This is a genomic window from Paenibacillus sp. S02 (assembly GCF_019454065.1).
GTDB lineage: Bacteria > Bacillota > Bacilli > Paenibacillales > Paenibacillaceae > Paenibacillus > Paenibacillus polymyxa_B.
The window spans coordinates 646,373-704,043 of record NZ_CP073682.1; the positions used below are offsets into that span (position 1 = coordinate 646,373).

Sequence of the window (57,671 nt, forward strand, 5' to 3'; positions counted from 1 at the left end):
CAAAAACCAGGAAGCAATTAGCATCACGATAATACGTATGGACGAGCTGAATGTCATCCATGCCGTTCGGTGCTTGTTAATAATAAGTCCCTGATATATGTTACGGACAGCTACTAATATGTATAGTAAAGTAAGAACCTGAAATACGTTCTTGGTGGGTTCGATCAATACTGGGGACACACCAAATACATATTGAAAGACCAGATTGCCTACGGGCGTCAACCCGATACTCCAGCCTATGATCAATACAGTCACCGCCACGAACGTACATAAAATACCAATAGAATGAACGGACTTGCGATCATAACCGAATTTCGTGGTCATCTGCCGTACTGCGGTTAACGGAGTTTCCAACAGTAGGCACAGGCTGACGGCAACCGCATAGCTGCTTAATGTAAACGAAGGATGTTCCGAACGAGCAAGCACAGCATTGACGATGACATGTGTTAGTGCAGCAATTAATGACGAAATGCCAAGCGGCACATAAAATGAAACAATTTTATTCAAGTCGAATCCTCCAGTAATGAACGAGTAGTGTAGTGAACGGTTATCCTATCCAACTTCACTAAACAATGAATATTCTTATTATAGATCAAGATTTGGATCGTAGATATAATAGAGTGCATAATATTGGAAACTAGGAGTGGGACTTACATGAACATCAGGGAAGCAACGATATCAGATGCCGAGGGCATCGCCAAGGTGCACGTAGATTGCTGGAGGACGACGTACAAAGATATAATGCCTGCCCAGGTTTTGGAACAGCTTTCCTATGAGCAAAGAACAGAACTGTGGAATGCGAATCTATCCAGTGAAGACGGTCATCGGGTATATGTTGCTGAAAATGAGAAGGGGGAAATCATCGGATTTGTGAGTGGAGGTCCGGAAAAGTCAGGTGAATATCCCCCGTATGGGGGAGAAATAACGGCTATTTACGTTTTGAGTGAATACCATAGTTTAGGCTTGGGGAAGAGACTATTTTTACGTCTGCTTCAACATTTTGATAGTATGGATATTCACTCTGTAATCGTATGGGTGCTAGCAGATAATCCAGCATGTACTTTTTATGAAAGGCTGGGAGCCGAACTTATAGTAGAACAACATATTATAAATATGAGTGGCAAAAACCTGAACATGGTGGCTTACGGTTGGATACTATTCGGATAGAATACGCTTTTGTCCTTCCAAGGCACGAATTGGTGCAATATTTTGCGTGAATTCCAACGTTCCCAGATAGTGGCCCTCAGCATCACGGATGGCAAAATAACGGATGTAGACAAATTTGTCCTTGATTGGAATCCAAAAATCTTCAGCATCCTTGCGGCCTGCTTTAAAATCTTCCAGCAGCTTCTCAACGACGTGGACGCTTTGGGGTGGATGGCAATTCTGTACGGTACGACCAATGACGGCTTTCGTGCGCGCGAAGATTCGTTCCTTACCATGGGAAAAATAGCGAACAACATCGTTTTCATCGATAAAAGTCAGGTCAACGGGTAGATGATTCAACAGCAGTTCCAATTGTTGGACAGATATAATCCCCGTCTCGAATCTCACGAAGCCTTGCGGTGTTCCGGATGTGCCTTCCGTTTGTTCAAGGGCTTCTGCAGGTTCCTCTGCCCGTTCAGGTATCCATTCACGTTCGGGAGCGGTCAGGCAAAACCCGATTTCTTCGCTTTCCCGGGCTATTTTCAGCCACTCATCCTCTGTCAGCTTACTGAGTGCCATCGGCAGCAAAATATTTTCTTCCTTGAATATCATTTCATTCACTTCGCTCATGATATGGGCAAGCGCCTTCCCAATCTGTTCACGATCTCCATTATATTCGGCGAGCAGGCTCTTTGCCTCCTTAATCGCGGCACGAATGCTGTCGTCCACACCCCACATGACTTTGGTTGGGCCAAAAATTCCATAGCGTTCTAGATAAGGAAAGACCAGATTTTCTTTGCGGCTATAGTGCTTGTCGAGATCGAGCAGCAGACTTAAATCTTCCAGTAACTTGTAGATAATTTTGGGACTGTCGTCCTTTTGAAATTGGTCCGCGTGCAATGACAACTTGAAGTTGACCAATTGTTCGATCTCCCGATTTTCCAGCTTGAAGGTATGAACAGGATGTCCCGGTTGTTCCTCCGGTCCTGAAGGACGGTGAATATCCTCAATGGAACCCTTGAATATTGATGTATGCACAGAACAAAGACGCTGCACTTCCGATACGGGAATTCCCTCCTCGGTCATCAATGCATGCTCCATAGCCGAAATTTCCGCCACGCTTACTCCGCCAACAGCTTCTGCGAAACGGGCTTTGACTTCCTCCACGCTTTTCCCGGCATGTAATTCTTTTATAATTTCCTTTAGCGTTTGTTGGCGTTCCGTTAATTCCTGTGCTGTATGTTCACGGTTGTTAATTAGCTCGCTCATGATCGTTAGCTCCTTTATTTTTGAATAGTAAAACCATGTTGCAAAAATGTCCGCTGCACGGTTTCCATATCTACTTTTTTCAATGCAATACCTTTGGACAGTGTCATAAAACGACCTGCGGTTTGTAACATGCCAGGCTTGGCGATATCGTGAAAACCCAGCTCTACCATAATGTCCTTCACTTCGGGGTGACGGTTAACAAGGTTAAATATCGGCTCATCCCAGTGCAGTATCTTATCCATTTATTCATCCCCTTGATTGAGAACGTTTATCATTTACAGAGTAGCATAGGATCTGACGAGCTTTTGTGATTGTACGCACAATTTACATTCAGGTGTTGACAGTAGTAATTCATGGTTTATATACTGTGTATAAAGATATATACAGTAATAACACTGATTACTGTAATAATAACTTCGTATGAAGAGAGAACGAGGTCGTCATTACAGGCAGTGCAGAAGGGATCGGGATAAGAAAATGACAACCATCAAGCAGGCATGGAAGATTACCCGGCACGATTTTCGCAACAATCCATATGTCATGCTGTGGACATTGCTGTTTATTGCGTATTTGGGATTTACCATGAGTTTTGCTGTAAGTGTGCAATGGGGTGAACGTGGAAACTTAAGTCCAGTAGCCGATTTTATCATGCTGGCGTTGATTCCGTTTCTCGGATTCATTTATAACCGTCGTGCATTTAAATATCTTCAGGAAGATTCCTATACGCATATGCTAGCCTTTTTCCGCACCTTGCCTATACCGATGAATGCGGTGATTATGAGTCGAATTCAACAGGCGCTTTTGGCGTTTGTTGTGAATAGTGTGATATTTTTCACTCACTTGTTTACGTTGTCAGCTACGTTTCGGGTATATGCCAGTACAGGTTTCTTTGTATCGTTTGCACTTACCTGGATAGGCTACGGAATGCTGATTCAAGCCATTTATATTCATTTGGAATTTCTTAAAAAAGGTAAATCCTACTTTTGGATATCCATTGTCATCATGCTTATTTGTGGGATAGTTACGATTATAGTTCGAGTATGTGGGGCCAATCTGGTATCGATAACGGCACTTTATAGCAAGGAATGGCAGCTGTTGTCTCCGGTAATGTGGGGAGCGCTGCTGGCAGGAGTTCTGGGTATGTGCATGTCCTATAGAGTGACACAGCGTAGGCTTATGAAACGGGACTTAACGTAGCGGTATGTATACAAAGATAGATAAAAAGGGGGGAGAAGCAGGTGAATATACCAGTGCAAATTGATGAGAATAGCGCGGAACCGCTGTATGCACAAATTGAAAAGCAACTTCGTTCACTCATCGTAACCGGACAGATTGCAGCGGGAACGCTGCTTCCCTCCATTCGGGAGTTTGCAGGGACGCTCCGCTGCAGCGTTATCACCGTCCGGCGGGTCTATCAGGATTTGGAGAACGAGGGCTTGCTTCGTACCCGGCAGGGGACGGGCACCTTCGTAGCTCTGGTTGAGGACGATAAGCGCTCAGGTTACCGCCTTAAAGCAGTGACCGAGGCGTTGGAGACTGCGATTGACACAGGCATCGCTGTGCAGATGACAGAACAGGAATTGTTGGTGCTTTTCGCAGAAATGGTGAAGAGAAGGTATGAAGTCCAAGTGAAGGAGTGACTCCCGTGAAGAACTATGTAAACCGTCATGTGGAAGTTCCTATGGGGATACAGATAAAAACACCGATTATTGAGATGAGCCAAGTCTATAAAACCCGGGGTAACCGGGAAATTGGCCCTATTAATCTAACCATTGAACCGGGATATGTAGTCGCTTTGGCTGGACATAATGGATCGGGCAAAAGTACATTGATTCATCTGCTGACTCAGCTTATCCACCCGGATTCCGGTGAAATTCGTTGGTTCGGTCAAGCGTATCCAGACGGCATGCCGATAGATACACGACAATGGGTTGGGTATATGTCAGAGCAGCCGACGCGTGAGGAAGATCGACTCACAGCAGAAGCAGCAGCGGCTTTTCGAGCCTTGTGGTATCCCGGCTGGGATGAAACACGTTTTCAGCGTCTGATGGAACGATTTCAGGTTCCTCAGCATACGAAATTATCGCGTATGTCCAAGGGAGAGCGCCGTAAGTTTGAGCTGGCTGCAGCCTTGGCGCCTCACCCCCGTTTGTTGCTGCTGGATGAGCCTTCGTCGGGTTTAGACCCTTTTGCCTGGAAAATCATGCTGGAGGAACTGCGGGATTGTATGGAGAATGGCAAAACGACGATCATTATTGCTACTCATATTATAGACGAGATCAAGCGTTTGGCGGATTATATTGTCCTGATGCATGATGGCAGGCTGCTCGGCAAGCTGGAAAAAGACCATTTGCTCGAAAATAGCAAAGAAATGTGGTTTGAAGGCACGCCAGAGGAGGCATCGGAGCTTCCGGGAGTGGTAGAGACGGAGAGCGAAGGCGGATTGCAGCGAATTGTAACGTTGGCAGCCGGAGAGACCAGCGACATATTGGAACAAGCGGGTATTCGCCCCATCCGTGTGCGGCGTTTGGAACTGGATGATATTTTAGTACATTGGTCTGCGGGACAACTACAACTATCAGAAGATGCGGAGACATACACGCAGAAAAAAGGAGCGGAGTAATCATGAGCATGCTGCAATTGAAAGAGGTCGTGAAGCAATATGGGAACCACACGGCAGTGAACGGAATTTCGCTGAATGTGAACGGCGGGGAGATTTACGGACTACTGGGAGGCAATGGAGCAGGAAAAACGACAACGATGCGCATGGTGCTCGGCCTGATTTACCCTGATGGAGGAAACATTCAATATGAGGGCAAGCCCTACAGCAAGGAGCTTCAACGGACGATGGGTTATTTGCCTGAGGAGCGAGGGTTGTACCCCAAGGTGAAGGTGAGCGAGCAAATTAACTATTTGGGCAGGCTGCGCGGAATGTCGGCCAAGGAGGCGGACAAAAGTCTACGCTACTGGCTGGAGCGCTTTGGAGTGCCGGAATATTACGACAAGCGGATTGAGGAGCTATCCAAGGGGAATCAGCAGAAAATGGGTTTTATTGCTGCCGTTGTGCATCGCCCGACGTTGCTCATTTTGGATGAGGCCTTCAGTGGGCTTGATCCGGTGAACGTTGAATTGCTTAAGGATACGGTGAAAGAGCTGCGGGACGATGGGGCTGCGATTTTATTCTCGACCCACCGTATGGAGCATGTGGAGGAACTGTGTCGCCATATTACGATCTTGCATCGCTCAAATACAGTTGTGCAGGGAAGTGTGCAGGAGATTAAGGGCCGTTACCCACGTGAAAAAGTTCGTCTCATTACTACAGGTGAAGTGAACGGACTGGAGCAGTTGCCCGGCGTGCGCCGTGCAGAGCCTATGGATCGCGGCTGGATGCTGCATATTGAGCAGCCGGATGCGGCGAAGTTGATTTTACAAACGGCGTTGGAGCAAACGGATGTGGAGCATTTTGAAATTAAAGAGCCTACGCTGAACGAGATTTTCATAAGAGAGGTGGGTGATTCCCATGAATAGACTGGGTACGGTGATCGGTTTTACGTTTCGTCAGAAGGCGAGAACCAAATCCTTTATCATTACGACGCTGGTACTGGCCTTGCTCATTACGCTTGGTATGAATCTACCGTATTTGATCTCTTTGTTTAAAGGAGATGGGGCAGGAGGTTCAGGCACAACGGCAGCCGAGCATCATCGCTTGGGACTGATTGCCGGGAGCCGGATAGAAGTGGCAAGTCAGCTGGAGCAATTCACCAAGGAGCAATCCAACCCGGCAGCCATCTGGGTGCGTTATGACAACGTACAAACGCCGGCAATGCAGCAAGCCTTGAAAAACGGAGAGCTGCAAGGTTACGTACAGTTCACGGAGCCTGCCACTAAGGGAGAGACGTTTCCTAAAGTGGAGTACGTCTCTGTAGAAAAAGAGCCATCTCCTGCTGTAATCACATTGTTGCAGACGGGACTTCAGGAAGCTAAGGTCAAAGCCATTATGGGCGGCAATGCATTGACCAGCGATCAAATTCGCGAAATTAGCACACCTGTAATGGTGGATAGCAGGGAAGTAGACGGTCCGTCTGAGGCAGGGGGAGCTGTGGGGACAGAGAAAAAAGAGACCTCTATGATTAACTATGGTTTGGTCTATGTACTGATGATTTTATTCTTCACCTCCTCCATGATGACGGGGAATATGATTGCTGCAGAGGTGACATCGGAAAAAAGCTCACGTATCATGGAGATTCTCATCACTAGCGTTTCGCCTTTGACCCAGATGTTTGGGAAAATTGTTGGCATCTTCCTGGTTGGCCTGCTGCAAATTGCTGTTTTTGCAGCCGTTGTGTGCGCCAACCTCATGCTGCCGCATAATAATGTCATCCTGAGCTCGGCCGGGCTGGATCTGTCGCAATTGAATATCGCGGTGCTGGGCTATGGTCTCGTATTTTACATCCTCGGCTACTTTCTGTACGCAGTATTGTTCGCCGCGGTGGGCTCCATCGTTAGCCGCACCGAGGAGTTGGGACAAGCGATCATGCCGATTACCGTGCTGTCACTAGCAGCCTTTTATATCGGTATCTTCAATATCGCCGCACCTGATACGATTTTCGTAAAGGTTGCTGGGTACATCCCATTTTTCTCGCCGACTGTCATGCTGTTGCGGATTGGTCTGGAGCGGGCGAGCCTGCTGGAAATCTGGCTGTCACTTGGTATTCTGGTCGCCTCCATTTTGCTCTTCGGCTGGTTGGCCGCCAAGATTTACCGTACTGGCGTCTTAATGTATGGCAAACGTCCTTCATTCAAAGAGCTAAGAAAAGCTATGAAGGCTTACAAGATTTAAATTTTTTAAGAGACAGAGTGAGTGTGTGGTGTCATAATTAATGAGAATGTTGTCAGATTAAATGAAGAAAAAATTTCATAATTGATGAGAATTGAATATTTATACATTAGTTACATCGGTCAAGTTATTGTATGGTGTCCGAATATAAGAAGATGGTGAAGAAATAAACTATTTGAGGGGAAGGAATTAAAATGACAAAAGAAAAGGATTAGTTCTGTGAAAATAAAGTAATAGACTGGAGTCGTTGACTTAACAACGTTTTCGAATTGAAGAACCGTCAGCTTTTGAGAAATAAGTTTTAGACTGATCTATTAAATGAAACAGCGGCAGAACAAGACTTGATAAATAAAGTCTTAGACTGCCGCTGTTGTTGTTAAACTAACGTTTCCCGTTAGTTTAACATTACATATTTAACTATCTATAAAGTTTTTTAAATCATTTTCTATAAAGTGATTTGGTTTCCATCCTTTTATTAGCTTATCTACTAAAAATGTATCTACCGCACTCAATGAAATTCCTAATAAAGTGCCAGCTCCTGAACCACCTACTGTATCAATAAGTAAACCTGCACCTGTAAACAGCCCAAACCTGATTGTTTTAGATGGTAATTTCTCAGCCCAAGTATTTGCATTATTAGCATTAAAGTATTCCTGTATTAAATTAGCTTCTGGGGGTAAATCACCAATAAACTCCTTGAATTTTCTACTATTTTCATATATAGATATATACTCTGAAAAAGTCTTTTCCCCGGAATTCAAAACTCCTCTAACATTTCCAGTTTTCAGTACAAAATTATTAAATGTTTCTATACTATTACTTCCACTAACGATTTTGTTATAAAGGGAATCAAATCTGTTCGCAATTAAGATAGAAGATGATGGACTTAATTGGAAATCCGATGAGTACTTTGACCACCATGCAGCAACCGATCCGTCTGTCCGGCTTTCGGTGCCTGCGCACAATACCCCGCTGTCCGGGTCACGCCATATAATCTGGCCGCGTCCAAACATGGAGGGGGCGAGAGCAACCTGAATATCATGCCCTTTACGGGCAAGTGCTTGTGCAATATGCTGCGGGAAGCCGGTTTCCACCAGAATCGTTTTGCCTTTTGTCCATTGCGAATCCAGTGCCGCCTGTGGATTCATGTGAAAGTCTACCGTATTCATGACGACCTGCACATGGGCTTGCGGCTGCATGAATCCACCCATGACCCCAAATGGTCCGACTGCCTCATCTCCGTTGGGACTTTTTTATTAGGAATTTGACTTTAATCGAACGAACGTTTATCATTTACGTATGAGACATAAAGATGAAAATAAAAGTGAACGCATTTTTAATGCATCAATCCAGTTGATCAATGAACATGGATTATCAGAACTATCGATGTCCAAGATCGCAAAAAAAGCCGGTGTATCTGCTTCGACGATTTACGTATACTTTGAAAACAAGGACGATATGCTGAATAAATTGTATTTGAGTATCAAAAAGGATATGAGTCTGGAAGTGTTTTATAATTACGAAGACTCAATGCCATTAAAGACAGCATTCGGACATGCTCTCGGAAAGTATATTAACTATATTTTGACGCATAAGGATGAGTTTTTATTCCTTGAGCAAATTACAAATTCCCCACTTCTTGATGATTTGTCCCGAAATGAAGGAATGGAATATTTTGAGCCGCTCATTAAACTATTGGAAAAAGGCAAGAGTCAGAAAGTCTTCAAACAAGTGGATACGAGTCTGCTCCATATGTTCATGTTTACACCGTCCATGCAATATGTTAAAGAATATTATGGCGGACGATTAGAGCTGAAACAGAAAAGCATAATTGAAATTATTGAAATGACCTGGGATGCGTTACAAGCTTAACTTAGACTTTCGGAGGGAATCCCTCTGATTTTCATTTGACATTAATCGAATGAACGTTTATTATGAGGCGTGAAGTGGCGAGAAGAATGCATCACTTCGGAGTTAATTAATCGAACGTTCGATTATATGATTGAAATGAAATGAGGAGTTCATGATGAATTTAATGAAAAGTGGACTATTTGAAGGCGAACGCCCCTTATATAAGATTGCTAATGTGGAAATCAAGCATAGTGAATTTTTAGATGGAGAATCTGCCGTTAAAGAGAGCCGGAATTTGAAAGTGTCACATTTGACATTAATCGAATGAACGTTTATTATGAGGCGTGAAGTGGCGAGAAGAATGCATCACTTCGGAGTTAATTAATCGAACGTTCGATTATATGATTGAAATGAAATGAGGAGTTCATGATGAATTTAATAGAAAGTGGACTATTTGAAGGCGAACGCCCCTTATATAAGATTGCTAATGTGGAAATCAAGCATAGTGAATTTTTAGATGGAGAATCTGCCGTTAAAGAGAGCCGGAATCTGAAAGTGTCACATTGTAGTTTCTCCGGTAAATATCCATTCTGGCATAACAAAGATATAGACATTCAGGATAGCTATTTCTCGGAAGGCGGCCGGGCTGCGATATGGTACAGCAGTCATGTCCGGATGACCAATTGCAAAGTGGATGCACCTAAGATCTTTAGGGACGCCCAGAACATCACCATTCACAAGACGATCATGGATACCAATGAGACCCTGTGGGACTGTGAGCATGTTAAGATATCGGATTCTGAATTTAAGGGGAATTACTTACTGCTGCACGGCTCCGACATTGAACTTGATCATTTCAAATTAGCTGGTGACTACTCCTTCCAGCATGTGAAGAAAGGTATTGTGCGTAATTGTGTGATCACCTCGAAGGATGCCTTTTGGAATACAGAGGATATTACAGTTTATGATTCAGTTTTAGAGGGAGAGTATCTGGGGTGGTACTCCAAAAATTTAAGACTGGTTAACTGTAAAATCATTGGCACACAGCCCTTGTGTTATGCCGAGAACCTCATCCTTGAAAATTGCGAAATGATGGATACGGACTTGTGCTTCGAGTATTCGACTGTGCACGCAACGATCTTGAATACAATCGACAGTGTTAAAAATCCGATCAGCGGCATGATCAGAGCAGAAGGTATCAGAGAGCTTATATTAGATGACCCTGAGTTGGATTATTCCAATACGCAGTTTATTACCAAAACAAACAATGAAGAATTGGAGGAGGCCATACGTTGAGGTATGATTTTGATCAAACTATTAACAGAGGAAATACAAATAGTGTGAAATGGGACTCCACTCCAGAAGATATCTTGCCTATGTGGGTGGCTGATATGGATTTTCGAACAGCTTATCCAGTTATTCAAGCACTTGAAAAAAGAGTGCAGCATGGGGTTTTCGGATATGCCAGCATCCCGGATGCCTTTTATCAAGCAGAGGTAAGTTGGTGGGCGAAGAGGCATCATTTCAAAATCAAAAAAGAATGGATTGAAGTCAGCACGGGTGTCATACCTTCGCTTTCGGCCGTTGTGCAGGCTTTTACAGAGCCCGGAGATAAGGTGCTGATTCAATCACCTGTCTACAATTACTTTAATAGCTCAATTACGAATAACCGCTGCGAGGTAGTACAAAATGATCTGAAGTACACCGGGGAATCCTATGAAATTGATTTTGAGGATTTTGAACAGAAAGCTGCAGATGAAAAGGTGAAGGTCTTCATACTTTGTAATCCCCATAACCCAGTGGGAAGAGTGTGGAGCATAAGTGAGCTGCAGCGCTTGGGAGAAATATGCTTAAAATATAATGTCCTTGTTGTCGTTGATGAAATTCATAGGGACTTGATATATAAAGGGAACAAACATATTCCATTTGCATCAGTGAGTGAATTGTTTTTGATGAATTCCATTACCTGCACAGCACCAAGTAAAACCTTTAATCTCGCCGGGCTCAAGACATCAAATATTATCGTAGCCAATGAGGAATACAGAAATAGAGTAAACCGCTCAATCAATGTCAATGAAGCAATTGAACCTAATGCTTTTGGAATTGAAGCCATGATTGCCGCCTACAACGAAGGTGAAGAGTGGCTGGATCAATTATTGGATTATCTTCAAGGGAACCGGAATTACTTAATCTCCTTCGTCAATGAGAGGATTCCAGAACTGAAAGTCGTGATCCCTGAAGCTACTTATCTGGTATGGATGGATTGCAGCAGTCTTGGAATCGGTTCTGAAGAGCTTTGCAACAAGGCTTTCCAAGAAGGTCGCTTAAGAATCAATGATGGCCCTACCTATGGTGAAACGGGGGAAGGATTTATTCGCATGAATATTGCTTGCCCCAGAGCATTGTTGTTAGAAGGACTGGAACGGTTAGAACGTGTTGTGAAATCCTTACATCAAAAAACCTGAAATGAAAAAAGCAAAAGGTAATTCTTATTCGGGCATAGGGGGATAATAGATGAAAGTGTTGTTGTAAAGCATAAACTTAAGATCAAAGAAAACGAATAATACATCAAACTAAAAAATGAAAGAGGTTAAATAATGAACGCAAAATATAACAACCTAATTGAATCCCTTACACTTAACAATGGAATTACCCTTAGAAATCGAGTGGTTATGTCGCCTATGACTACGTGGTCCAGTAATGACGATTACACGATTTCAGATGAAGAAGTGAAATATTATCAAAAAAGAGTAAACGGTGTAGGTCTGGTTATCACAGGATGTACACATGTCCAGCCAAATGGAATAGGCTTTACGCATGAATTTGCAGGCTATGACGATACCTTTACTCCAAGTTTACGAAAATTGGCCGATGCGGCGAAAAGTGGTGGAGCTGCTGCAGTACTACAGATTTTCCACGCGGGGAACAAAGCGCTGCCGGCGTTAACTCCTAATGGAGATGTAGTAAGTTCCAGTGCCCTAGAGACTGAAGCTACCGTATTTGCTCCTTCCGTTACGCCAAGAGCACTGTCACATGATGAAATACTGGAAGTGATCCAAGCCTTTGGAGAAACCACAAGACGCGCCATTGAGGCCGGATTCGATGGTGTTGAAATTCATGGCGCACATGGATTTTTACTGCAGAACTTCTTCTCTCCATTCTTCAACAGACGTGAAGATCAATGGGGAGGATCTCTGGAAAATCGCCTGCGTTTCCCGCTAGCAGTCATTCAGGAAATGAGAACTGTTATTAAAAAGCATGCAACAAAACCATTTATCCTCGGCTACCGGATATCTCCTGACGAACCTATGGAAGGTGGTCTGCGTATGAAAGATACCTATATATTGATTGACCGCCTGATTGAAGAGGGTGTGGATTATGTACATGCTTCACTCGCAGATGCACTCTCATCAAAGCCGGTTGATAGTCAGGATGAAAAAACGTATCTCGAACTCATTGTGGAACATGTAGACGGCAGATTACCTGTTATGGCTGCGGGTTCGTTAGTTACTCCGGATCAGGTTGCAACAGCCCTAGATAAGGGGATTTCTCTGGCAGCCATTGGTCATGCCTTAATCATAAATCCAGACTGGGTAGAAAAAGTTCAGGAAGGTAAAGAAGCTGAACTTGAGACAGCTATTAAGATTTCAAAGGTAAGCGAGCTTGAGCTTCCTGAGAAACTATGGAATGCAATTCAAGCTTCAGGCCCGTGGTTTAAGATCGAGGAATAAAATAGCGTTCAGCTCGAGGCATTTCGGGCTGAACTGCTTTATGTCAAAACAGGCTGCTGAAGGTAAGTAAAATCCCATTTAAAGAGAGGATGTCTTTGATATGACGAGTATACAAGATAAGGTTGTAATTATCACAGGTGCTTCTAGTGGGATTGGAGAAGCTACTGCTAAAGAACTTGCATCTAAGGGGGCGAAGCTAGTCCTGGCGGCTCGCCGGGAAGATCGCCTGCAAAAGCTGCAGCAAGAGATCGAAAGTAATGGAGGACAAGCAGTTTATAAAGTGACGGATGTTGCCTCCCATGAACAAATGGAAGAGCTGGCTGAATATACGCTTAAAGAGTTTGGGAAAATAGATGTACTGGTCAACAATGCGGGAGTCATGCCACTATCACCCGTCCATGAGAAGAAAATCCATGAATGGAATGCGATGATTGATATTAACATCAAGGGAGTGCTGTATGGCATAGCTGCTGTACTTCCGTCCATGAGAGAACGAAAAGAAGGGCATATTATTAATGTTTCTTCTATAGCAGGGCACCTGGTATTCCCTGCCAGTGCCGTGTATAGTGGTACGAAATTTGCTGTGCGCGCCATTACGGAAGGGCTCCGTATCGAGGAGTGCGGCAATAATATACGGACGACCATCATCTCGCCGGGATCTATTGACACTGAATTAACTCAAGCTATTTCAGGTGCTGAATTAAAAGCGGCTATTATAGAAGAAAGCAAAATTGCAATTGAGCCTGCCAGTATTGCTCGTGCCATTGCGTTTGCCATTGAGCAACCGGCAGATGTAGCGGTTAATGAAATGATTGTTCGTCCAACCATTCAACAACTCTAAAATAACATAAAAAAATCAATGGGAGGAAATGAAAAATGACAGATCAAAAAGTATGGTTTATTACAGGTGCCGGACGAGGCATGGGTGTAGACATTGCTAAAGCAGCTCTGGCAGCCGGCCATCAGGTCGTCGCAACAGGCCGTAACACAGACAAGGTTACTCAAGCAATCGGTGCGTCGGATAATGTTTTGGTCGTCCAACTTGATGTGAACAATCTGTCAGACGCCGAAACAGCAGTCAAGGCAGCGATAGATAAGTTTGGCCGTGTTGATGTATTGGTTAATAACGCCGCGAATTTCTATGCAGGCTTCTTCGAAGAGATTAGCCCGGAACAGATGGAGAAACAGATTAACACTAACCTTATTGGTCCGATGAATGTTACCCGAGCAGTGCTGCCGGTCATGCGTAAAGCGCGTTCCGGTCATATTATAACGATTTCTTCGACTGCCGGTCTAATAGGACAAGAGTTTTGTTCCGCGTATGCTGCTTCCAAGTTCGGCCTCGAAGGTTGGATGGAGTCTTTGCGCTTCGAAGTGGAACAGTTCGGAATTCGTACCACCATCGTTGAGCCAGGTTTCTTCCGTACGGAGTTACTGGAACCGGAGTCGACCAATTGGCCAGGGCTGACCATCGATGACTACGCTGAGCGGACGACACAAACCCGCGCTAACTGGGAGTCGATGAGCGGTAAGCAAGGTGGCGATCCAGCCAAGCTCGCGAAGGCACTCCTTACCATTGCAAGCGAGGAGAAGCCGCCACTACGCTGGATTGCTGGTGCTGATGCAATCGCTGCTGTTGAACAGAAGCTTGTGGAACTCCAGGAACAGCTTAATGCTTATCGAGACTTGTCAAGTAGCCTCTCATACGAATAATTTCTTTTGAAATAATTTCGGTAGCTACCTCGGGTTTTAACTTTGGGGTAGCTATTTTTCGAATTGAGAGATTTCATTATTTCGAATAATGGCTGTTTCAATTGATAGATTCAAATGATTCTCAGCAAAAAGGCTTACGCTTAATCTTGTATTCTTATCTCATACACTAAAACGAATGGAAATAAGGAGAGATTCTGAATGAAAACACTCGTACTCGTATTCCACCCCAACCTTTCTGAATCTCGTCTAAATCGCCGCTGGACGGAAGAGATGGACAAGCAAATAGGTGTTACTGTACACCGTGTATACGAAGCTTATCCCAATGAGGAGATCGACGTTAAAGCCGAGCAAGAGCTATTAGAGCAGCATGACCGTATTATTATGCAATTTCCTTTATATTGGTACAGCTCACCCTCTCTACTGAAGAAATGGGAAGATACCGTTCTTACCTACGGTTGGGCATATGGAAGCATGGGCAACAAACTGCACGGTAAGGAACTAATGCTTGCAATTAGCATAGGTGGTCCAGAAGCTTCCTATACACCTGAGGGTGCAAACCGGTATACCCTTCCAGAGTTGCTGCGGCCTTTCCAGGCAACAAGCAATATGATTGGGATCCGCTATTTGGCACCTTACGTAGTCTATGGAGTCTTGCAGCTATCCGACGAACAAGTAGAGCAAACTGCAAAAGCGTATCCGGCTTATGCACTCAATCGTGTACAGTAATTATCATAAGGGAGAATGCAAAGGGGGAGAAAGATGAAAAATTTACTATCTTTTAGTTTAGTGTTGATCATCGCCTTTACTTTGACTGCTTGTGGTAACAACACTACTACCGATTCAGAGGAAGGTACACAAACAACGACAGTATCCGACTTGGATATCACAAATCAAAAAATTCTGGTTGCTTATTTTTCAATCAGTGGAAATACGGAGATAATAGCCAATCAAATCCAGGAAAGCGTTGGAGGGGACATTTTCAAAATTGAAACTGCCGCTCCCTATCCTGCCGACTATGATGATCTTACAGATCAGGCACAGCAAGAGCAAAATGATAATTTTAGACCCGAACTAGCAAATCAGGTGGATAACATGGATTCCTACGATGTCATTTTCCTTGGATATCCCAACTGGTGGGGGACGATACCTATGGCACTGTTTACTTTCTTGGAAGAAAATGATCTTTCCGGTAAAAAGATAGTTCCATTCACCACACACGATGGAAGTGGCTTTGGTCGTAGCATTTCGGATATTGAAAAACTTAGCCCCGAGGCAACGATTGTGGAGGGTTTCTCCGTCCGGGGAAAAAGCGCAGATTCATCACAGGAAGACGTGTCAGAGTGGCTAGCTGGTCTGGAGATTAATAATTAAAAACGTTCAGTGAATTCTAGTAGCTACTCATCTCTTCATCTTTCAAGATTTCGTATGCGGAGGGTAGAACACTATTGAAACCGATGATGTTAGTTCGTTTGAGTATTGACCTTGTTATGACAATCCTTATGATCATAGAAATGGCATATCATTCTACCGGGAATATGTTCCATGAAATATTTGGAGTTACCATATTCATATTGTTTATTATCCATAACATTTTAAATAGGAAATGGTATCAGAGCATTTTTAAGGGGAAAGTGAATATACGTCGTGTGCTGACCACAATAATCAATCTTCTTCTTCTTGTAACGATGGCAGTACTGGTCATAAGCGCGGTACCAATATCCCGTACTGTATTTGCCTTTATTCCGATTGAGAATGGAATAATCGTTAGGCAGATCCATGTACTCGCTGCATACTGGGGGCTAATCCTGATCGGATTGCACATAGGAATGCACTGGATCATGATTATTGGGGCAGCACGAAAGCTTACAGGGATTACAGACAAGAACAAGATACGTACAGTTGCGTTACGTGTAATCGCTGTGTTGATTATTGTTTATGGGGTGCAGGCTTCTCTGGATAGGAATGTAGGTTCGAAGTTAATCTTATATTATACTTTTGATAATTGGGGCCAGAACTCCAATCCTTCCGGTATGAAGGTTTTATTTGATCATCTCACTATTATGGGAATTTATATCGCTGGAACGCATTATATTCTCAAGCTAATACCTAAGAAAAAAACGTCTGGCAAAGTTCTTCATAAAGAGCATCTTTAAACAAACGATTATACGTTTGGCGGTCGTATCGAGCTGGAGCAAGATCATTTTAATAAGTTATTACCAATGACCTGGTATGCTATTTAAAGCTTAGAAAAGATCTTTCAGAGGGACTATATTCAACACTCCGATTATATTTTTCATGAAGATTGTATAAACTGCTCGCCTTTTCAGGAGTCTTTAACCAATTTGGAATCGAACATTCGTTTAATATTATGCTAAACGATTATTCGATTAACATATTTCATCAAGAACAGATGGCTGCTCTAGATTGTTTATGATCAAAGATATTGAGTGTTTAGAACATGTCTTAAAATCATGAAGTAAATAAAATAACAATGACTTAAAGAAGTCGTTTAAAGGAGATATATAACATGAGAACACTTGTAGTCGTATCCCATCCACGGACAGATTCTTTGACATGGAGTCTGACAAATAAACTGGTTGAGGGGTTAACTCACACTGGACATGAATATGAAATATTGGATTTGTATGCGGAAAATTTCAACCCTCTATTATATCCGGTGGATGAGCCTGAATTTGGAAATCCAGATAAAGTATATTCTGATGAAGTTCAGCGTGAGATGGACCGCATCAGGAAGCATGATGCTATTATTTTTGTGTTCCCCGTATGGTGGCATAGCACCCCTGCCATTCTGAAAGGGTACATTGATCGGGTATTTAACAGTGGGTTCGCGTATGGAACGAGTAAGTTGCCGATTGATAAAATCAGATGGGTTGCCATTGCCGCTGATTCAAGAAACGGGTTCAAAAAACGTGGTTATCAACTGATGATGGAGCACCATCTTAATATCGGAATCGCTGATTATGTTGGTGTACCTGATTCTGAAGTGTGCTTCCTGTATGATTCTTTGGGTGCAGAAGGTATGGCACATCAAGACGCACTACAGGCTCATTTTGAACAGTTGCATTTGCAAGCTTATCAAATAGGCAAAGATTTTTAAAACGCTTAAATTTAGAAGTGTGATGATTAAAGATGCAGAAGAAATACCGTATTTGTGGTGAGTAATTTTGTAGGAGCATCCTGAACACCAATCAACACAACAAATTAGAAAGCAGACAGTGACAGCTTTCAAAACAACATTCAGTGAAAACCTTCCGACTGATTTTTCAGTTGATGCATTTAAGGAAAGAGAAACAGTACCATTGTTTCCTGTTATAGATCAAACTCATATAAATTCTTTGTTTTTAAACTAAATATATGGAGGTGTGAAGAGGATAGTAATGCAAAATGTATATTGACTTACAGTTGACTTTAAGGTCTATACTACTCCAGTATCTTAAAGCATTTGCCCAGTGAGGCGTAGTAATGGATTAACAAAATTATGTAATGATGATTAAAATGAACTAAATTATGTAATGAATTGGAGATCTAATCAACAATGATTAAGAGCAATAAATGGAATGTATTTGGACTGGCAATACTACTGGGTTTATTCTCTACACTAGGTCCATTTACGATTGATATGTATTTACCGGCTTTTCCTGAGATTGCAGAGAATTTCAATATAAACGCATCACTTGTTCAGTTTAGTCTTACTGCTTGTTTATTAGGGCTTGGTGTAGGACAGCTCGTTATGGGTCCTATGAGCGATGCTTACGGTAGACGTAAACCATTGTTAATTTCCATGATAGCCTATATTATTTGTTCCTTGGCGTGTGCCTTTGCTCCGAATATCGGACTATTGATTTTGTTTCGTTTCACGCAAGGATTTGCAGCTTCAGCTGGAATTGTCATTTCCCGTGCGATAGCTAGAGATCTATACAGTGGACATGAACTCACTAAATTTTTCTCTTTGCTTTTGCTTGTAGGGAATTTGGGGCCTTTGGCAGCACCAATCGCGGGAAGTGGGGTTCTTTCATTCACGACATGGATTGGCGTATTTATCTCCCTTTCATTTCTGGGGATTTTCTTATTAGTCATGACAAAGTTGGGCTTAAAAGAAACTCACCCAGTCGAAAGACGTATGGTTCCCGACTTCAAACAGCAATTGGGTAATTACAGAATGCTTCTGCGTGACCGCAAGTTTGTTGGCTACATGCTGGCACAGGGAATCATGACGGCTGGGGTCTTTGCTTATGTAGCAGGAACGCCATTTATTTACCAAAATATATATGGAGTCACACCCACTGTATTTGCTATATTGTTTGCTTCAAACGGAATCAGCTTGATCATCGGATCTCAAATCGTAGGTCGATTGGCAAAACGTATCCCTGAGCAGACCCTGCTATTATCTGGACTATGGCTTGCTATAATAGCAAGTGTCGCTGCATTGGTGGTAACTCTGGCTCATGGTCCACTTTTCGCGTTGGTCATTCCATTGTTCTTCTTCGTTTGCTCAATCGGCATTACGTCTACAGCAGCATTCCCGCTTGCCATGGAGAGTCAAGCTAAGATGGCCGGAAGTGCAGCAGCACTGCTCGGAGTCGTTCCATTTCTTCTGGGTGCACTGGTTGCTCCTCTAGTCGGTGTCGCAGGTGAAGACACTGCCGTCCCGTTAGGACTCACTTTATTACTGACCAGTTTTGTTGCGATTCTGACTTACTTCCTACTAGTTAAAAACATCTCGCATCATACACCTCAACATGCTCAGTCTGATTCTGACTTTTAGCTCATAAAGGTTTGATGTATAGATCAATAGAGAAAGGTGACGGTGCAGGATTTCTATCAGGAGATTCATTCTTTCTCTTTTCAAGAAGAAGCATTTTGATGGCTTTAAATCTTTAAGAAAATGGTTTTAAAATGAAAACGCAACACAAGCGGAAGAATTCTCACTAAACTAGTCATGCAGTTTCGTGAGAATTTCTTCTGTGCATGGTTGGAGATAGCTGGGAAGAGAAGTACGTACACGAGTTATAATATTTGTTGAGGGTCAAGAACATGGTTCCATTGAAAGTTGCTATTATGGTATTATCCCCTTTTAGTAGATAAGAGAAAAAAGACATCTGTTAAGATGGACTTAATCTTGTCAAACGAAGGGGATTTTTTCATGGCTAAAAAAGGACAAACTTTCCGTCGGTACTCCTTGGAATTAAAATTGGAGGCGGTCCGGCTAGTCAACGAGGAACATATGAGTATATGTGAAGTGGCGAAACGTTTGGATATTCAAAATAAATCTAGCTTATGGATGCGAGAGTTTTCATCACATGTTGACAGAAAAATTTACACTAAAGAAGTGGTAGTAAGTGAGTATTAACGCCAAATTACGGAGTATATTTAATACTACATAATCTGGATTAAGTATTTATGTTTCTGTAGAAGAATAGAAGGCGAAATGATTTTAATTTAAGTGAATAGAGTATGTTAAACTGAGACTGTTATCTAATACTAGATAGTGGTCTTTTTGCTGTATAATTAAGATGAAGATATCGCAAAATCCGTATCCATTATAATGCATAAAGATGCAAAGTGAATTTTGCGCTTTTTCTCACTAATTATGAAAATCATTGAGCAATTCAAATTGTAATAATAACTTATTCTCACTAATTATGAAAATGTGTATTGATACATAAGCTTTATTGATGACTTTTTCTCATTAATTATGACACCACACAGTGAGGGCCTTGATTCGTCAGAAACACTGATGAATCAAGGTTTTTCTACTTTATATGGTGATGATTAATAAAACAGGCAGTTTAGTTTAACTCCGGAAACAAGAATAGGGAACAAGTGTTCTTTACATGTATTATATATGAGTATATAATCAAAACGAAACGGAAACGGAGATCTGGTTTGCTTGATAAAACATGTAGATTCTTCTTTGGTGTAAGAATATTATAAATAACTCAATTTTGGAGGAGTCTGTATGCCATATTGTAAAGTCAAGAATGCCAATATATATTACGAGGAAATGGGTACAGGCAAACCGATTATAATGATCCATGGTTTTACACCAGACCATCGGTTAATGAGTGGGTGTATGGAACCGATATTTGAAGATATCCCCGGTTGGCGTCGTATCTATCTTGATTTGCCTGGAATGGGACAAACAAAGGATTACGATCAAATATGTAATTCAGATGAAATGCTAGAAGCAGTTATAAATTTTATTGAAACTCTTGTCCCAAACCAAGATTATCTCATAGCAGGCGAATCATACGGTGGATATATTACAAGAGGAATAATTAATAGACATAAAGATCGTATTGGTGGAGCTGCACTGATTTGTCCATTAATTATTCCTGAACACAAAAGAAGAATACTTCCCGAGCATTTTGTTGTTCATTGTGATCGCGAGTTTATAGACACCTTGAGTGAAGAGCAAATAAGTGATTTTAGCGCTAATCAAGTCGTTCTCAATGAATATAATTGGAAAAGGTATTCTGAAGAGATCGTGGCAGGTTGTAAGATCGCTGACTACGATTTTCTTAGCAAGATTCAAAGAAACTATGGATTTTCCACCAATATAGATGAATTAGTTTTCGATAAACCAACAGTATTTACTCTTGGGCGACAAGATGCAGTTGTTGGTTACATAGATGCTTTTAGAATTTTAGACAATTATCCTAGAGCAACCTTTGCCGTTCTAGATCGAGCAGGCCATAATCTTCAGATTGAACAGGCTCTATTATTTGAGTCACTTATGCGTGAGTGGCTTGAAAGAGTAATAGAGTTTGGATTTTAGTTGTATATTAATCCATTGAACTAACGGGCAGTGTAGTTTAATAAAACCAAGAAAGCGGCCGATAAATGTGATCGGCTGCTTTTGTTTTCAACAAACGAGCAGGATAGTTGAACAGCTTCTCAATGTTCTGGGGGGGGGGTTACAAGACGTCCCCGGCAGCGGACCCGAATCCTTCTTTGTTTGAAGACGACGGCAGTGCTTGTGATTTGGAATGTTTCTTCGGCGTTTGATTCGAAGGCGACCCTTATCATTACGAACTATAATGGTGTTATAGAGTGGAAAATTATTCAGAATCATTTATAAATTGAAGTGAAATACCCTTTGATGAGATCAGGGAAAGAGAGAGGGAAGGATATATGGTGAAAAAAATTATGGAGTTGATAACCAACGCTTCAATAGATGGAGATGATGGTATTTTAGTAGCTGCTTTGAAGTTGCTAAAGAATCAATGTAATTTAGAAGAATTAGAAGGTGACTACTATATTCAGCTTGTTAATATGATTTCTTTAGTTAAGGTGGAAAGCACAAAGGCACTTTTAATTGAGACCATTGTTGAGTCTTCTGATTATGTCAGTGGAAATGAATTCTTAGATGAATATGTAAGACTTTTATCACGAGGCGCGACTAACGTTGAGGAAGCAGCAAGATGTTTAGGTGCATTTACCGCTGCGGGCTCTACTAACAATGAAATATTCTTGCAGCTAGCTGAGAACTTAGATCATGAGTTCGCCATCGAAATATTAGTTTCAATGGGCCGCTCTAAATGGGGGGATATACCTAGCCATCTAGAGTCATTCGCTCGACGGGTTCAAATAGCACAAAGAATAAGATATCGTTCAGCGGTAATTGGAGCTTTCTTGTTAATTGTGCATCCGTTGTGTTCAGAATATGCTCATATCAGTTCGTTATCTTTTGGATATCCATTTACTGAATCTGCTGTGAACGATTGGGCGTGGGTAACTCCAAAAAACACAGAAAAAATAGTAGCAAAGAAAATAGTAACTCCAAAGGAAGCAGATGTATTGGTGAAATTAGGTGGCTTATTACGAAGTAATGTGAATTTAAGTTTAAGAGAAACTAAAAAACTTTATGCAGAATTTTTTGAAGATAAGAATCCGTTTGATGTTATTTATACTTTGCCAGAGTAGTTTCAATTTTAGGGGAGGCAGATTGGCAAATCAAGTGCAGCGAATCTTTTGAATGACTTGTGAGCCGTTTTCTAAAAATCACACTAGTTTGCAAGATAGAAAGGTACACTTTTGACGACAGGTCACAGCTTTATAGTGTTTCTAACAGATACATGGGATACCTGGCCACAGGGAAGGGGAGTAGATGCTCATTCAACGGTTTTTGAATTATGGCAGTAAGGAAGATTTTTTGTAAAGGTTAAGGTTGATATGTTATTTACTACATCTCTTTAGAAAAGAGCGACGGTATTGACTTTGGCGTAGAATGACGCTTTCGTCGGTATCGTCGCTTTTTTAGGTTGAAAAGTGGGCAGTAGAATTAAGCCAACCTCTTTTTAAACTTTTTTTGTTTTTTCTCCTTTTGAAAAGAACAACTTATAGCAACAAAAAGCGTATGGTATCATTACTAGTGCTTTATTCCGCAAATAAAACGGTTCTTTAGAATCAAACTTTACTTGAGAATTAAGGGAAATGTGGAATGAGGCGAGCTGCTATTAATGTCTTCATTTTATGATAGTTATATACGATTAAATAAATTTATTTTTGGAAATCCCCTTTACTTTCCTCCACTTCAGAAGGCAAACTCATTTAGTGAAAACTACCTCAAGGAAACTTTTGATAAATATATGTTATGTATAGCTGAAAAAGCTGTTAATGTGAAAGGGATGTCAGCTTTTTAATAGGGTTTATACAAGCGGGAATTAGTGAAAAAGAAATAATTAAGAAGTTGAAGGAGAATTTAAAGAAAGAACACTTTATTTAGAAGATGCTGGTTTTGTGGTAAATACCAATTTCGAGTGAACCCAACCATACGACCAATAACACATATGTAATATCCGTGGACGATAGTTAAGGTGGACTACTGTCAATAGAATGGACACTCTGAAACGAGAATCATTATGCTGCATTTGCATACTGGTTCGGTGATGACGGGTTGTAATATTTAAAATATTGTATGGATTTTGACCATTCCATTTAAGCTTGATACAATAGGATAAACGAAGTGGAGATACTTTAACATAGAATGGTGTGGTCTAAACTTGCAACATGAAAACGAACTCTTGGATGTATGGTTGTCTTTGTCTCACATCCATTCCACTTTAAATGATAAGTTAGAACAAGCTCTGCTACAAAATTATGATTTATCCTTGAAGGAGTTTTATGTGTTGGGTTTTATATCCAATTCTGAAGAAAAAAAATTACGACTGCAGCAACTTCAAGAATTGGTGGGGTTAAGTCAAAGTGCGACATCGAGACTCGTAGTTAGAATGGAAGCCAAAAACTGCGGGGCTTTACAAAGACATACATGCGAGGATGATCGACGAGGTGTGTATACTCGTATTACGGAATTAGGTGAAAATAAATTCCAGCGTGCACTTCAAACCTTTAATCAGGTGTTACAATCAGAACTTCAGAAAGATGGAGTGAAGTCACAATTTCAAAATCTTACGCAAAAGCTGTTTTAGACTTTGCAACCTGTGTATATCGTTCTTAGTTTCCTTAGGGTAATATGTGGCTTGAACGTTGTGCCACGAAAGGCTCTTTACAGGGGCTTAGTTTATTACCCTACACGATTCAATAGAAATGTTATGAAGTGGAAAGCAACCATTTACATGATTGCACATGCATATTTTAATCGGACTTCCAACCATGTACGCATAGAAACGCCCTTCCGAAACTCCTCCTCATGAGGAGGAGCTTTATCGTCTGGAACCACCGCCAGCCCCCTTTGCTTAAGAAACAGAGGCCGTATTGCGCTTTTCCTTGGCGTTGCCGCGGTCGCGACGACTTAGCAGAAATCCGACCAGAGATGCCGTGGATTGCTGGAAAATCATCCCGAGTACAACAGGCAGTGCTACCGGGGCCGGGAAATAGGTGATGGCAAGCACAGCTCCCGCGCTAATATTGCGCATGCCGCCGTTAAAGACAAGCGCCGTACGGTCTGCACTGTTCCACCGCATCAGCCCTGATATCAGATAACCGATCGCATATCCAGTGGAAGCAAGGACGACTATGGATAGGCATACTCCGACAAGCTTGAGATTAAAATCGACCAGATAAGGTGCGATGACAGATCCGTTAATCATGACGACAAGAGCCATAGCCAGCTTGGAGAACGGGCCTAGCCGAGGTCCCCATACCTGCTTGATCTTCCCTTTAGTCCATTCGTTCAACACCATGCCGATTAGCGAAGGAACGACAATCATCCAGAACAGGCTCTGCATCATCGCCCAGGTATCAAGCTGCACATCCGCTCCGATCAGCAGGGACATGATGCCCGGCACGGCGAATGGGGCCAAAATCGTATCAATTAGAATGATCGCTAATGTCAGCGCCGTGTTGCCTTTATAGATGTTGACCCACACGAAGCTGGAAATACCTGTAGGGATAGCTGCACCAAGAATAAGTCCAGTGATCGTATAAGGATCATTACTGAAGGCCAAATGCCCCAGCATCATAGCGAGAAGCGGCATGGCCAGGTGAAGAATAAATAGACAGGCGATCAGCGGACCAGGATGCTTTATCACATGGACAAAATCCTTAAACCCCATACTGATGCTGCCCGCGAAGGTCATGAATGCAAACAGCCAGGGAGAGAGTTCGGTATATTGTGACAACGGCGTACCGATCAGGACGCCAATTAGAATGCTGATTGGTGTAATTAGCGGCATAGCTGCATTTAGTCTTCGATTCAACGTGAGGAGCATACAAAACTTCCTTTTTTAACCTTAAGTATAGACCTTGCACCCCCAATTCGTAAATGATCTGTGACCTTGCGGTAGCCCGATAGAAGCAAATTTGAACGCTCCTGATGAACATAGATTAACCCTTCAAATTATTTCGATACTCCAAAGGAGAGCAGCCCATTATTTTTTTGAATAGCCTGGAGAAGTAGTAAGGGTCCCTAAAACCGAGTTGTATGCTAATTTCTTTAATAGAAGCATTCGTCAAATCCAAAAGCTGACTGGCCCTCTGTATCTTCATTCTTAAATAGTAATCGACAGGAGAGTAGCCGGTGGATTGCTTGAATATCAAGTTCAGATGCTGCTTGGATACCTGAACATGCCGACTAAGCTCCTCAAGCGAAAGAGTGGATTCCAATTGTTTACTCATATAGCGTGTTGCCTTATCCACATGACTCTGGTACGTACTGTCTTCCTTGCGAAATGCAACGGAAACAACAAAACTCAGCAGATAACGGACAGTTTGCGATACTTGAACTAAATGTATGATGGAGTATGATTTGTTTAGTAAAAGATCGTAACACTGATGAAATAGCTCCAGTAGTTTGACTTCATCACTGGCGGCCATCGAAATATACGTTTTAAAAGGCTCAAATAATGCCATAAAATCATCAGCTTGGTCCCCTTTAAGATGTAACCAGTAAATCGTCCAAGGATCTCCATCGTCAGCCCCATAAGCATGCGGCATGTCCCTGGGAATGTACGCAAAGCTTCGCTCCGTCATGTCAATCGTTAGGTTATCCTTTGTTCGTATCCAACCTTTTCCGCTGGTACAGTAGATGAATATATGAGAGTCACATCCGTGCATTCTTTCACGAAAATGATGGCGGGCATGGCTGAAGCAGCCTATATCCGTAATATATAGATTTTTTGTGAGCGGATTCATGTTTAATTTATCCAGTATATAGGGTGGAAGGACATATAACTTTTCACCCTCAAATCCATCAGCTTTCTTATACATAATCTATCCATCTCCTAGCCTTAGGCGGCTCTAATGATGAAATACGTATATAGTCCATCATAAACAGTGGATTGTCAATTGTCTGTACTGTCGCTTACTTGTAAGCTCTGAATATAAGAGCGACTATGAGGGAGTGATGGAATTGAGCATCTTCGACGCTAAGGCACGCGTGTGGGAGGAAACCGTGCAGATCCCCACATATGGAATTGGCAAACCCGACAAAAATCCAATGTTTCTGGAGAAACGTGTCTATCAAGGAAGCTCCGGTCGAGTGTATCCGCATCCGGTAATTGATAAAATTGAGGATGAGAAGAAGCTTGAGAATTATCAGTTGGTTTTTCTGGAAAATAAATACTTGCGCATTGAGATCATGCCAGAGCTGGGAGGACGCATTTATCGTGCGGTCGACAAGACCAACGGTTACGATTTTGTTTATTATAACAGGGTCATCAAACCAGCGCTTGTGGGCTTATTGGGGCCGTGGATATCTGGAGGCATTGAGTTCAACTGGCCGCAGCATCACCGTCCCAACACTTACGGACCCGTCGAATACAAGCTTGAAGAACAAGAGGACGGAAGTGCAACGGTATGGGTGAGCGAAATTGATCGTATGTTCGGCACGAAAGTAACAGCTGGTTTTACACTTCAACCGGATAAAGCATACCTTAAAGTTGGGGCCCAGCTATACAACCGGACTGCCGAGCCTCAAACGTTTCTATGGTGGGCCAATCCAGCCGTAGCGGTACATGATCACACACAATCTGTTTTTCCTCCAGACGTATCAGCTGTGTTCGACCATGGAAAGCGAGATGTATCCCGTTTCCCGATCGCTACAGGCACTTATTATAAAATGGATTATTCTGAAGGCGTAGATATCTCCCGATATAAAAATATTCCTGTCCCTACTTCATATATGGTCTATAAATCGGATTACAATTTCATAGGTGGTTACGACCATATGAAACAAGCGGGGCTTTTGCATGTGGCTAACCATCACATCTCTCCCGGAAAAAAGCAATGGACATGGGGAAATGGCGAATTCGGCCAAGCATGGGACCGGAATCTAACAGACGAAGACGGCCCCTACATCGAGTTGATGACGGGGGTATATACCGATAACCAACCAGATTTTACTTGGCTTCAGCCGTACGAAGAAAAATCGTTCTCGCAGTATTTTATGCCTTACAAACATATTGGTATTGTCAAAAACGCTTCAATTGACGCAGCCGTTAATTTGGAATTAAATCGCAGCGAAGGGACAGCACGGATTGGAATCTATGTAACTTCGTCATTTCGTGACGCTGTTGTGGAATTAAGTAGTCAGCGGAAAGTTTATATCCAAGAAACCTTAGATCTGACACCTAATAAGGCCTTTATGCAGAAGACAGTTATTTTGGCTGAGGATGAGGATTATGAACTATGCTTAACCGTCAAAGACGCGACCGGAAGGGAGTTGATTAGCTACCAGCCGAAGAAAAAGGAAGTTGAACAGATGCCGGCTGCTGCCGCCCCCCTGCCAGAACCGGAGGAATTAAGATCGAACGAAGAATTGTATTTAGCAGGACAACACTTGGAGCAATACCGTCATGCTACCTTTGAACCCGAGGCGTATTATCTTGAGGGCCTGAAAAGAGATAAAAATGATAGCCGCATAAATGTGGCTTATGGTACGTTGCTTCTTCGTAGAGGATTGTATTCAGAAAGTGAAGAGTGCTTTCGTAAAGCTATCTCGCGGGTAACCTGGCGTAACTCTAATCCCTATGATGGTGAGGCCTACTACCAGCTTGGTTTGTCGCTCAAACACCAAGAGCGGATGGATGAGGCGTTTGCTGCATTTTATAAATCAGTATGGAGTGCGGCATGGCAAGACAGCGGGTACTTCTCACTGGCACAGATCGCGACAGAAAAAGGGAACTATGAGGAAGCACTGGAGCTGGTGGAGTGTTCGATAATCCGAAATGCTCGCAACTACAAAGCACGCGACCTGAAGTCGGCTATTCTTCGTAAGCTTGGCAACTACGAAGTAGCAATAGCCTATTCCAAGGAAACGATTAAGCTCGATATCGCCGATTTTGGAGCTTACCGTGAGCAAGCATTATCATTAGAGGCTCTCGGGTTACGAGATGATGCTAAAACGGTCTTCGCAGAGCTGGAAAAATGGATGCGTGGAGATGTGCATAATTATCTAGCGGTAGCATCGGATTATGCGGCGGCGGGACTCTATGAGGATGCAGCATGTGTGCTGGAAGAAGCTCCAGAGCAGGCGAAAACATACCCTATGCTGTATTACGTTCAGGCCTTCTGCTATGCTAAAATCGGCAAGCATGAGCAGGCGAATAATGCTCTCGCTCAGGCCGCAGATGCAGTACCAGACTACTGCTTTCCTAACAGTCTGTTTGAGTTGGATGTGTTACAATTTGCAATTCGAACAAGACCGGGGGATGGAAAGGCGCATTATTACTTAGGTAATTTACTCTATGACAAGAAACGGCATTGGGATGCCATTTCCAGCTGGGAAACGTCTCGTTCCATTGACGATACTTACCCCGTTGTTCACCGTAATCTTGCTCTTGGATATTTTAACAAACAAGGCCAAGTAAAGAAGGCTCGCCATTCGTTAGAGCAGGCCTTTGCGTGCAATACTTCAGACGCACGTGTTCTTTATGAGCTTGACCAGCTGTATAAGAAGCTGAACATCAAGCCCAACGACAGATTGGACCTAATGGAGAGTTATCCGGGAATCATAAAGCTTCGCGATGATCTGTTTTTGGAATATGTAACCGTTCACAATACGATGAAGCAGCATAAAATAGCGTTGTCTTTGCTGACAGGGAGAATATTTCATCCATGGGAAGGCGGAGAGGGGAAGGTAACTGGACAGTATAGGCTTGCCAAGGTAGAGCTTGCGAAGTCCGACCTGAGGTCTGGGCAGATTGAACAGGCTGTAAAAGGGCTGCGGGAGGCTTTAATGTATCCAGAGAATCTTGGCGAAGGTAAGCTAGAGGGTTCCCGAGATAACGATATCTACTATTATTTGGGCTGCGCGTATGAGCTATTGAAATTAACAGATGAGGCAAGGCAGGCTTTTTCCACGGCCTCTCAAGGACAGGGGGAACCCATTAAAGCCATGTATTATAACGATCAACAGCCGGATATGATATTTTACCAAGGATTGGCCTGGCAGAAACTTGGTTATGCGAAGGAAGGCAATCGTCGATTCAACAAGCTTATTGATTACGCCGAAAGGCACTTGTTTGAACCCGTGAAAATAGATTACTTCGCGGTCTCGTTACCCGACTTTCTCATCTTTGAAGATGACCTGAATATTCGTAATCAGGTTCATTGTACTTATATGAAAGCACTTGGTTTACTTGGATTAGGACGACAGGACGAAGCTATCTTGCATTTTGAATCGGTGCTTAAGCTGGAAGCTAACCATCAAGGAGCATTGAACCATATGGACTGGAGCTGGGAGGGGGAATCAAATGAGTAATCTCATGAGAAATGTACCGCGCAAATTGACGATCACCATGTGGGACTTTTCTTGGTATACAATGACGCAGGAAGGTGAGCCCTACAGCGATCTTGAGGCCCGTTTTAAAGAAGCGGTCGAAAGAGGATACAATACGATCCGAGTATGTGCTATGCCATTCATGTTGTTTACAGCGGATGGCAAACGTCCTGGACCCTTGGAGTTTGCTAACCTTGGGAAAGTAGGCCAGCGTACGCGTTGGTATAACTGTCGTGGCGGCGCAGTGCTGGACGGGCATGCTCATTTACTTGAACTGTTTAAACAAGCAAAGGCTCATAACTGTTACATTATGTTATCCTCTTGGGAATATCAGCAGAGTCCCAGCTTTCTGGCTCATGCTGAGCTTAGAGATGAATTAGCTGCAATACCTCCTAAGGAGAGATTCATGGCCATTGCAAAATCAATGGATCAGTTGATCCGTTTTGTCACAGCAGAAGGCTATAGGAACCAAATCATCTATACAGAGTTGCATAACGAAGTGGAATTTGGGCAGTTAAACGCTGTTGGGACGTCTGAAGGCATAGCCGAAACGAATGTACCAGCACTAATTGAAGCCATGCAGCCCTACGTAGAAGAAGCGATAGAATATCTTCGCCAATGTCATCCCGATATTATGATGACGGCAAGCTATACGTTAAATGAAGCCTACCCTAAAGCTTACGTCGCGCGCAATATGCAGGTTGCCCATTTTCATCTTTATATTAAAGGAGTGCTCAATGAGCTTATGGAAGCGGCAGGGCTTTATGATGAGTTGGCGCCGTTCCCCAATCCATTCGTACAATCCCTATTAAGAGAAGATGCTCCTCCATTTGCAAAGTGGACCCTGCCTCCGGAGCAGAATTGGCGGATGGAAGGCAATCCAGTCGGCATGAGGCTTATTTATTTACACGACTGGGTAGATCCCGACCAATGGGATTTATTTTTGTACGATCGGTATGGAGACCATAAAATTGCCATGTTGCAGAAGGCCGACACCCGTTTGGAAGAGATTCATGAATGGACTCGTCATTCCGGCATTCCAATAGTCATAGGAGAAGGTTATGTAGGCTACACGCCGCTGTATGCCCAATTTGAAGAAGGCCCAGTCGGCAAATTTATCGCTGAATATGTGTTGCGAAAAGGAATGGCACTTGGGTTCTGGGGAATGACCCTCTGCTCTAACTGTGCTCCCCATCATCCATTCTGGAATGATATCGCTTGGCAGCGCAAGTGGAATCAATTTATCCTGAATTCAGATTAACGAGTGAGGGGAATGAACTCCATGAGAAACTATCGGGTTACAGTCAAAGACGATCAAAAGCATATTGTTAAAGGACATATCAAACTTGGCGGCACCAATCCAAAAGGAGAGGAAATCGGATTCACCAACTATTTTATGGAGAAGGACGGAGAGCCCTTTTTCGGTATTTGTGGTGAATTCCATTACGCCCGTTATGATGAACGCTATTGGGAAGACGAAATTATTAAAATAAAAATGGGCGGCGTAAACATCATTGCCACTTATATTTTTTGGAACCTACATGAAGAAGTTGAAGGTATTTTTGATTGGAGTGGGAACAAGAATCTTCGTCGTTTCATCGAATTGTGCGGCAAGCATCAGATATACTCCATGATTCGGATCGGCCCCTTTGATCATGGGGAAATTCGAAACGGCGGTATGCCAGATTGGTTATTTGGTCGACCATTTGAGGTTCGTTCTAATGATGAGGGGTATCTGTTCTATGCAAGAAGAATGTATAACGAAATCGGTACCCAGGTTAAAGGGTTGTTATATAAGGAGGGGGGGCCAATTATCGGCACCCAAATCGAAAACGAGCATAATCATTCATCTGCCCAGTGGGCCTTGACTGTAGGAATTAATGATATGTGGTTAAACAGCGGAAGTGACGGTAACTCGCATATGTTAAAACTTAAAGAAATAGCTCTTGAAGCAGGGATTGATACTCCGATTTATACGTGCACAGGATGGGGAGGAGCAACAACCCCTGTACCTGATATGCTGCCATTATGGGGCGGGTATGCCTATTGGCCATGGATCTACTACGAAGAGGGACGTTTGGAGGGGATGAACGAGCATCCTGCGACACCGGAATACATTTTCCGAGACAAGCATAATAACAAGATTCCAAAGAGCTACAATTTTGAGCCTCAATATGCGCCTGAAGACTATCCGTACGCTTGCTGTGAAATGGGTGGCGGCATGGTTCAGTTTTATAAATATCGATTCGCATTTCCCTACCGCAGTGTTCCAGCGATGACTGTCATGAAGGTTGCAGAAGGCTGTAACCTGATCGGATACTACATGTATCATGGGGGTTCCAATCCTCGAGGTAAGGTTAACCCGTTCACAAATGATCTAGCTACCCCTAAAATAACCTATGATTTCAACGCCATGATCGGCGAATTCGGTCAAGTAAGGGAATCATACCAAAGAACAAAGCTGCAGCATTACTTTTTTTCAACGTTCCAAAAGCAATTCTCACTAACAAAGACTATTCTGCCAGGGGATACGTCCCAGATGGACCCTTACGATGTGGATACGTTACGATATGCAGTGCGATCCAGTGCCGGATCGGGTTACCTGTTTCTAAATAATTTCCAAGACCATGCCGAAAATTACGACCTGTGCGATTTTAATGTGAGCATTGAGCTGCCCGAGGAAACGATTGTAATCCCTAGTCAAGGTGAACTGACGTTAGGACGTGATAGTTTTGCCATATTGCCATTTAACTTCAATTTAGATGGAATGAAGCTCAAATATGCTACGGCACAGCTGATAACAAGGATAGAAGATGATGGAGAAGCATATTATTTTTTCTTTGTACCAGAGGGCATGCAAGGAAGGTATGAAATGGAGTCAAAAGATATAATCAGTGCCACAATCGACAACGGCTCGATAGAGCAAATAGATGGAAACACGATCATTAAGGTTGCTGAAGAAGAGGATAGTCTCATTCACCTGGTATCTGAAAGTGGCAAAAAAGTCGCCATTTACACGATGACTGATGAGCAAAGTCTTACATTTTGGAAGGTAAACATGCAAGGCCGGGATAGAGTCATTTTGACAAATGCCAATCTACTTGTATCTGAGGGCGATCTAAGGCTGGAATCAACGGACCAAGAAATGGTAACCCTGAGTGTATTCCCGGATTTTGACGCCTCATTCACATCGATTTCCGGTGGAGAACTGCTTGAAATAACAGAAAATAGTGTATTCAAAACATATCGTTTAAAGGCTCCTAAGAAGGAAATTCATTTCAATTTGAAAAGGATAAATAACGATAAATTTACCCTTGATTTCGAATTAGATGCCTTTCACGGAATCAAGGAAGCTCTGCTGCGTATCCATTATACTGGAGATATCGGTTATGCTTTTATTGATGGCGAACTGATCAACGATAATTTCTGCAACCATACGACCTGGGAAATAGGCTTGAAAGCATTTGAACATCGGCTCATCGAGCAAGAGTTGTACGTATATGTTTCCCCCATTCGAAAGGGTAAGGTTCTCAACAGCAATACGACTATGGCTGGCTGGAAAGAGACGGCAAAGGAACGTATTGTAGATATCGGTTCGGTTAGCCTTGTGCCTGTATATGAAATCAAAATCACCATATAACCCAGAAGGTTACATGGTGATTCTTTTCCAGATTAATTTCACATAAAGTAGGGGGCAAGTGAATACATGAGTCTTTTTTATTTTCTTAATGTGTTTTTAGTAGATACCGGCTTTTTTCGATGTTTCTTTGATCCCGTTGCTTCCGTTAACTACAGTTTTGCCCCAATCCGTCAGATTGCCATTAGGTCCTGTTACAAGATCAAGGTAGGAAAGGTTGGAACTATTACCATACCAGGACCAGGCTAACCAGCCTACTCCTTTGGATTGGCCATATCTCATGATTTCTGTCTCGTCGACGTCTGCTCCCTGATGGTAACCGCCAAATTCACCAATAATCAGAGGAAGTCCTTGATTCAGAACGTTATCAATATTGGTTCGAACAGTTTGAACATCTTTACCCGCGAACTCATACATATGGATGGAGAATACCGTATTCTTCAAAGAATCAGCTGCAAATACAGATTTACCAAAGTCATTGATAGACTGAGGATATTGTCCCCATCCGGCACAATCGACGATGAGCGTATTTTTGATACCTGCGTTTCTCAACTTGGGAATTGCTTGCTTGTATCCATCAGCCCAACCACTTCCATTCCAAGAACCATACCATTCGTTCGCAATGTTTACGATAACCCGGTCTTCCTTGCCGATCAGAGCATCTTTTATGCTAATCCAGTAGTTCACAGCTGCATCCAAAGACGCATAGTCGTCTTTGCCTGTAGCGTCATGAACTTCAAGTACAGCAATCATTTTATGGTTGGAGACAAGAGAGATAATATTTTTCACGGAATTAATGTCATCCTTGGTGTACTGATTTCCGTTAGAAAGGACAATTCGGACGGTATTAGCACCTGTCTGGGCAATTGCCGGGATAGCTGTATAAAGATCATTTTTGTACCATGTGTGAGCATGATTGACGCCTCTCATAACAAATGGCTTGCCTGTAGAATCATACAATTTGGTACCGCTTACATAAAATCCTGAAGCAGCTTCTACCTTGGAGTAAACTCCTCCTAAACCAATCATGATGAGCAAGCCGACCAGTCCAGACAATAATGCTTTTCTTAACAATACCTTCATTTTTATTCCTCCCTAAATATATTATTCAACTTCCTGCTATACAGAGATGAGGTAGGTATGTAAGTGTGTAAATAACAGTAAGCTAAACACAAGTTAAGCGTTTTCAATTTGAAGAAAAGTTATTTTTGTTATTCTATCATTTGAGTTTTTGTTATTCAATTGATTTTTTTAGTTATTTTTTGTGTTTTCGAAATATAAACACATGTATTTATTATTTAAGTGTAATTTTCTATGGTTTGATTGTATTTATTGCTTATAATTGTTTGAAATTTAGTTTATTCTAATAAAACTAACCTAACTTTTTTGTTTTAATATATCTGATTTATGTATATGAACCTAACGTTGTGCTTGGCTAATTATCTTGAACAAAGGCGAGATCTAATCGGACAGCAATACCTAAGCTTCACCGCGATATTAAATTATAGTATGATATTCTTGTGAAAAATTTTACCAGAGTGAATAGGGGCAAGCTGATGAGAAAACCAATCATTGCAGTCGATATGGACGATACCATCTGTCATCTCGTCAAACGAGCCATATACCATAACAATAGTGAATTTCCCACTCATCCGCTTCGGTATGAAGAAATGTTAGATTGGAACACCGATCATCTACGTCATCCCAAAAGCACGCATGATGTATTTTATGGGCGACCGGGTTTGTTTGAGGAACTTGAACTGTATGACGAGTATGTTGTAGAAGAGATGGAGAAGCTTTGCAATGCTTTTGATGTCATTATTGTGACAGCGGCAGAACCCAAGACCGTCGTAGAGAAATGGAACTGGCTTCAAAAACATATGCCATTCATTCCGATTGAGAACTTTTTCCCATGTAAACGAAAGAACCTGATTAACTATGATCTCCTGATTGATGATGGTCCTCATAATTTAGTGCCTGCGCTAGAGGAGGGGAAAAAGGTGCTTTGCATTCCTCATCCATGGAATCTGAGAGCAAGAGAGCAATATGAGTTCCCCGTCATGACATCCTGGCAAGGAGCAAAAGAACGAATCGACTCCATTTTAGGAGTTCTGTATAAATAATAGAACCATTCGTAAAACAGCTGGTTCCTTTGGAACTGGCTGTTTTGCTAGAAAGAATAGCACTTATGATTGAGATAAAATGGTACAATTGATATGCATTATCCATGAGGAGGGAACGTGTATGACCATGACTATGGGTCAGATTGTGAATCATCTGACCAAGGGAATAAGCATACCCAATACCACCGTAGATCTGCTGGACCCAGGATATATAGATACTGAGGTGCAAGGAATTGTAACCGCTTTCTCCGCTTCGCAGTATGTGATAGAACAAGCTATTTCTCTAGGTGCAAATTTTATCATTACGCATGAAGGTATCTTTTATAGTCATCAGAGAATGCATGAATGTTTACTACATGATCCTGTTTTTTTGCAAAAATCTCGCCTCATTGCCGATGCAGATATAGGCATTTATCGGTTTCATGACACCATACATCGTTATCAACCGGATGGAGTGATGGTTGGGCTTCTTCAGGCGCTTGGCTGGCACAACTACATTGTGAAGCAGCAGCCGACGGCCGCCATTTTGACTATTCCGGCTATGGAAGTTAAGGAGATCGCTGAATATATCAAAGCCAAACTACATATTCGTTATGTACGGGTGGCTGGCGAGGTTTCCATACCATGTGAACGAGTGGGAATCTCAGTAGGATACAGGGGAGGTGGTGAACTAGCCATTCCATTATTTCTAAATGAAAATGTGGATTTAGTCATTGCCGGTGAGGGCCCAGAATGGGAAACACCAGAATATGTTAAAGATGCTGTCTATCAAGGGCAAAGTAAAGCACTTATCATGCTGGGACATGCTGAAAGTGAAGCACCTGGGATGAAGTATCTCGCAGATGTACTTTCCGCCCAATTTCCAATGCTCCCCGTACATTTTATTGAAGATCGCCCGGTGTTTCAAATATTGTAATGAGAACACGTTTTTTGTGATGGTTATCCCGCACTGTTGTTATATCCGTTCATCCACTTTATGAAATGGAGGCAAGATGATGGGAAGCAGAGTGATTATGCCGTTCAAAACAGACTGGAAATTTATAGAAGGTAATTACGCAGGTGCTGAGAAAATGGACTACAACGATGATCATTGGCGGCTCCTTCAAGTCCCTCATGATTGGAGCATTGAAAAGTCCTTTGATCCACATATGCTGTATGGTGGCAATCAAGCTTATTTGCCGAGATGGTCTGTCGGATGGTACAGAAAGCATTTTAATGTGAAGCCCTCCTCTCCAAAACAGCGCGTATACATACAATTTGATGGCATTCACAGTAACAGTGAGGTTTGGATCAATGGGCATTTTGTGGGCAAGCGACCCTATGGATATGTTAGCTTTCAATATGATTTGACTCCATATATTCGGTGGGATGAGGAGAATGTGATTGCCGTCAAAGTGGACAATACGATTCTTTCACCTGACAGATGGTATTCGGGGGCCGGTATTTATCGTAATGTTTGGCTGATTTGTACGGATTATATTCATATAACCGAATGGGGGACTTACATTACCACACCTGAAATTTCGCCAGATGAAGCCAAGGTGACTGCCAGAATCCAGGTCACTAATCATCACGCGCATGACGTAGAGTGTACGATTATGACTGAAATGCTGGACCCACAGGGACAGACCAAAGGAAAAGTGGAAAACCGAGTAACTCTTTCGGGCTGTAAAACGAGGGAAATAGAGCAAAAAACGCGAGTTATAGAGCCAGAACTATGGTCACCGGACAACCCAGTGCTCTACGAAGCCCAGACGACGATCTATTGCGACAATACAGAGGTGGATCGTTATTGTACTCCTTTTGGCATAAGAGAAGTGAAGCTGGATACACAAAAAGGTTTATTGCTGAACGGAAGCAACTTAAAGCTAAAGGGAGTGTGCATTCACCATGATTTAGGCTGTCTGGGGGCTGCTTACCATGATGCAGCCATGAAGAGAAGGCTGCAGAGACTGAAAGAAATGGGCTGTAACTCGATTCGTTTTGCTCATAACCCGATGGCGCCCGAATTATTAGATTTATGTGATCAGATGGGGTTCTTGGTGGTTGATGAAGCTTTTGACAAATGGAAATCTCTTTTCTATGAGCATTTGTATGATGAGTGGTGGGAAAAAGATCTGGAAGCAATGTTGCTCAGAGACAGGAACCATCCCAGTGTTTTCATGTGGAGCGTTGGGAATGAAGTGGAAAACCAAGGTCAGCCATCCATGCTAAAAATGTTGGAGCAGCTCGTGGGTTTTTGCCATGAAAAAGACCCAACCCGACCGGTTACATGTGCGCTTGAGCCGCATAATACACCGATCAGTCTGCGTGATGGTTCGATTGAGGCCAAAGTGGAGCATACCAAACAGCTGGCACAACGAGTGGATGTTCTAGGGTTAAACTATCAGGAGCAATGGTATGAGCACTATAGAGCGGCCATGCCGGATACGCTTATCCTTGGAACCGAGACGTTCCCGTACTATCGGGGTAAGGATAACCGTGTTAAAGGTTATTTGCCCCTAAATCCCTGGTTTGATGTCGCTAATCATGATTATGTGATCGGTCAATTTGTTTGGAGTGGAATTGACTATTTGGGAGAAACGAGCTATCCCTCCAAAGGGTGGTCTTCGGGTCTGATTGATACTTGCGGATTCCGCAAACCAGTATCTTATCTCCAACAAAGTTTATGGTCTGATCAGCCTGTTGTGCACATAGCCGCATTTAACGAACATATGAAATCGGAATTTAATCCGACATGGACGATGCACTGGAAATCTCCGGCCATGGAAGATCACTGGACATTTCCTGAATACGGTGGAAAATTGATACGGTTGGTTACCTTCACCAATTGTGAGAGCGTGGAATTGATCGTGAATGATGAATCATACGGTGAGAGGAAGCTAGTGGATTACCCTAATCATTTAATCCTATGGGAGCTTCCCTATACACCGGGCAAAATCCGGGCTGTAGGTCGTAATGGAAACGAGAAGGTTTGTGAGCATGAATTGACTACTGCCGGGCTTCCTTATGCTCTAAAGTTGGAGGCTGATCGGGTAATTCTACCTGCTGATGGGCATGAGATATCTCATGTGGAAGTAACCGTCATAGACCCAAACGGGATCATTGTACCTAGCCAGGATTTTGATGTAACCTTTAAACTGCATGGTGATGGTCGTATCCTTGGAATAGACAATGGGGATCTTACCAGTGATGAATCCTTCAAGGGGAATGAGAGACGAACACACAGAGGAAGGTGTCTCGTTGTTGTACAATCCGGTTATGTAGCTGGTGAGTTGTTGCTTCAAGCGTCAGCAGAGGGAGATTTGCAGGGAGAAACCAGACTGAAAATAGAAGAATAACCCAAATGATAATTCAAGGCTGATTCAGTATAGAGCTTGTATAGTTTAATTAAAAGGTCTGAATAGGTGATGAGTGCTTATGCCTTACCTGTTCAGACCTTTTTTTATGTTTACAGCAGACGGTCAATAGCGATCTATGACTATAATTCTCTTTTTGACAAATAGTTTGGATACGAATAGAATGACTAATTATAATATATCTTATTAAAAGATTAATAAAAAGTGGTGATAAGGAGATAAGTGAATGCCAGTAGAATCATCCATGAATCCCAGGGTAATTCGTAACATTTTATTTTTGTTATTCGCTTTACCGGGTATAGCTTTTGCTTCCTGGGTGTCTCGAACGCCTATTATACGGGATATTTTACATGTCTCGACTGCCGAAATGGGAATTATAATTTTTGGATTAGCCGCAGGTTCTTTAGTGGGACTACTTAGTGCAGGCAATATGATTTCTCGTATAGGTGGACGGGCGGTCATTTTGGGAAGTGCGATTTTGATTGTGATCGGTTTTGTCATTGTAGGGTTGGGAACTGCATTTTCGCTCACGAGCATCGTGTTTGCTGGTTTGGTCATCTTTGGAGGTGGCTATGGGACAGCAGAAGTAGCTCTTAATGTCGAAGGTTCTGCGGTAGAAAATCAATTGCAAAAAACGCTTTTGCCGGCTTTCCACGGTTCATTTAGTATGGGGACACTTGTAGGTGCAGTCATCGGTTCTGGAGCAGCAGCACTACACATACCTGTTGTGGTCCATTTTGGAGCTATGGCTGCCATGATTGCAGCGGTAACTTTCTATTTTTATCGTTTTCTGCCCCACGATACAGGTATAGAGAAAGAAGTTCCTACTCAAAAGGTTGGATCTAATCTCAAGGCGCAGCTTGCTGTATGGAAAGAAAGACGAATTTTATTGATCGGTATCATCGTGTTAGGTATGGCGTTTGCAGAAGGGTCTGCGAATGACTGGCTACCGCTAACGATGGTAGATGGTTATGGCGTGGATTCTTTAACAGGTTCCTATATGTATGGACTATTTGTCGCAGCGATGACCATTGGACGTTTTACTGGCGGATTTATACTGGATAAATACGGCCGTGTCCCTGTGTTGAAAGGAAGTGCTGTCCTGGCTGCTATCGGTATCATTCTAGTGATCTGGGGACAGCATTACCTCATAGCCGGATTGGGCGTCGTATTATGGGGGCTTGGAGCCTCACTTGGTTTTCCTGTGGGCTTATCTGCTGCCGGAGATGACCCTCGTGGTGCAGCTATCCGGGTTGGAGCCGTAGCCACGATCGGTTACATTGCCTTTTTAGTAGGTCCCCCAGGATTAGGGTTTTTAGGTGAACATATTGGACTTCTGCATGCCTTGATTGTAGTGCTTGTTGGCGTTATTGTTGCTGGTTGGATATCCGGTGCAGCCCAACCTATTGAGGTGAAAGAAAAGAAATCAGATTAAAATATAAAGGGGATTGTTCAATGACTATGAAAACGGAAAAACAAAAGATGATGGATGGGGAACTGTATGTAGCTGCTGATCCTCAATTAACGCAAGAAAGAGAGTATGCGAGAAAATGTGTACGTCTCTTTAATCAGACGGCAGAGACGGATCGTGAGTACCGTGAAAAGTTACTTAAGGAGCTTTTCGGATCAACTGGTGAAAATATAGGCATGGAACCCAACATACGTTGTGACTACGGATACAACATCCATGTTGGAAATAACTTCTATGCCAACTTTGACTGTACCATTTTGGATGTTTGCGAAGTGCGCATTGGAGATAATTGTTTCCTGGCTCCAGGAGTCCATATTTACACAGCAACTCACCCCATAGATCCGTTTGAACGAATCGCTGGCCCAGAGTATGGAAAACCTGTAACGATTGGCAACAATGTATGGATCGGCGGTAGAGCAGTTATTAATCCCGGTGTTACGATAGGTAATAATGTCGTAGTGGCATCAGGAGCAGTAGTAACCAAAGATGTTCCTGATAATATGGTTGTAGCTGGAAATCCAGCACGAGTGATAAAGCAAATTAAAATCTCCTAAACAGCATACAATGTGTGGGATCATCTTCTCTATTCTGAAAGTATAGCACTCTCCCTCCAAGAAGGTTCCATAACTCTTCTTAGAGGGGGTGAGAAATAACCTGATTGGTGATGATACATTACTCATTTCTAATTATCCTCTGCCAAAGCACAGGTTTGTTGAGAGTGCACCGCCTCTGTTCCAGCATTAATAGCTGTTTTATAATACCAAATCTTGTAATCTATTTTTTCCATGTATTTCTCTAGTTCTGTGATTTTCTCTATAACGGCCCTTTTATGTGTTTCAAACACTTCAAGCCGTTGATATAGAGTAGGGTCTCCTTCCATACACCAATCAATGAACTGTTTAATTCTTTTTATAGGCATACCGCTTTTTTTTAAACATGTTATAACAGCAAGCCACTCAAAATCACTTTCTTTAAAATCTCTGTTTCCTGTCTTATTACGGTCCACAAAAGGCAACAAGCCTTCTTTGTCATAAAACCGCAATGTGTGTGCAGTTAATCCAGTCTTATCAGCTACCTCACTAATTGTGTATCCCAATGTATAACCCTCCTCTTTTATGAAGATTATTATATAGATTAGAGTTAACTCTAAGTCAAAAAAATATCCAAAAAACTAGAAAATTCACAATTAATTATTTGACTTAGAGTGTTCTCTAAGGCTTAGCATTAGATGAATAGAATTTTTGAAGGAGGTAGGTAGTCATATGAAAACCGAAAAGCAAAAATACCTTGCAGGTGAAGCATTCTGCTTTCTAGACCCAGAGATTGCTGCAATGAAAGAGAATGCAACCCGTCTGTGCAAAAAATTTAATGAGATAGATACTGCAAATCTGGAAGAACAAAATAAAGTGATTAAGCAATTGTTTGGCTCATGCGGTGCTAATGTGTATATACAGCCGCCTTTCAATTGCGATGTAGGCAAAAACATCAAGGTGGGAAAAGACTTTCTTACTAATTACAATGTTACAATACTTGATGTTGCTCAAGTAACCATTGGTGACTATTGCATGATCGGCCCTAACTGTACGATCTCTACAGTGAATCACCCAATGACCGCTAAAGGAAGAAGGGAAAAGTTGTCCATTACAAGACCTGTAGTGATCGGTGATGATGTTTGGATCGGCGCGAATTGCGTGATTCTTCCAGGCGTAACTATAGGGAGTAATGTAATTGTTGGTGCGGGCGCTGTTGTAACCAAAGATATCCCTGATAACTGCGTTGTAGGAGGCGTGCCGGCAAAAGTGATTAAAGAGCTGGAATCGTAAGTTCCGATCTCTGTAAATGTGTATTTAACAAGAACGTTACTACCCGTAGGCGGCGCATACTGAGCAGCCTATGGGTTTCTTTTATTTACCGATATTGCAATGTCTGAACGAGAATTTTCCCCCTAATGTAGCTGAATACTTAGGATCTCATGGTGGACTATACAGAGTAATAAATAATCATATTCATCCGGATTAGTGTTTCTCCTGGATTATAGTAAATGTGTGGGCGGTCTGCTTTAAACCGGATCGAATCTCCGGCTTTCACCGTGTACATTTCCTCACTGACTTTTACCACCATTTCACCCTCAAATACCGTAATAAATTCTTCAGTACCCTCACGGTGTGGGGCTGAACTTAGTTCCCCGCCTGCTTCAATCTCTACGGTGTAGACCTCGAAATTTCTGTTTCCTTCATAGGGGAAAAACGGATACAAGCGATAGTGATTGCTTTCTTCAAGCACGTGTACTTTGCTTTTAGGAACGACTACCGCATCTACAGGTGGTTCGTTAATCAGAGCAGTGAAAGAGATTTTCAAGCCGTTCGCAATTTTCCATACGGTTGTAATCGAGGGATTAGATTCTCCCCGCTCAATCTGACCGAGCATCGTTTTACTGATCCCCGTCAGATCAGCTAATTTATCTAAACTCAATTTTCTTTCATTTCTTAGATGTTTTAGATTTTTACTTAAAATTAGATTAATATTCTCCATAATTCTTCGCTCCCTATTGTGCTATATAAAGAACATAATGTACAATCATGAAGTACAAACGTGCGTTTCAACGTACATTTCATTCAATTATAACACACTGGAGTTGATTATTGTATGCCGTTTATTCCGTTCCTTTCTTATGCACTTGTTACCAGCTTTACGCCAGGTCCCAACAATATTATGTCTTTAGACAGTGCCAGGCGGTTAGGTTTGAAAAAAGCATTCCCATTTTTGCTGGGAGTAACAGCTGGCTGTTTCGCTATTATGCTATTAGCCTGCTATTTCAATCTTGCTTTGTATCATTTTTTGCCACGGGTTAAAATCTGGATGAATGTACTGGGTAGTCTGTACATGCTTTATCTGGCAGTAAAAATAGCTAAGAGCAAACCTTCTGCGAAAAATAATGATCACAATGAAGGATATACCTTCAAGTCAGGATTGCTGCTGCAATTTATCAATTTAAAAGTCATTTTGTATGGTATTACGGTCATTTCAACGTTTGTAATGCCTTATGATGTATCGTATATAGAGCTTATTACGATTTCATTACTCCTGACCTGTATTGGTTTTGTAGCTGTAGTGAGCTGGGCGATTTTTGGCGCTGTGTTTCAACGTTTCTTGAATAAGCATGAGCGTTCCTTCAATATCATAATGTCCTTATTGCTCCTTTATAGTGCACTATCGATATGGATGTAAATGAGTACCTTATTCATCATAGAAAAGAAAGGTTCCTGACTATAGGCAGGAGCCTTTTTTTCGTGTGAATTGAGCTTATTCTACGAGTCATAACATACAATCGGACAGAATGGATGAGTCTCCTGATCATTTAGCTGTAAAACGGGTATTACCTTAATAGATAAAGCTGTTGACAACTTGTATATACATGACTTAATCTTGTATATACAAGATATTGAAAGCGTTATATTATTTTTTGCGCTACTTCATTTCGCAAGAAAGGAATGAGCATGAATGGAAGCAATGAACAAGACTTTAATTCCTCAAGATAAGGACTGGTGGCGTAAATCAGTGGTCTATCAGGTTTATCCCAAAAGTTTTAACGATACGACGGGCAAAGGAACCGGCGATATAAGAGGACTGACGCAAAAGCTGGATTATTTAAAAAAACTGGGTGTCGATATTGTCTGGTTGCAGCCTGTATATGTCTCACCACAACGTGATAACGGGTATGATGTAGCCGATTATTGCCGGATTAATCCGGATTATGGAACAATGCAGGATTTTGAAGAATTCAGCGAGGGAATCCGGGCACGTGGGATGTACTTAATGATCGACATTGTGGTTAACCATTCTTCCACAGAACATGTCTGGTTTCAGGAGGCACGGCTTTCTAAGGATAGTGAGTATAGGGACTATTATATCTGGCGTGATCCAGCACCCGATGGTGGACCTCCGAACAATTGGGTTTCCAAATTTGGTGGACCAGCTTGGCAATATGACGAGGCAACAGGCCAATATTTCCTGACACTGTTTGATAAGACTCAGGCGGATCTAAACTGGGAAAATCCCAAAGTCCGTCAGGAAGTTGTCAATCTGCTGGAATTTTGGGCTGAGAAGGGAGTTAGTGGTTTCCGACTGGACGTCATTAATTTGATCTCCAAAGATCAACAATTCTCGAACGATGATGGGAGCACAGCTCCTGGCGACGGACGCAAGTATTATACGGACGGTCCACATGTGCATGAATACATCCATGAGTTACATGAGAAAGTATTTGCCAAACAGAATAGCGTCACTGTGGGTGAGATGTCCTCCACCTCATTGGATCACTGCATCCGTTATTCCAATCCAGAGAGAAAAGAATTGTCCATGACCTTTAATTTTCATCATTTGAAGGTGGATTATCCAAATGGACAAAAGTGGGAACTCATGCCATATGATTTTGAAATGCTGAAAAAGCTATTCTCGGATTGGCAAACGGGCATGCAACAGGGTGGCGGCTGGAGTGCATTGTTTTTTAATAATCATGATCAGCCAAGAGCGATCTCTCGCTTTTTGGATGACGGCGAATACCATGCGGAAAGCGCCAAGCTGCTGGCAACCACGCTACATGGTCTTCAAGGAACGCCTTATATATTTCAAGGTGAAGAGATTGGGATGGCTAACCCGCAGTGGGCAGACATTGAAGAGTTTCGGGATGTTGAATCTCTGAATATGTATCGTATCTTACAGGAGCAAGGCAAAAGTGCAGAAGAAGCATTGAATATTATTCGAGAGCGGTCTCGTGATAATTCGAGAACACCGATGCAGTGGGATAGCACTCGCAATGCGGGCTTCACTACAGGTACTCCGTGGATTAAGGTAGATGAACGATATCCACAGATTAATGTTCAGGCTCAGCTAGAGGACCCGAACTCTATCTATCACCATTACCGTAAGCTAATTCATCTGCGTAAGACGGTGCAAGTCATTACGGATGGGAATTATCAACGCTTGGACGAAGCTCATCCTCAGGTCTACGCCTATCAACGCAGCAATGAACAGGAGACTTTGATCGTCATTTCCAATTTTAGCGGACAGGATGCGCAATTCCGTATACCGGATTCATTTTATTCACATTTAAAAAATCAAGCGTTGGATGCGGCTGAGCTCTTAATTGGTAATACCCAGCACGCCCCAGAGCTAAAACAAGTGATCTCTTTAACCCCATATGCTTCATATATGTGGATGGTTCGTAGCCTTAGTGAATAGTATGGAGACATCTAGTAGCACCCCGGGCACGTTATCTTTGATAACCGGGGTTGCTGCTTTAAAATGAGCAAACGTTAAGGGAGTGGGCTAAATGGCGATTGAAAGATCACAGGTAGAAGACATTATAAAAGCCGTTGGTGGCAAAGACAACATAGAGGCCTCTACGCATTGCGTAACTCGTCTGCGATTTGCCCTTTATGATGATAAGCTGGTTGATAAAGATGCACTTGAACAAAATGATCTGGTCAAAGGCCAATTTTCTTCACAAGGACAGTATCAGGTCGTGATTGGCCCAGGTCTGGTGGATAAAGTATATGACGAAATGATCTCCATTACAGGAGGTAGTCGGGCTTCTAAAGACGATGTCAAAAATGCGGCAAGCAAAAAACAAAATCCAATTCAGCGTGCCATCAAGACGCTGGCAGATATTTTTATCCCCATCTTGCCCGCAATCGTGACTGCAGGCTTATTGCTTGGAATAAATAATATTTTGACAGGCAAGGGAATCTTCTTCGAAGGAATGGCTCTGGTTCAGGTCTATCCTCAATGGACCGACTTTGCTGCTATCATTAACACCATTGCCAGCACCGCATTTACATTTCTACCTGCCTTAATTGGATGGTCGGCCGTTGTCCGGTTTGGCGGCAGCCCTTTACTCGGGATCGTACTGGGCTTGATTCTGGTTCATCCGGATCTGCTAAGTGCATACGGTTATGCGGATGCCGTTACCAAAGGAACTGTTCCGGTTTGGAATTTGTTTGGGTGGGAAGTGAACAAGATTGGTTATCAAGGACAGGTTTTACCCGTTTTAGTATCCGCTTACGTGCTCGCGCAAATGGAGAAATTCCTTAATAAGAAGATAGCGGATTCATTTAAACTGTTACTTGTAGCACCGATTACATTATTAATAACGGGATTTCTGGCTTTTACAGTGATCGGTCCGGTTACTTTTATGATTGGTAATGCTATTACGTCTGGTCTTGTATACGTTTTCGATTTGGCTCCTGCGCTGGGAGGTCTGATTTATGGAGGCTTTTACTCCTTGCTCGTGATTACGGGAATGCACCATACTTTCCTGGCGGTGGACGTGCAATTAATTGGTACGCAGGGTGGAACGTTCCTCTGGCCGATGCTGGCGCTGTCCAATATCGCTCAGGGTGCCGGAGCACTGGCAATGATGCTGGTATTGAAGGAGCAAAAGGGCAAAGGATTGGCTCTTACCTCTTCAGTGTCTGCATTTCTGGGTGTAACCGAGCCTGCCATATTCGGGGTGAATATCCGATATAAATATCCGTTTGTATTCGGAATGGTCGGTTCCGGTATTGCAGGTATATTGCTTACCGTAAATCATGTGATGGCTTCTTCCATTGGTGTGGGCGGAATTCCAGGCTTCTTGTCTATTTTCCCAAACAACTGGGGTGTATTCTTCATCGGGATGGCGATCGTGTTAATTGTGCCGTTCGCTTTAACCTTCATGTATGGGAAACTGCTAAATAAGCGCCGTCAGGCTGCACCAGCCAATGATTCCGTACGGAAAGATTCGCTTCCGCAAAATACCGCACTAGATGTGCTTGAAGTGAGAACTCCCGTACGAGGACGTATTGTACCGTTGGACCAGGTACCTGATCCGGCTTTTGCTGAACGGCAGATGGGTCAAGGTATAGCAGTGGAACCGAGGGATGGCAAAATTCTTGCCCCTTTCAGTGGGCAAGTCATTCACATCATGGTGAAAAGCAAGCATGCCTTGATCTTGGAGCATCCGACAGGTGTGCAGATTCTGGTACATGTGGGAATCAACACGGTGTCCCTGAAGGGGGAAGGATTCACCATGCATGTGGAGACAGGTCAAACCGTAGAGCAAGGACAACTATTGATGGAATTTGACCGTGAGCTGATTCAGAAATCGGGATACCCCATTATTACACCAGTCATTGTCCCGGATGGTCAGAGCATGATTGAATCAGTTGAGGAACTGCCAGGTGAGGCAGACGATTTGCAGTACACCTTAATGAGAATTCATTTGAATTCTTCATCAGACAATACGAATTAAGTCCGATTCATTCGCACAGCCTATTTTAGTGAACAGGAAGTGAAAGGATGCTACAATGAACGTGGTGATGAAAATTGACAAAGAATATATTTTTGCAAATTTATCAGGAGTACTCGGGACGAATCCAGACAGGTGAATTGGCCCCAGGCACGAAAATGCCATCTGAAAATGAACTGGCCCGAGAGTATAACACTTCTCGCGAAACCGTGCGTAAGGCACTTCACTTGCTTGCCCAAAATGGGTATATCCATAAAATAAAAGCTAAAGGATCTTTTGTTCTGGATATTGGACGGATGGATTTCCCTATAGGGGGATTGGTCAGTTTCAAGGAAATGTCTGAACGGATTGGGCGTACATCACGAACAATTGTACATGAAAATCAGCTAATTCCAGTTCCAGATGACATAGCCAATCATCTTGAGATTGACAAAGACAAGTACTTGGTCTGGAAAGTTATTCGTGCGCGTGAGATTGAAGGTGAATGCGTCATACTGGACAAAGATTACTTTCGATCAGATATTGTACCTGTGCTTACCGAGGAAATTAGTCGTGGATCCATCTACGAATATTTGGAGGGAGAGCTCCATCTTCAAATCAGTTATGCCAAAAAAGTCGTTTCCGTAGAAAATGCAGATGAAGAAGATCATAGGCTGATGGACCTTCAGAACTACACACATGTGGTCGTAGTACGTAACTATGTTTATCTGGAGGACACCACCTTGTTCCAGTATACCGAGTCAAGGCATCGGCTGGACAAATTCCAATTTGTTGACTTTGCTAGACGTTCCCACGGTGAAGAGAAAAAAACTGATTTCTTAAGCTGACCGATTAGAGTAGATATAAGAAAGAGCAATGAGTTGGAATAGCCCACAGTTGTGGAGAAACCCTGTCTTTTGAAGAGAGGGTTTCTTTTTTTACACTAGAGGGAACTCTGGAGTGGATTATAATCATTCAGCAGATGAGCCTAAATCCGTAATGGATAATTTTATATCGAAGGTTACGGGGATTTTGCTGAATTTGTAATCCCAATCATCCTTTACTTTTTTCCACACTTGAGGCTGCTCAATATTTAAACGTTCGCCAAAACTGGCGACATCGACTTTATATTCTGATTGTAATTTGTGCATAAGAGACTTAATCCTTCTAGTCACTTCTTTTTCAAATTCTTTCTCAGCCTCTTTCATGTTTCGTGTCTCAGTCGGGTTCACTTTCTCATCCCAGTTTTCGATTAAACGTCCTTTGGATTCAATTTTTACGTGAAACGAGATATCGTTACCCTCGGTCACCTTAGCTGTTATTTTGCTTTTTACCGATTTGATCTCATAAGTTATAGCTTCATTCCGCTTGTCATACGTTTTGACAGCTCCGCCCTCAACATCACCTTTAATCCATGCAATGCTCTCTACGTCTTGTTGTCCCAAACTACCGATCCAGTGACCGGTGTCTCCTTTAATAACACCAGCACCCGAAAATTCTAATTCTCCATCGGATTCAGAAATGTTTTGCAATATATAGCTTTTTTTTGAGTGCATCAACCCATCCAATTCAGACAAATTGACTCCCCTCATCACCTTGCTGGTTCTGAAATGATTACGAAGCATATACAGAATATGAATGGATGGGACCTCGTCCTTATATTTGGTAACTAAGGTATCAGCTGCACGTTCCTTACTTAAGAAAACAAAACAACTCGGACGAATATCATTATCACGAAGCACAAAATCCATCAATTGCTGCATCGTCTGTTGTTCTGCCAATTTGGTGGAAACCACCATGACCTTTAGATGGTGACCAATAATCGGGCGATCCAGACGGAGGGATAATTGCCGGAAGATTTCAAGTAAAGAATCCCCGGTGGCAGCTATATTAATATAGTTTGGCCCTTGTCCCCCGCCTTGTTTTGCCACGTTTCCAAAAGTCTTTTTGGGGACGATTTGCACAGTGGCAGTAATTTTATTTTTCTTGAAGTAATGGCTGCCTTCCTTTTCCAGGTCCTTTTCCACTGTGCTGGGCTCACCCTTATCCAGAGCCAGTCCTGTATACATGCTTAATTCTTCTATTTCTCTGCTGCTCCAGCAACCGGCTTGAGTTACCAGGAGAATGAAGGCAAGCAGCAAAGATAGGATTTGTTTCCTATACATTTTGCTTCATTCCCTTCTTCCTGATCATGAAAACGATGGAGAGAAGTACCGGGACCAGAAAAAATAAAATGATTCCCATGTATCCGATCGCATCGCCTAGGCTAAACACTTCCATCATACGAACAGGAGTCATTGTGGAGATAAAGATAATTGGGATTAAGCCAAAAATCGCATAACGATATTTAAGGCCAAATACCTGTGAGACACCTAAGGATGCATTGAAGAAAAAACTGCAGAAATTACAAAACATTTGCATCATCCAGATTACCAGCAACGGAAACTCAAGACGTTCAAAAAGAAATCCGGAGATTTCAAAGCTGCGCATTAAATTAATGGTGGGCCAGGTACTTGTTATAGTAGAGTCCACCGATAACCCGCCAACTACCATAACTACTGTCAAAAAGTATAATACCCAAGGGATGCTGATTCCCACTACCATGGCCTTTACGGCTTTTTCAGGGTACTGCAAGAAAGCGACCAGTGTCATGATGACTTCACATCCAGTGAAAACAAGGACAGTCGACTTTAGCCCCTTAATTACTGGAAGAATACCGTTACTCAATACAGGACGAAGATGGTCAATTTCAAAGATCCTTAGGCTAAGGACAAAACAGATCAGTAAAAAGAAGAGACTGATCGGGAGCACAATCTGGTATAACCGCGCAATGGGATTAATACCTCCAAAAACCAGGTAACTTCCCACCCAGATGAATGGAATCACAATTGCCCATATGGGTGTCCCTTCAAGCAAAAAATAAATCGTCACTTCAGCTAAAACACGAATCTCAAAGCCGGCGATGATGATAAAGTATATGATTAATAATAGACTTAAAAATCCTCCCGGAATGATACCGACGATTCTCCTGGAGTATTGATACACAGTATTTCCGGGAAATTGTTGGCTTAATTTTACCATGAGCAGGATCACGAATATGACAATACATCCGCCGAGAAGGACAGAAAGCCATGCATCAGGAGTCTTTACCGTGTCAGTTACACCTCTCGGCAGTGTCAAAATCCCTGCGCCTAATACCGTATTGGTCAGGAATACTGCCGCCTGTTTGGATGTAATCTTATCATCAGAACGTCTAAACACAATCATTCCTCCTTCCTCCGGGTGCTATGATTTGCGCTTGCTTTGCTGAGTTTTCATCATAACGGGTCTTCGTTTCATCAGAGATATAGGGGCTCGAATGTACACATCCTTCCAGTCGCTTGGGCGCATAGGGGAGAAGGGAGTCACATACGGTACGCCAAAGCTTTTTAATTTCGTCAGATGGATACAAATTAACAGAAAGAACAATATGGTTCCGAACATGCCCAGGATTGCTGCAAAGAGCATGCCGACGAAACGCAAAAGACGCAGGGTAATGCCCGCACTATATGTCGGTATCGAAAACGAAGAGATGGCAGTAACCGAAACCACAATCACCAGGAACGGACTAACAATGCCCGCATTGACAGCAGCATCGCCGATGACTAAGCCTCCCACAATGCCCATGGCAGGACCAATAGGCTTGGGCAATCGTATGCCAGCTTCCCGCAGGATTTCGATAGAAATTTCCAGAATCATAACTTCTATGACAGATGGAAAAGGAACGCCTTGACGGGTCTGGATGATGCTAATAATCAGCTTGGTTGGAATCAAACCGGGATGAAACGATATAAAAGAGATATATAAAGCAGGACCCATAAGCGCTATAAATGCTCCGAAAAATCGCAACACGCGTAAAAGTGTCCCTGGAATCCAGCGCTCATAATAGTCCTCGGGAGATTGGAGTAGCATACTGAAGGTCACCGGAACAATAAGTGCAAAGGGAGTACCATCCAGCAGAATCGCTACTCTTCCTTCCAACAAGGCACTCATGACACGGTCGGGGCGCTCAGTGTTGTGGGCCTGCTGGAACGGACTTAAATAATTGTCTTCAATAAGTTGCTCCACATAACCGGATTCAGCTAAAAAGTCCATGTCTATTTTTGAAATTCTGCTGTTTACTTCTTCGAGGAGATCCGGATTCACAATATCCTTGATGTACGCGACAACCAGATCTTTTTTGATTCGGCTTCCCACTTGGAATTTCTTCATTTCCAGACTTTTGTTTATGCCTTGGCGTCGAAGCATCGAAGTATTTTCACTTAATACCTCCGTAAAACCGATCCTGGGACCCCGAAGTAATGCTTCAGAGGTTGGTTCATTGACGGAGCGAATGGCGCCATTAGGCGAGCCTACCAGCAGTGCTCCCTTCATTCCTTCAATTAATAAGGCAGTATGCCCTAAAAGTATAGACTCCTGCAGGTCCTCCATATCAGTAACTTCACTAATTTGCGTAAGCGGCATTAAGCTTTCTTTTATAAAAGAGCTATTTATACTTTCCTGCTGTTCCTGTGGGGCCTGCTGGCCGTCAAACATCAAGACCTCCAATACCTGCTTGCTCATTAGCTTTTCATCCTGCATACCATCTATGAAGACTAACACGGACCGTGCATGATATTTCTTTACTACAAACTCACGAAAATGCACATCACTATTCTCGCCTATAGCCTCTTGGATCGACTTTAAGTCGGAATCATAATTCCCTGTAATTTTGGAGCTTGGCTCATGCTGTTGATCAGTGTGGCCTTCGTTATGTTCGTCGGAAAGCGGACGATCAGAAGAATGTTTGGATTTTGCTCCCTTACTGCCGACAAACGAATAAATCGATGTGTTTATATAAAACATTCCTAAAGGAATAATCAACGCGAGGCCTGCTTGAAAGAGTGTAATCCAGCTTGGAATATAAGAAATTATTTTAGACCACATGATGATCACCTCCATAGGTTTCAATTCATTTTTCCTTAAGATACAAGTTGTTCCTAAAGTATTCCTTATAAAGGTTGTATTTACTCATTAAACGGTATGTTGACTTGTGGTCTCTTCGTATTTTGGCGGAAAACTCTTTCTATGCTAGTGTGTCAGTTGACACCCATATTAGGATTATGTTAATCTCCAATCAGGAAAACGTTTACTCAATATAATTATTTGAGGGAAATAATATGAAAAAAAATCAAGTGTCCATAAAGGATATTGCCAGGTTAAGTGGAGTTTCTGTAGCTACGGTTTCCCGTGTGATTAACGAGAATGGTCGCTTCTCTGAGGAAACACGGCAGAAGGTTGTTGAAGTAATCCAAAAGTACCAATATGAGACTAACAGCATCGCCAAAAGCCTGCGGATGAGTAAATCACAGACGATTGGCGTTTTGGTGCCGGATATTAATAATGAATTTTTTTCAGTCATTGTACAAAAAGTGGAAAGCTTCTTTTTTAAACAAGGATATTCTACCATTATATGTAATACTGCTAAAGATGCGGAGAAGGAACGAGAATATTTGAAAACTTTGGATGGAAAAATGGTAGATGGTCTGATCTGCATTTCGGGTCAGGAGGAGCTTTCTGCGGAATTGCTTAAACGTCCCATTCCGATTGTATGTATTGACCGTCGACCGAAGATTAATACGAACGTAGCTTTTATTGAGTCCAATCATTATGAGGGTGGATTTCTGGCGACAGAGGAGCTGATTAACAAAGGCTGCAAGGAAATTTTGCTGTTGACCAAGCAAAACAATCTATCCTCTGTTAATGAGCGTCTGTACGGGTATAAAGATGCTCTGCAAAAGCATGGACTGCATCCATCCGAGGACCGCTTGGTTGCAGTTCGCAATGATGGGCCTACTCTGGAGACCGCACAGGCTGCTATTAAACATGTCTTGGAAAAAGGACTGCGGTTTGACGGTATTTTTGCAACTAATGACTGGTTGGCTTTGGGCGGATTACTGGCGTTACAGAAATTCGGAGTACAGGTCCCCGGTGAAGTCAAGATAGTGGGTTTTGATAATGATACAATTTCCCAATACTGTAATCCACCATTGACTACAATTGAACAGGATAAAGAAACACTTGCAGATAAAGCTTCCAGTATGCTGCTTCGTATGCTGAGTGGAGACAAGATGGAACAAGAGCAGCATTATTCCATCCCAGTACGGTTGATACAACGCAGTACCACCTAGTTTCGTGGTCAGATATCATCTTGCATTAGCCAAGGGAGAGGTAAGCATAGGTACTGTTTTACCTCTCCAGAGTAAGATGGTCGAGCTGTGCTCTATTTTGCTGTAAACTTTCCCGTTAAATATCCAACAAAAAAATGGTTTGACAACAATATCAGAAAATGATAACTTTAATCATGTTAAATGTAATCGTTTACCCAAGAGAGTTCAGAATCCATATGATGTGTGAGAAACCAACAAGTGATGGAGTTCGAGCCATGAACTGTTGTTATTTTTTTCAATGGGTAAACGTTTTCTCTACTGATTTATTCAATACCAAAGGGCATAAAGATCAACTGCTGCTTTTTGGAAAATGTAAAACAGATTATGGCGTTTGAGTAATCGTTTACTCTATTTTAGAAGAAGGGTGATTATGAATGAGTATGCTATTATGTCCTTCCATGATGTGCGCTAATTTCAGCTCCTTGGAACATGAAGTAAACGCGCTGGAAGAAGCCAATGTGGATATTTATCATATTGATATTATGGATGGTAGATTTGTCCCTAATTTCGGAATGGGACTTCAGGATTTGGAGTTTATCCGTAAACAAACCCAAAAAACAATGGATGTACATCTGATGATAGACAACCCTTCCGCCTACATTGATTTATTTGCTGATAAGGGTGCAGACATTATTTATTTTCACCCGGAGGCCGACATGCATCCGACGCGTACCATTGATCGAATTGTTGGAAGCGGGGTAAAAGCGGGAATCGCTCTTAATCCGGGAACAGCCATTGCTGCGGTGGAACCTTTACTTGGCATGGTTGACTATGTGCTGGTCATGACGGTAAATCCGGGTTTTGCAGGGCAAAAATATTTACCCTTCGTGAACGACAAGATTAAAGCACTGCAAGCTTTTAAACACGAAAAGGGATTGAATTATACAATCGTGGTTGATGGGGCTATCTCCGAAGAGAAGATCAACGAATTGACACACTACGGGGTTGAGGGGTTCGTTCTGGGGACATCCACTTTGTTTGGTAAAGAAGAATCTTACAAAACCATCATTAACAGATTAAAAAATATCTAATTCGGGGAGGAATAAAGCCATGAAAATTGCCATCGGTAGCGACCATGTGGCTGTAGAGCTTAAGACGATGATTTCAGCCTATCTTAATGAACTGGGTCATGAGGTCATGGACTATGGACCGCAAACTTCAGAAAGAACTGACTATCCGAAGTATGGAAAGCTCGTTGCAGAGGCTGTGGTCGGAAAGCAGGCTGACGCAGGTATTCTGATTTGTGGCACAGGCGTGGGAATATCCATCTCGGCCAACAAAGTCAAGGGAATTCGGGCTGTGGTATGCAGCGAGCCTTATTCTGCACAGTTGTCCAAGCAGCACAACAATACAAATGTTCTTGCATTCGGTGCACGTGTCGTTGGAAGCGAATTGGCGAAAATGATAGTGAAATCATGGCTGGAGGCTGAGTTTGAAGGAGGACGCCATGGCGACCGCATCAAGATGATATCCGACATCGAGGAACAGCATTTGTGCTGACAAACGACCACTTAAAACATAAATGACTTGGAGGAGATTACATTGGCAAAAAGGTTAATCGCGAGCACGAAAACGGATATTTTGAAATTTAGCGCAGCAGACCTAAAAGAATCCATTCTGGCTTCTGAAGGGCGTGTCATTATGGGACAACATCTGGTAATGATAAACACTGGTTTGGTTGATGGTGTTACCAATGCGGAAATCCAGGCTGCCTACGGCGCAGATATGGTTATGCTGAATGGCTTTGATATGATCAAGGAAGAATCCAATATCGGATTGCGTGAAATGAAGCATGGCAAGCTGGCTGATAAGCCTTATAGTCTGAAACAAGTCAAAGAATGGGCTGGAGTTCCACTTGGAATTTATTTTGAATGTCCAAGCCCTGATGCTCAGGTTGCGGGAGAACAATATGTGGAGGCCAAAGAAGGAAGAATCGCTTCCAGAGAGAACTTCCTGCGTGCCTTGGAGATTGGAGCTGATTTTATCGTACTTGGAGGAAATCCTTCCGCAGGTACAACCTTTGAACGGATCATTGCAGCAACCAAACTGGCAAAAGAAACACTGGGAGACAAAATCCTGATTTGCGCCGGAAAATGGGAAGACGGAACCATTGAGAAAGTATTGGGTGATCCACTGAGCGAGAGACCTTCCAATGAAATTATTAAGGACTTGATCGATTCTGGAGCTGACGTTATTACGTTGCCTGCACCTGGCTCCAGACATGGTATTACAGTGGAGCACGTCAGACAATGTGTAGAATTTGTCCATTCATATAAACCCGGAACGCTTGCTCTTTCTTTCCTGAACAGCTCAGTTGAAGGGGCAGATGTTCAAACGATTGCCTGGATCGCACTCATGATGAAACAGACGGGCGCGGATATTCATGCCATTGGAGATGGTGGTTATGCAGGAACACCTCTTCCTGAGAACGTATACCAGCTTGCGCTGTCCATTAAAGGGCGCAGACATACAATCAAGAGAATGGTAGGAAGAAGTCGGTAACGATTGACCCCGTGTAATTAAAAGACTCTATATTCTTTTCGTACTCCTTGGAGTGCGCGTAGAGTCTTTGGATTACCACCATTCATGTAAACGTTTACTTTCATAGAAATATGCCAAATGAGGATTAAAGGAGCGAGCAGTATGTCCAATGAAAAACTGGCAAAAGACATTTTAGCGTCTGTTGGCGGAGAAGGAAATGTCTCCAGCTTGGTGCATTGTGCCACTCGGTTAAGATTTAAATTAAAAAACAGGGATCAGGCCGATAAGAACCAAACACAAAATATTCCCGGGGTTATTACAGTTGTTGAAAACGGTGGGCAATATCAAGTGGTCATTGGAAATACGGTAGGAGACGTATATAAAGACATTTTAAAGATCAGTAGCCTTGGAGATGACGACAAATCGAATGCATCCGCTGCTTCTGATGGCAACTGGTTCAATAAAACGGTGGACATTATTTCAGGTATTTTCACACCATTTTTGGGTGCACTGGCAGCTTCCGGTATTTTGAAAGGGCTTTTATTAATGCTTGTCTCGTTAGGATGGCTCACCAAAACAGGTGGCGTCTATTCGATCTGGTTCGCTGCCGCAGACAGTATCTTTTATTTCCTGCCGCTAGCGATTGCAGTCACTTCTTCGAGGAAGTTTGGAGTGAATACGTTTGTAGCGCTTGCAGTAGCGGGAGCTCTGGTATACCCGAATATTATTACTTTGTATAACGATAAAGTGGATATTACGTTCTTCAATATTCCTGTTGTTCTTATGAGTTATACTTCTTCGGTTATTCCAGTGATTATCGCGATTTGGTTGCTATCGATTCTGGAAAAATTCTTGAATAGAGTAATTCATGATAGCGTTAAAAATTTTATAACGCCACTTATCTGTCTGATGGTCATTGTTCCCTTGACTCTGATCGCGGTTGGACCGATTGGAATATATGCCAGCTTGGGAATGGCTAAGGGCTACACCTTCTTATACAATTTGAGTCCGATTGTAGCAGGAGTCATTTTAGGTGCTGGGTGGCAGCTACTGGTAGTTATGGGGCTGCACTGGGCGTTTATTCCTATTATGTACAATAACATCGCGGTATATGGTTATGATACCATGAAACCATTAATGGCACCTTCTAACTTTGCACAAGCAGGTGCGGCACTGGGTGTATTCCTTAAAACCAGAAATCCAAAAGTGAGGGCGATTGCAGGGCCTGCGGCGATAACGGGTTTGTTTGGCATCACGGAACCGATCATCTACGGGATTAGTATCCGCTACAAAAAACCGTTCGTATGGGCTATTATCGGGGGCGCTATCGCCGGGG

Annotated in this window: 51 protein-coding genes and 1 pseudogene (2 of these 52 running past the window's edge); 40 read left to right on the plus strand and 12 right to left on the minus strand. The window is 42.6% G+C overall.

Annotation, left to right across the window (positions count from 1 at the left end):
- Nucleotides 1-507, minus strand: partial view of a hypothetical protein gene (locus tag KAI36_RS02910; RefSeq protein WP_220026884.1) — the 5' portion only. 780 nt of this gene lie to the left of the window's left edge; 507 of the gene's 1,287 nt are visible here — the first part of the coding sequence; the start codon lies at nucleotides 505-507; its stop codon lies off the left edge, out of view.
- 147 nt (nucleotides 508-654) lie between these two features.
- Here KAI36_RS02910 and KAI36_RS02915 point away from each other — a divergent pair, with 147 nt between their 5' ends.
- Nucleotides 655-1,167: a GNAT family N-acetyltransferase gene (locus KAI36_RS02915; RefSeq protein ID WP_220026885.1), complete on the plus strand. Its 513-nt coding sequence runs from the start codon at nucleotides 655-657 to the stop codon at nucleotides 1,165-1,167.
- Here the strand turns inward: KAI36_RS02915 and KAI36_RS02920 are convergent.
- Entirely contained in the window at nucleotides 1,156-2,415 is a 1,260-nt protein-coding gene (locus KAI36_RS02920) for a DUF438 domain-containing protein (protein WP_220026886.1), read from the minus strand. The genes KAI36_RS02915 and KAI36_RS02920 overlap by 12 nt on opposite strands.
- Nucleotides 2,416-2,429: 14 nt before the next feature.
- Nucleotides 2,430-2,657, minus strand: a complete 228-nt coding sequence (locus KAI36_RS02925; protein ID WP_104497181.1) for a DUF1858 domain-containing protein — start codon at nucleotides 2,655-2,657, stop codon at nucleotides 2,430-2,432.
- A 235-nt stretch (nucleotides 2,658-2,892) separates the two neighbouring features.
- Here KAI36_RS02925 and KAI36_RS02930 point away from each other — a divergent pair, with 235 nt between their 5' ends.
- Genes KAI36_RS02930 through KAI36_RS02950 form a run of 5 tightly spaced genes read left to right on the plus strand, consistent with a single transcriptional unit; the run spans nucleotide 2,893 to nucleotide 7,255 of the window.
- Nucleotides 2,893-3,612 carry a hypothetical protein gene (locus KAI36_RS02930; RefSeq protein ID WP_220028035.1) on the plus strand — a complete coding sequence of 240 codons (720 nt, stop codon included), beginning with the start codon at nucleotides 2,893-2,895 and terminating at the stop codon, nucleotides 3,610-3,612.
- Nucleotides 3,613-3,653: 41 nt separating this feature from the next.
- Nucleotides 3,654-4,055 carry a GntR family transcriptional regulator gene (locus KAI36_RS02935; protein WP_013308618.1) on the plus strand — a complete coding sequence of 134 codons (402 nt, stop codon included), beginning with the start codon at nucleotides 3,654-3,656 and terminating at the stop codon, nucleotides 4,053-4,055.
- 41 nt (nucleotides 4,056-4,096) lie between these two features.
- The gene (locus KAI36_RS02940) at nucleotides 4,097-5,038 is read left to right on the plus strand and encodes an ATP-binding cassette domain-containing protein (RefSeq protein ID WP_220028036.1); all 942 of its coding nucleotides are present in this window, start codon (nucleotides 4,097-4,099) and stop codon (nucleotides 5,036-5,038) included.
- Nucleotides 5,039-5,040: 2 nt separating this feature from the next.
- Nucleotides 5,041-5,943, plus strand: coding sequence for an ABC transporter ATP-binding protein (locus tag KAI36_RS02945; protein ID WP_023986841.1), 903 nt, complete (start codon nucleotides 5,041-5,043; stop codon nucleotides 5,941-5,943).
- Nucleotides 5,936-7,255 (plus strand): ABC transporter permease, encoded by a 1,320-nt coding sequence (locus KAI36_RS02950; protein ID WP_220026887.1) that lies wholly within the window; start codon nucleotides 5,936-5,938, stop codon nucleotides 7,253-7,255. The genes KAI36_RS02945 and KAI36_RS02950 overlap by 8 nt, the downstream gene beginning before the upstream one ends.
- Before the next feature lie 914 nt (nucleotides 7,256-8,169).
- Here the strand turns inward: KAI36_RS02950 and KAI36_RS02955 are convergent.
- Nucleotides 8,170-8,493, minus strand: a pseudogene (locus KAI36_RS02955) (gamma-glutamyltransferase); the annotation flags it as partial.
- Between the two features lie 58 nt (nucleotides 8,494-8,551).
- Between KAI36_RS02955 and KAI36_RS02960 the strand changes: the two are divergent.
- The 16 genes from KAI36_RS02960 to KAI36_RS03035 all read left to right on the plus strand — a co-directional run bounded on the left by KAI36_RS02960 (nucleotide 8,552) and on the right by KAI36_RS03035 (nucleotide 23,999).
- Nucleotides 8,552-9,124, plus strand: a complete 573-nt coding sequence (locus tag KAI36_RS02960; protein ID WP_220026888.1) for a TetR/AcrR family transcriptional regulator — start codon at nucleotides 8,552-8,554, stop codon at nucleotides 9,122-9,124.
- Between the two features lie 151 nt (nucleotides 9,125-9,275).
- Nucleotides 9,276-9,431, plus strand: coding sequence for a DUF3737 family protein (locus KAI36_RS02965; RefSeq protein ID WP_220026889.1), 156 nt, complete (start codon nucleotides 9,276-9,278; stop codon nucleotides 9,429-9,431).
- A gap of 98 nt (nucleotides 9,432-9,529) precedes the next feature.
- Nucleotides 9,530-10,399 (plus strand): DUF3737 family protein, encoded by an 870-nt coding sequence (locus tag KAI36_RS02970; protein ID WP_220026890.1) that lies wholly within the window; start codon nucleotides 9,530-9,532, stop codon nucleotides 10,397-10,399.
- Nucleotides 10,396-11,568, plus strand: coding sequence for a MalY/PatB family protein (locus KAI36_RS02975; protein WP_220026891.1), 1,173 nt, complete (start codon nucleotides 10,396-10,398; stop codon nucleotides 11,566-11,568). Before KAI36_RS02970 ends, KAI36_RS02975 begins: the two co-directional genes overlap by 4 nt.
- Nucleotides 11,569-11,700: 132 nt before the next feature.
- Nucleotides 11,701-12,834 (plus strand): NADH-dependent flavin oxidoreductase, encoded by a 1,134-nt coding sequence (locus tag KAI36_RS02980; RefSeq protein WP_220026892.1) that lies wholly within the window; start codon nucleotides 11,701-11,703, stop codon nucleotides 12,832-12,834.
- A gap of 100 nt (nucleotides 12,835-12,934) precedes the next feature.
- Nucleotides 12,935-13,675: an SDR family oxidoreductase gene (locus KAI36_RS02985; RefSeq protein ID WP_220026893.1), complete on the plus strand. Its 741-nt coding sequence runs from the start codon at nucleotides 12,935-12,937 to the stop codon at nucleotides 13,673-13,675.
- 35 nt (nucleotides 13,676-13,710) lie between these two features.
- Complete coding sequence (locus KAI36_RS02990; RefSeq protein ID WP_220026894.1) at nucleotides 13,711-14,547, plus strand: SDR family NAD(P)-dependent oxidoreductase; 837 nt, start codon at nucleotides 13,711-13,713, stop codon at nucleotides 14,545-14,547.
- Nucleotides 14,548-14,745: 198 nt separating this feature from the next.
- The gene (locus KAI36_RS02995) at nucleotides 14,746-15,273 is read left to right on the plus strand and encodes an NAD(P)H-dependent oxidoreductase (protein ID WP_220026895.1); all 528 of its coding nucleotides are present in this window, start codon (nucleotides 14,746-14,748) and stop codon (nucleotides 15,271-15,273) included.
- A gap of 33 nt (nucleotides 15,274-15,306) precedes the next feature.
- A complete protein-coding gene (locus KAI36_RS03000) occupies nucleotides 15,307-15,918 on the plus strand; it encodes a flavodoxin (RefSeq protein ID WP_220026896.1) in 612 nt (203 codons plus the stop codon).
- Between the two features lie 260 nt (nucleotides 15,919-16,178).
- Nucleotides 16,179-16,700 (plus strand): DUF4405 domain-containing protein, encoded by a 522-nt coding sequence (locus tag KAI36_RS03005; protein WP_258382237.1) that lies wholly within the window; start codon nucleotides 16,179-16,181, stop codon nucleotides 16,698-16,700.
- 374 nt (nucleotides 16,701-17,074) lie between these two features.
- Nucleotides 17,075-17,665 (plus strand): NAD(P)H oxidoreductase, encoded by a 591-nt coding sequence (locus KAI36_RS03010; RefSeq protein WP_220026898.1) that lies wholly within the window; start codon nucleotides 17,075-17,077, stop codon nucleotides 17,663-17,665.
- 438 nt (nucleotides 17,666-18,103) lie between these two features.
- Nucleotides 18,104-19,333, plus strand: a complete 1,230-nt coding sequence (locus KAI36_RS03015) for a multidrug effflux MFS transporter (RefSeq protein ID WP_220026899.1) — start codon at nucleotides 18,104-18,106, stop codon at nucleotides 19,331-19,333.
- Nucleotides 19,334-19,711: 378 nt separating this feature from the next.
- Nucleotides 19,712-19,918, plus strand: coding sequence for a transposase (locus tag KAI36_RS03020; protein WP_220026900.1), 207 nt, complete (start codon nucleotides 19,712-19,714; stop codon nucleotides 19,916-19,918).
- Between the two features lie 609 nt (nucleotides 19,919-20,527).
- Nucleotides 20,528-21,346 (plus strand): alpha/beta fold hydrolase, encoded by an 819-nt coding sequence (locus tag KAI36_RS03025; protein WP_220026901.1) that lies wholly within the window; start codon nucleotides 20,528-20,530, stop codon nucleotides 21,344-21,346.
- A gap of 356 nt (nucleotides 21,347-21,702) precedes the next feature.
- Nucleotides 21,703-22,494: a hypothetical protein gene (locus KAI36_RS03030; protein ID WP_220026902.1), complete on the plus strand. Its 792-nt coding sequence runs from the start codon at nucleotides 21,703-21,705 to the stop codon at nucleotides 22,492-22,494.
- Nucleotides 22,495-23,573: 1,079 nt separating this feature from the next.
- Entirely contained in the window at nucleotides 23,574-23,999 is a 426-nt protein-coding gene (locus KAI36_RS03035) for a MarR family winged helix-turn-helix transcriptional regulator (protein WP_025719952.1), read from the plus strand.
- A 267-nt stretch (nucleotides 24,000-24,266) separates the two neighbouring features.
- Here the strand turns inward: KAI36_RS03035 and KAI36_RS03040 are convergent, their stop codons facing one another.
- Both KAI36_RS03040 and KAI36_RS03045 read right to left on the minus strand, forming a co-directional pair.
- Nucleotides 24,267-25,241 (minus strand): bile acid:sodium symporter family protein, encoded by a 975-nt coding sequence (locus KAI36_RS03040; protein WP_220026903.1) that lies wholly within the window; start codon nucleotides 25,239-25,241, stop codon nucleotides 24,267-24,269.
- Nucleotides 25,242-25,356: 115 nt separating this feature from the next.
- Nucleotides 25,357-26,238 (minus strand): AraC family transcriptional regulator, encoded by an 882-nt coding sequence (locus tag KAI36_RS03045; protein WP_220026904.1) that lies wholly within the window; start codon nucleotides 26,236-26,238, stop codon nucleotides 25,357-25,359.
- 136 nt (nucleotides 26,239-26,374) lie between these two features.
- On the opposite strand from KAI36_RS03045, the gene KAI36_RS03050 reads away from it, so the two are divergent.
- Genes KAI36_RS03050 through KAI36_RS03060 form a run of 3 tightly spaced genes read left to right on the plus strand, consistent with a single transcriptional unit; the run spans nucleotide 26,375 to nucleotide 33,389 of the window.
- Nucleotides 26,375-29,731, plus strand: a complete 3,357-nt coding sequence (locus KAI36_RS03050) for a DUF5107 domain-containing protein (protein WP_220026905.1) — start codon at nucleotides 26,375-26,377, stop codon at nucleotides 29,729-29,731.
- The gene (locus KAI36_RS03055; protein ID WP_220026906.1) at nucleotides 29,724-31,010 is read left to right on the plus strand and encodes a cellulase-like family protein; all 1,287 of its coding nucleotides are present in this window, start codon (nucleotides 29,724-29,726) and stop codon (nucleotides 31,008-31,010) included. Before KAI36_RS03050 ends, KAI36_RS03055 begins: the two co-directional genes overlap by 8 nt.
- 21 nt (nucleotides 31,011-31,031) lie before the next feature.
- Nucleotides 31,032-33,389, plus strand: coding sequence for a beta-galactosidase (locus tag KAI36_RS03060; protein ID WP_220026907.1), 2,358 nt, complete (start codon nucleotides 31,032-31,034; stop codon nucleotides 33,387-33,389).
- Between the two features lie 96 nt (nucleotides 33,390-33,485).
- On the opposite strand, the gene KAI36_RS03065 is transcribed toward KAI36_RS03060, so the two are convergent.
- A complete protein-coding gene (locus KAI36_RS03065; RefSeq protein ID WP_220026908.1) occupies nucleotides 33,486-34,469 on the minus strand; it encodes a glycoside hydrolase family 5 protein in 984 nt (327 codons plus the stop codon).
- A 473-nt stretch (nucleotides 34,470-34,942) separates the two neighbouring features.
- On the opposite strand from KAI36_RS03065, the gene KAI36_RS03070 reads away from it, so the two are divergent.
- The 5 genes from KAI36_RS03070 to KAI36_RS03090 all read left to right on the plus strand — a co-directional run bounded on the left by KAI36_RS03070 (nucleotide 34,943) and on the right by KAI36_RS03090 (nucleotide 40,893).
- Nucleotides 34,943-35,509 carry a 5' nucleotidase, NT5C type gene (locus KAI36_RS03070; protein WP_220026909.1) on the plus strand — a complete coding sequence of 189 codons (567 nt, stop codon included), beginning with the start codon at nucleotides 34,943-34,945 and terminating at the stop codon, nucleotides 35,507-35,509.
- 121 nt (nucleotides 35,510-35,630) lie between these two features.
- Nucleotides 35,631-36,425, plus strand: a complete 795-nt coding sequence (locus KAI36_RS03075; RefSeq protein ID WP_220026910.1) for a Nif3-like dinuclear metal center hexameric protein — start codon at nucleotides 35,631-35,633, stop codon at nucleotides 36,423-36,425.
- Nucleotides 36,426-36,504: 79 nt separating this feature from the next.
- Nucleotides 36,505-38,850 carry a glycoside hydrolase family 2 TIM barrel-domain containing protein gene (locus tag KAI36_RS03080; RefSeq protein WP_220028037.1) on the plus strand — a complete coding sequence of 782 codons (2,346 nt, stop codon included), beginning with the start codon at nucleotides 36,505-36,507 and terminating at the stop codon, nucleotides 38,848-38,850.
- Nucleotides 38,851-39,094: 244 nt separating this feature from the next.
- Nucleotides 39,095-40,303, plus strand: coding sequence for an MFS transporter (locus KAI36_RS03085; RefSeq protein WP_375162979.1), 1,209 nt, complete (start codon nucleotides 39,095-39,097; stop codon nucleotides 40,301-40,303).
- Nucleotides 40,304-40,323: 20 nt separating this feature from the next.
- Nucleotides 40,324-40,893 carry a sugar O-acetyltransferase gene (locus tag KAI36_RS03090; protein WP_276572457.1) on the plus strand — a complete coding sequence of 190 codons (570 nt, stop codon included), beginning with the start codon at nucleotides 40,324-40,326 and terminating at the stop codon, nucleotides 40,891-40,893.
- A gap of 128 nt (nucleotides 40,894-41,021) precedes the next feature.
- Here the strand turns inward: KAI36_RS03090 and KAI36_RS03095 are convergent, their stop codons facing one another.
- Complete coding sequence (locus tag KAI36_RS03095; protein ID WP_220026911.1) at nucleotides 41,022-41,435, minus strand: MerR family transcriptional regulator; 414 nt, start codon at nucleotides 41,433-41,435, stop codon at nucleotides 41,022-41,024.
- A gap of 166 nt (nucleotides 41,436-41,601) precedes the next feature.
- Between KAI36_RS03095 and KAI36_RS03100 the strand changes: the two genes are divergently transcribed.
- The gene (locus tag KAI36_RS03100) at nucleotides 41,602-42,162 is read left to right on the plus strand and encodes a sugar O-acetyltransferase (protein ID WP_220026912.1); all 561 of its coding nucleotides are present in this window, start codon (nucleotides 41,602-41,604) and stop codon (nucleotides 42,160-42,162) included.
- Between the two features lie 157 nt (nucleotides 42,163-42,319).
- Here the strand turns inward: KAI36_RS03100 and KAI36_RS03105 are convergent, their stop codons facing one another.
- A complete protein-coding gene (locus tag KAI36_RS03105) occupies nucleotides 42,320-42,871 on the minus strand; it encodes a helix-turn-helix domain-containing protein (RefSeq protein WP_220026913.1) in 552 nt (183 codons plus the stop codon).
- A 114-nt stretch (nucleotides 42,872-42,985) separates the two neighbouring features.
- Between KAI36_RS03105 and KAI36_RS03110 the strand changes: the two genes are divergently transcribed.
- The 4 genes from KAI36_RS03110 to treR all read left to right on the plus strand — a co-directional run bounded on the left by KAI36_RS03110 (nucleotide 42,986) and on the right by treR (nucleotide 48,454).
- Nucleotides 42,986-43,567 (plus strand): LysE family transporter, encoded by a 582-nt coding sequence (locus KAI36_RS03110; RefSeq protein WP_220026914.1) that lies wholly within the window; start codon nucleotides 42,986-42,988, stop codon nucleotides 43,565-43,567.
- A gap of 273 nt (nucleotides 43,568-43,840) precedes the next feature.
- On the plus strand, nucleotides 43,841-45,580 hold the full coding sequence (treC, locus tag KAI36_RS03115; RefSeq protein WP_220026915.1) for an alpha,alpha-phosphotrehalase: 1,740 nt from the start codon (nucleotides 43,841-43,843) through the stop codon (nucleotides 45,578-45,580).
- A 91-nt stretch (nucleotides 45,581-45,671) separates the two neighbouring features.
- Nucleotides 45,672-47,630: a PTS system trehalose-specific EIIBC component gene (treP, locus tag KAI36_RS03120; RefSeq protein ID WP_220026916.1), complete on the plus strand. Its 1,959-nt coding sequence runs from the start codon at nucleotides 45,672-45,674 to the stop codon at nucleotides 47,628-47,630.
- Nucleotides 47,631-47,704: 74 nt separating this feature from the next.
- Complete coding sequence (gene treR / locus KAI36_RS03125; protein ID WP_025719980.1) at nucleotides 47,705-48,454, plus strand: trehalose operon repressor; 750 nt, start codon at nucleotides 47,705-47,707, stop codon at nucleotides 48,452-48,454.
- Nucleotides 48,455-48,577: 123 nt separating this feature from the next.
- Here the strand turns inward: treR and KAI36_RS03130 are convergent, their stop codons facing one another.
- Genes KAI36_RS03130 through KAI36_RS03140 form a run of 3 tightly spaced genes read right to left on the minus strand, consistent with a single transcriptional unit; the run spans nucleotide 48,578 to nucleotide 52,571 of the window.
- Nucleotides 48,578-49,771 (minus strand): Ger(x)C family spore germination protein, encoded by a 1,194-nt coding sequence (locus tag KAI36_RS03130; protein WP_220026917.1) that lies wholly within the window; start codon nucleotides 49,769-49,771, stop codon nucleotides 48,578-48,580.
- Nucleotides 49,764-50,867 (minus strand): GerAB/ArcD/ProY family transporter, encoded by a 1,104-nt coding sequence (locus KAI36_RS03135; protein ID WP_220026918.1) that lies wholly within the window; start codon nucleotides 50,865-50,867, stop codon nucleotides 49,764-49,766. Before KAI36_RS03135 ends, KAI36_RS03130 begins: the two co-directional genes overlap by 8 nt.
- Before the next feature lie 24 nt (nucleotides 50,868-50,891).
- Complete coding sequence (locus KAI36_RS03140; protein WP_220026919.1) at nucleotides 50,892-52,571, minus strand: spore germination protein; 1,680 nt, start codon at nucleotides 52,569-52,571, stop codon at nucleotides 50,892-50,894.
- 233 nt (nucleotides 52,572-52,804) lie between these two features.
- On the opposite strand from KAI36_RS03140, the gene KAI36_RS03145 reads away from it, so the two are divergent.
- The 5 genes from KAI36_RS03145 to KAI36_RS03165 form a co-directional block, all read left to right on the plus strand.
- Entirely contained in the window at nucleotides 52,805-53,815 is a 1,011-nt protein-coding gene (locus KAI36_RS03145) for a LacI family DNA-binding transcriptional regulator (protein ID WP_068941340.1), read from the plus strand.
- 413 nt (nucleotides 53,816-54,228) lie between these two features.
- On the plus strand, nucleotides 54,229-54,885 hold the full coding sequence (gene rpe / locus KAI36_RS03150) for a ribulose-phosphate 3-epimerase (protein ID WP_025719989.1): 657 nt from the start codon (nucleotides 54,229-54,231) through the stop codon (nucleotides 54,883-54,885).
- Nucleotides 54,886-54,904: 19 nt separating this feature from the next.
- Nucleotides 54,905-55,354, plus strand: a complete 450-nt coding sequence (rpiB, locus tag KAI36_RS03155) for a ribose 5-phosphate isomerase B (RefSeq protein WP_053324592.1) — start codon at nucleotides 54,905-54,907, stop codon at nucleotides 55,352-55,354.
- A 42-nt stretch (nucleotides 55,355-55,396) separates the two neighbouring features.
- Complete coding sequence (locus tag KAI36_RS03160; protein ID WP_080682970.1) at nucleotides 55,397-56,356, plus strand: DUF7916 family protein; 960 nt, start codon at nucleotides 55,397-55,399, stop codon at nucleotides 56,354-56,356.
- A 141-nt stretch (nucleotides 56,357-56,497) separates the two neighbouring features.
- A protein-coding gene (locus KAI36_RS03165) for a beta-glucoside-specific PTS transporter subunit IIABC (RefSeq protein ID WP_220026920.1) crosses the window boundary here: on the plus strand, nucleotides 56,498-57,671 show its 5' portion. It continues 686 nt past the right edge of the window; only the first 1,174 of its 1,860 coding nucleotides appear in the window; the start codon lies at nucleotides 56,498-56,500; its stop codon lies beyond the right edge, outside the window.

Bases quoted from the DNA above. Each gene is read 5' to 3' on its own strand.
- KAI36_RS02915 (WP_220026885.1), top strand. From the start codon at position 655: ATGAACATCAGGGAAGCAACGATATCAGATGCCGAGGGCATCGCCAAG.
- KAI36_RS02920 (WP_220026886.1), bottom strand. From the start codon at position 2,415: ATGAGCGAGCTAATTAACAACCGTGAACATACAGCACAGGAATTAACG.
- KAI36_RS02925 (WP_104497181.1), bottom strand. From the start codon at position 2,657: ATGGATAAGATACTGCACTGGGATGAGCCGATATTTAACCTTGTTAAC.
- KAI36_RS02930 (WP_220028035.1), top strand. From the start codon at position 2,893: ATGACAACCATCAAGCAGGCATGGAAGATTACCCGGCACGATTTTCGC.
- KAI36_RS02940 (WP_220028036.1), top strand. From the start codon at position 4,097: ATGGGGATACAGATAAAAACACCGATTATTGAGATGAGCCAAGTCTAT.
- KAI36_RS02945 (WP_023986841.1), top strand. From the start codon at position 5,041: ATGAGCATGCTGCAATTGAAAGAGGTCGTGAAGCAATATGGGAACCAC.
- KAI36_RS02950 (WP_220026887.1), top strand. From the start codon at position 5,936: ATGAATAGACTGGGTACGGTGATCGGTTTTACGTTTCGTCAGAAGGCG.
- KAI36_RS02960 (WP_220026888.1), top strand. From the start codon at position 8,552: ATGAGACATAAAGATGAAAATAAAAGTGAACGCATTTTTAATGCATCA.
- KAI36_RS02965 (WP_220026889.1), top strand. From the start codon at position 9,276: ATGATGAATTTAATGAAAAGTGGACTATTTGAAGGCGAACGCCCCTTA.
- KAI36_RS02970 (WP_220026890.1), top strand. From the start codon at position 9,530: ATGATGAATTTAATAGAAAGTGGACTATTTGAAGGCGAACGCCCCTTA.
- KAI36_RS02980 (WP_220026892.1), top strand. From the start codon at position 11,701: ATGAACGCAAAATATAACAACCTAATTGAATCCCTTACACTTAACAAT.
- KAI36_RS02985 (WP_220026893.1), top strand. From the start codon at position 12,935: ATGACGAGTATACAAGATAAGGTTGTAATTATCACAGGTGCTTCTAGT.
- KAI36_RS02990 (WP_220026894.1), top strand. From the start codon at position 13,711: ATGACAGATCAAAAAGTATGGTTTATTACAGGTGCCGGACGAGGCATG.
- KAI36_RS02995 (WP_220026895.1), top strand. From the start codon at position 14,746: ATGAAAACACTCGTACTCGTATTCCACCCCAACCTTTCTGAATCTCGT.
- KAI36_RS03000 (WP_220026896.1), top strand. From the start codon at position 15,307: ATGAAAAATTTACTATCTTTTAGTTTAGTGTTGATCATCGCCTTTACT.
- KAI36_RS03010 (WP_220026898.1), top strand. From the start codon at position 17,075: ATGAGAACACTTGTAGTCGTATCCCATCCACGGACAGATTCTTTGACA.
- KAI36_RS03015 (WP_220026899.1), top strand. From the start codon at position 18,104: ATGATTAAGAGCAATAAATGGAATGTATTTGGACTGGCAATACTACTG.
- KAI36_RS03020 (WP_220026900.1), top strand. From the start codon at position 19,712: ATGGCTAAAAAAGGACAAACTTTCCGTCGGTACTCCTTGGAATTAAAA.
- KAI36_RS03025 (WP_220026901.1), top strand. From the start codon at position 20,528: ATGCCATATTGTAAAGTCAAGAATGCCAATATATATTACGAGGAAATG.
- KAI36_RS03030 (WP_220026902.1), top strand. From the start codon at position 21,703: ATGGTGAAAAAAATTATGGAGTTGATAACCAACGCTTCAATAGATGGA.
- KAI36_RS03040 (WP_220026903.1), bottom strand. From the start codon at position 25,241: ATGCTCCTCACGTTGAATCGAAGACTAAATGCAGCTATGCCGCTAATT.
- KAI36_RS03045 (WP_220026904.1), bottom strand. From the start codon at position 26,238: ATGTATAAGAAAGCTGATGGATTTGAGGGTGAAAAGTTATATGTCCTT.
- KAI36_RS03050 (WP_220026905.1), top strand. From the start codon at position 26,375: ATGGAATTGAGCATCTTCGACGCTAAGGCACGCGTGTGGGAGGAAACC.
- KAI36_RS03055 (WP_220026906.1), top strand. From the start codon at position 29,724: ATGAGTAATCTCATGAGAAATGTACCGCGCAAATTGACGATCACCATG.
- KAI36_RS03060 (WP_220026907.1), top strand. From the start codon at position 31,032: ATGAGAAACTATCGGGTTACAGTCAAAGACGATCAAAAGCATATTGTT.
- KAI36_RS03065 (WP_220026908.1), bottom strand. From the start codon at position 34,469: ATGAAGGTATTGTTAAGAAAAGCATTATTGTCTGGACTGGTCGGCTTG.
- KAI36_RS03070 (WP_220026909.1), top strand. From the start codon at position 34,943: ATGAGAAAACCAATCATTGCAGTCGATATGGACGATACCATCTGTCAT.
- KAI36_RS03075 (WP_220026910.1), top strand. From the start codon at position 35,631: ATGACCATGACTATGGGTCAGATTGTGAATCATCTGACCAAGGGAATA.
- KAI36_RS03080 (WP_220028037.1), top strand. From the start codon at position 36,505: ATGGGAAGCAGAGTGATTATGCCGTTCAAAACAGACTGGAAATTTATA.
- KAI36_RS03085 (WP_375162979.1), top strand. From the start codon at position 39,095: ATGCCAGTAGAATCATCCATGAATCCCAGGGTAATTCGTAACATTTTA.
- KAI36_RS03090 (WP_276572457.1), top strand. From the start codon at position 40,324: ATGACTATGAAAACGGAAAAACAAAAGATGATGGATGGGGAACTGTAT.
- KAI36_RS03100 (WP_220026912.1), top strand. From the start codon at position 41,602: ATGAAAACCGAAAAGCAAAAATACCTTGCAGGTGAAGCATTCTGCTTT.
- KAI36_RS03105 (WP_220026913.1), bottom strand. From the start codon at position 42,871: ATGGAGAATATTAATCTAATTTTAAGTAAAAATCTAAAACATCTAAGA.
- KAI36_RS03110 (WP_220026914.1), top strand. From the start codon at position 42,986: ATGCCGTTTATTCCGTTCCTTTCTTATGCACTTGTTACCAGCTTTACG.
- treC (WP_220026915.1), top strand. From the start codon at position 43,841: ATGGAAGCAATGAACAAGACTTTAATTCCTCAAGATAAGGACTGGTGG.
- treP (WP_220026916.1), top strand. From the start codon at position 45,672: ATGGCGATTGAAAGATCACAGGTAGAAGACATTATAAAAGCCGTTGGT.
- KAI36_RS03130 (WP_220026917.1), bottom strand. From the start codon at position 49,771: ATGTATAGGAAACAAATCCTATCTTTGCTGCTTGCCTTCATTCTCCTG.
- KAI36_RS03140 (WP_220026919.1), bottom strand. From the start codon at position 52,571: ATGTGGTCTAAAATAATTTCTTATATTCCAAGCTGGATTACACTCTTT.
- KAI36_RS03145 (WP_068941340.1), top strand. From the start codon at position 52,805: ATGAAAAAAAATCAAGTGTCCATAAAGGATATTGCCAGGTTAAGTGGA.
- rpe (WP_025719989.1), top strand. From the start codon at position 54,229: ATGAGTATGCTATTATGTCCTTCCATGATGTGCGCTAATTTCAGCTCC.
- rpiB (WP_053324592.1), top strand. From the start codon at position 54,905: ATGAAAATTGCCATCGGTAGCGACCATGTGGCTGTAGAGCTTAAGACG.